This is a genomic window from Enterococcus sp. AAFC-DPL-6103, assembly GCF_058216595.1.
In genome coordinates, this window is sequence record NZ_CM177102.1 from 1,521,888 (window position 1) to 1,579,558 (window position 57,671).

Annotated in this window: 55 protein-coding genes and 1 tRNA gene (2 of these 56 cut by a window edge); 18 read left to right on the forward strand and 38 right to left on the reverse strand. The window is 36.1% G+C overall.

Going from position 1 to position 57,671, the window contains the following annotated elements:
- The 6 genes from pheT to AC4BC3_RS07315 all read right to left on the reverse strand — a co-directional run.
- On the reverse strand, positions 1–377 hold the 5' end (the start) of the coding sequence (pheT, locus tag AC4BC3_RS07290; RefSeq protein ID WP_490466163.1) for a phenylalanine--tRNA ligase subunit beta. It extends 2,041 nt beyond the left edge of the window; the window shows 377 of its 2,418 coding nt (coding positions 1–377); it begins with the start codon at positions 375–377; its stop codon lies off the left edge, out of view.
- A 6-nt stretch (positions 378–383) separates the two neighbouring features.
- The gene (pheS, locus tag AC4BC3_RS07295) at positions 384–1,427 is read right to left on the reverse strand and encodes a phenylalanine--tRNA ligase subunit alpha (protein ID WP_206908704.1); all 1,044 of its coding nucleotides are present in this window, start codon (positions 1,425–1,427) and stop codon (positions 384–386) included.
- Between the two features lie 319 nt (positions 1,428–1,746).
- Positions 1,747–2,088: a winged helix-turn-helix transcriptional regulator gene (locus AC4BC3_RS07300; RefSeq protein WP_206908702.1), complete on the reverse strand. Its 342-nt coding sequence runs from the start codon at positions 2,086–2,088 to the stop codon at positions 1,747–1,749.
- 64 nt (positions 2,089–2,152) lie between these two features.
- The gene (gene addA / locus AC4BC3_RS07305; protein ID WP_490466164.1) at positions 2,153–5,866 is read right to left on the reverse strand and encodes a helicase-exonuclease AddAB subunit AddA; all 3,714 of its coding nucleotides are present in this window, start codon (positions 5,864–5,866) and stop codon (positions 2,153–2,155) included.
- On the reverse strand, positions 5,863–9,396 hold the full coding sequence (locus tag AC4BC3_RS07310) for a PD-(D/E)XK nuclease family protein (protein ID WP_490466165.1): 3,534 nt from the start codon (positions 9,394–9,396) through the stop codon (positions 5,863–5,865). The genes addA and AC4BC3_RS07310 overlap by 4 nt, the downstream gene beginning before the upstream one ends.
- A 398-nt stretch (positions 9,397–9,794) precedes the next feature.
- Positions 9,795–11,261 (reverse strand): peptide MFS transporter, encoded by a 1,467-nt coding sequence (locus AC4BC3_RS07315; RefSeq protein ID WP_206908698.1) that lies wholly within the window; start codon positions 11,259–11,261, stop codon positions 9,795–9,797.
- Positions 11,262–11,638: 377 nt separating this feature from the next.
- Here AC4BC3_RS07315 and AC4BC3_RS07320 point away from each other — a divergent pair, with 377 nt between their 5' ends.
- Positions 11,639–12,235: a nitroreductase family protein gene (locus AC4BC3_RS07320; protein WP_490466166.1), complete on the forward strand. Its 597-nt coding sequence runs from the start codon at positions 11,639–11,641 to the stop codon at positions 12,233–12,235.
- Between the two features lie 270 nt (positions 12,236–12,505).
- Here the strand turns inward: AC4BC3_RS07320 and AC4BC3_RS07325 are convergent, their stop codons facing one another.
- Positions 12,506–12,988, reverse strand: coding sequence for a hypothetical protein (locus AC4BC3_RS07325; protein ID WP_206908694.1), 483 nt, complete (start codon positions 12,986–12,988; stop codon positions 12,506–12,508).
- A 133-nt stretch (positions 12,989–13,121) separates the two neighbouring features.
- Entirely contained in the window at positions 13,122–13,319 is a 198-nt protein-coding gene (locus AC4BC3_RS07330; RefSeq protein ID WP_490466167.1) for a hypothetical protein, read from the reverse strand.
- A gap of 388 nt (positions 13,320–13,707) precedes the next feature.
- Between AC4BC3_RS07330 and AC4BC3_RS07335 the strand changes: the two genes are divergently transcribed.
- The 3 genes from AC4BC3_RS07335 (at position 13,708) to AC4BC3_RS07345 (ending at position 15,085) form a co-directional block, all read left to right on the forward strand.
- Positions 13,708–14,469 carry a C39 family peptidase gene (locus AC4BC3_RS07335; protein ID WP_206908692.1) on the forward strand — a complete coding sequence of 254 codons (762 nt, stop codon included), beginning with the start codon at positions 13,708–13,710 and terminating at the stop codon, positions 14,467–14,469.
- A gap of 66 nt (positions 14,470–14,535) precedes the next feature.
- A complete protein-coding gene (locus tag AC4BC3_RS07340; protein ID WP_490466168.1) occupies positions 14,536–14,949 on the forward strand; it encodes a hypothetical protein in 414 nt (137 codons plus the stop codon).
- Between the two features lie 63 nt (positions 14,950–15,012).
- Positions 15,013–15,085 (forward strand) — tRNA-Gln (locus AC4BC3_RS07345).
- A gap of 77 nt (positions 15,086–15,162) precedes the next feature.
- Here AC4BC3_RS07345 and AC4BC3_RS07350 read toward each other — a convergent pair.
- Entirely contained in the window at positions 15,163–15,534 is a 372-nt protein-coding gene (locus AC4BC3_RS07350; RefSeq protein ID WP_206908688.1) for a YxeA family protein, read from the reverse strand.
- Between the two features lie 238 nt (positions 15,535–15,772).
- On the opposite strand from AC4BC3_RS07350, the gene AC4BC3_RS07355 reads away from it, so the two are divergent.
- Positions 15,773–15,958, forward strand: coding sequence for a hypothetical protein (locus tag AC4BC3_RS07355; protein ID WP_206908679.1), 186 nt, complete (start codon positions 15,773–15,775; stop codon positions 15,956–15,958).
- A gap of 413 nt (positions 15,959–16,371) precedes the next feature.
- Positions 16,372–16,920 carry a hypothetical protein gene (locus AC4BC3_RS07360; RefSeq protein WP_206908676.1) on the forward strand — a complete coding sequence of 183 codons (549 nt, stop codon included), beginning with the start codon at positions 16,372–16,374 and terminating at the stop codon, positions 16,918–16,920.
- Between the two features lie 63 nt (positions 16,921–16,983).
- On the opposite strand, the gene AC4BC3_RS07365 is transcribed toward AC4BC3_RS07360, so the two are convergent.
- From AC4BC3_RS07365 to AC4BC3_RS07375, 3 genes are all read right to left on the reverse strand, one after another.
- Positions 16,984–18,693 (reverse strand): TaqI-like C-terminal specificity domain-containing protein, encoded by a 1,710-nt coding sequence (locus tag AC4BC3_RS07365; RefSeq protein WP_490466169.1) that lies wholly within the window; start codon positions 18,691–18,693, stop codon positions 16,984–16,986.
- A 201-nt stretch (positions 18,694–18,894) separates the two neighbouring features.
- Positions 18,895–19,083 carry a protein YkzS gene (gene ykzS / locus AC4BC3_RS07370; protein ID WP_206908663.1) on the reverse strand — a complete coding sequence of 63 codons (189 nt, stop codon included), beginning with the start codon at positions 19,081–19,083 and terminating at the stop codon, positions 18,895–18,897.
- Between the two features lie 17 nt (positions 19,084–19,100).
- Positions 19,101–19,364 carry a hypothetical protein gene (locus AC4BC3_RS07375; RefSeq protein ID WP_206908661.1) on the reverse strand — a complete coding sequence of 88 codons (264 nt, stop codon included), beginning with the start codon at positions 19,362–19,364 and terminating at the stop codon, positions 19,101–19,103.
- 163 nt (positions 19,365–19,527) lie between these two features.
- On the opposite strand from AC4BC3_RS07375, the gene AC4BC3_RS07380 reads away from it, so the two are divergent.
- Positions 19,528–19,785, forward strand: a complete 258-nt coding sequence (locus AC4BC3_RS07380; RefSeq protein ID WP_206908659.1) for a glucose uptake protein — start codon at positions 19,528–19,530, stop codon at positions 19,783–19,785.
- 189 nt (positions 19,786–19,974) lie between these two features.
- Here AC4BC3_RS07380 and AC4BC3_RS07385 read toward each other — a convergent pair whose 3' ends face one another.
- Positions 19,975–20,283 carry a hypothetical protein gene (locus AC4BC3_RS07385; RefSeq protein ID WP_490466170.1) on the reverse strand — a complete coding sequence of 103 codons (309 nt, stop codon included), beginning with the start codon at positions 20,281–20,283 and terminating at the stop codon, positions 19,975–19,977.
- An 18-nt stretch (positions 20,284–20,301) separates the two neighbouring features.
- Positions 20,302–20,736 (reverse strand): universal stress protein, encoded by a 435-nt coding sequence (locus AC4BC3_RS07390; RefSeq protein WP_206908656.1) that lies wholly within the window; start codon positions 20,734–20,736, stop codon positions 20,302–20,304.
- A 349-nt stretch (positions 20,737–21,085) separates the two neighbouring features.
- Between AC4BC3_RS07390 and apf the strand changes: the two genes are divergently transcribed.
- Positions 21,086–21,700 carry an aggregation-promoting factor gene (gene apf / locus AC4BC3_RS07395; protein ID WP_206909652.1) on the forward strand — a complete coding sequence of 205 codons (615 nt, stop codon included), beginning with the start codon at positions 21,086–21,088 and terminating at the stop codon, positions 21,698–21,700.
- A gap of 97 nt (positions 21,701–21,797) precedes the next feature.
- Here apf and AC4BC3_RS07400 read toward each other — a convergent pair whose 3' ends face one another.
- From AC4BC3_RS07400 to AC4BC3_RS07435, 8 genes are all read right to left on the reverse strand, one after another.
- On the reverse strand, positions 21,798–22,043 hold the full coding sequence (locus AC4BC3_RS07400; RefSeq protein WP_206910879.1) for a GlsB/YeaQ/YmgE family stress response membrane protein: 246 nt from the start codon (positions 22,041–22,043) through the stop codon (positions 21,798–21,800).
- A 44-nt stretch (positions 22,044–22,087) separates the two neighbouring features.
- Complete coding sequence (locus AC4BC3_RS07405) at positions 22,088–22,633, reverse strand: Asp23/Gls24 family envelope stress response protein (protein WP_206910877.1); 546 nt, start codon at positions 22,631–22,633, stop codon at positions 22,088–22,090.
- Positions 22,634–22,645: 12 nt separating this feature from the next.
- Positions 22,646–22,834 (reverse strand): DUF2273 domain-containing protein, encoded by a 189-nt coding sequence (locus AC4BC3_RS07410; protein ID WP_206899173.1) that lies wholly within the window; start codon positions 22,832–22,834, stop codon positions 22,646–22,648.
- A gap of 11 nt (positions 22,835–22,845) precedes the next feature.
- Complete coding sequence (amaP, locus tag AC4BC3_RS07415; protein WP_490466171.1) at positions 22,846–23,406, reverse strand: alkaline shock response membrane anchor protein AmaP; 561 nt, start codon at positions 23,404–23,406, stop codon at positions 22,846–22,848.
- A gap of 277 nt (positions 23,407–23,683) precedes the next feature.
- Positions 23,684–24,445, reverse strand: a complete 762-nt coding sequence (locus AC4BC3_RS07420; protein WP_206910873.1) for a formate/nitrite transporter family protein — start codon at positions 24,443–24,445, stop codon at positions 23,684–23,686.
- Positions 24,446–24,614: 169 nt separating this feature from the next.
- Positions 24,615–30,353, reverse strand: coding sequence for a COG1470 family protein (locus AC4BC3_RS07425; RefSeq protein WP_490466172.1), 5,739 nt, complete (start codon positions 30,351–30,353; stop codon positions 24,615–24,617).
- Between the two features lie 66 nt (positions 30,354–30,419).
- On the reverse strand, positions 30,420–30,929 hold the full coding sequence (locus tag AC4BC3_RS07430) for a hypothetical protein (RefSeq protein WP_490466173.1): 510 nt from the start codon (positions 30,927–30,929) through the stop codon (positions 30,420–30,422).
- Positions 30,930–31,012: 83 nt separating this feature from the next.
- Positions 31,013–31,633: a hypothetical protein gene (locus AC4BC3_RS07435; protein ID WP_490466174.1), complete on the reverse strand. Its 621-nt coding sequence runs from the start codon at positions 31,631–31,633 to the stop codon at positions 31,013–31,015.
- 884 nt (positions 31,634–32,517) lie between these two features.
- Here AC4BC3_RS07435 and AC4BC3_RS07440 point away from each other — a divergent pair.
- The gene (locus AC4BC3_RS07440) at positions 32,518–32,817 is read left to right on the forward strand and encodes a bacteriocin immunity protein (RefSeq protein WP_490466175.1); all 300 of its coding nucleotides are present in this window, start codon (positions 32,518–32,520) and stop codon (positions 32,815–32,817) included.
- A gap of 71 nt (positions 32,818–32,888) precedes the next feature.
- Here the strand turns inward: AC4BC3_RS07440 and AC4BC3_RS07445 are convergent, their stop codons facing one another.
- From AC4BC3_RS07445 to AC4BC3_RS07455, 3 genes are all read right to left on the reverse strand, one after another.
- Positions 32,889–34,142 (reverse strand): LPXTG cell wall anchor domain-containing protein, encoded by a 1,254-nt coding sequence (locus tag AC4BC3_RS07445; RefSeq protein WP_490466176.1) that lies wholly within the window; start codon positions 34,140–34,142, stop codon positions 32,889–32,891.
- Positions 34,143–34,582: 440 nt separating this feature from the next.
- The gene (locus AC4BC3_RS07450; protein ID WP_067481306.1) at positions 34,583–34,927 is read right to left on the reverse strand and encodes a metal-sulfur cluster assembly factor; all 345 of its coding nucleotides are present in this window, start codon (positions 34,925–34,927) and stop codon (positions 34,583–34,585) included.
- A gap of 140 nt (positions 34,928–35,067) precedes the next feature.
- On the reverse strand, positions 35,068–36,006 hold the full coding sequence (locus AC4BC3_RS07455) for a YitT family protein (RefSeq protein ID WP_242589842.1): 939 nt from the start codon (positions 36,004–36,006) through the stop codon (positions 35,068–35,070).
- A gap of 166 nt (positions 36,007–36,172) precedes the next feature.
- On the opposite strand from AC4BC3_RS07455, the gene AC4BC3_RS07460 reads away from it, so the two are divergent.
- Positions 36,173–36,664, forward strand: a complete 492-nt coding sequence (locus AC4BC3_RS07460; RefSeq protein ID WP_490466177.1) for a YajQ family cyclic di-GMP-binding protein — start codon at positions 36,173–36,175, stop codon at positions 36,662–36,664.
- 135 nt (positions 36,665–36,799) lie between these two features.
- On the opposite strand, the gene AC4BC3_RS07465 is transcribed toward AC4BC3_RS07460, so the two are convergent.
- Positions 36,800–39,148 carry an ATP-dependent DNA helicase gene (locus AC4BC3_RS07465; protein WP_490466178.1) on the reverse strand — a complete coding sequence of 783 codons (2,349 nt, stop codon included), beginning with the start codon at positions 39,146–39,148 and terminating at the stop codon, positions 36,800–36,802.
- Between the two features lie 345 nt (positions 39,149–39,493).
- Here AC4BC3_RS07465 and AC4BC3_RS07470 point away from each other — a divergent pair, with 345 nt between their 5' ends.
- The 5 genes from AC4BC3_RS07470 to AC4BC3_RS07490 all read left to right on the forward strand — a co-directional run bounded on the left by AC4BC3_RS07470 (position 39,494) and on the right by AC4BC3_RS07490 (position 44,628).
- Positions 39,494–40,120, forward strand: coding sequence for an MBL fold metallo-hydrolase (locus AC4BC3_RS07470; protein ID WP_206907476.1), 627 nt, complete (start codon positions 39,494–39,496; stop codon positions 40,118–40,120).
- Between the two features lie 23 nt (positions 40,121–40,143).
- On the forward strand, positions 40,144–40,848 hold the full coding sequence (locus AC4BC3_RS07475; protein WP_490466179.1) for a histidine phosphatase family protein: 705 nt from the start codon (positions 40,144–40,146) through the stop codon (positions 40,846–40,848).
- A gap of 166 nt (positions 40,849–41,014) precedes the next feature.
- Complete coding sequence (locus AC4BC3_RS07480; protein ID WP_206907483.1) at positions 41,015–41,848, forward strand: undecaprenyl-diphosphate phosphatase; 834 nt, start codon at positions 41,015–41,017, stop codon at positions 41,846–41,848.
- 192 nt (positions 41,849–42,040) lie between these two features.
- Positions 42,041–43,969, forward strand: coding sequence for a heavy metal translocating P-type ATPase (locus AC4BC3_RS07485; protein ID WP_490466180.1), 1,929 nt, complete (start codon positions 42,041–42,043; stop codon positions 43,967–43,969).
- Positions 43,970–44,172: 203 nt separating this feature from the next.
- A complete protein-coding gene (locus AC4BC3_RS07490) occupies positions 44,173–44,628 on the forward strand; it encodes a DUF441 domain-containing protein (RefSeq protein ID WP_206907485.1) in 456 nt (151 codons plus the stop codon).
- A 79-nt stretch (positions 44,629–44,707) separates the two neighbouring features.
- Here the strand turns inward: AC4BC3_RS07490 and AC4BC3_RS07495 are convergent, their stop codons facing one another.
- Positions 44,708–45,355: a DUF1361 domain-containing protein gene (locus AC4BC3_RS07495; protein ID WP_490466181.1), complete on the reverse strand. Its 648-nt coding sequence runs from the start codon at positions 45,353–45,355 to the stop codon at positions 44,708–44,710.
- Between the two features lie 141 nt (positions 45,356–45,496).
- Here AC4BC3_RS07495 and AC4BC3_RS07500 point away from each other — a divergent pair, with 141 nt between their 5' ends.
- The 3 genes from AC4BC3_RS07500 (at position 45,497) to rpsT (ending at position 46,743) form a co-directional block, all read left to right on the forward strand.
- A complete protein-coding gene (locus AC4BC3_RS07500) occupies positions 45,497–45,625 on the forward strand; it encodes a hypothetical protein (RefSeq protein ID WP_256869128.1) in 129 nt (42 codons plus the stop codon).
- Positions 45,626–45,805: 180 nt separating this feature from the next.
- On the forward strand, positions 45,806–46,075 hold the full coding sequence (locus tag AC4BC3_RS07505) for a hypothetical protein (RefSeq protein ID WP_206907487.1): 270 nt from the start codon (positions 45,806–45,808) through the stop codon (positions 46,073–46,075).
- Positions 46,076–46,488: 413 nt separating this feature from the next.
- Positions 46,489–46,743, forward strand: a complete 255-nt coding sequence (gene rpsT / locus AC4BC3_RS07510; protein ID WP_067481289.1) for a 30S ribosomal protein S20 — start codon at positions 46,489–46,491, stop codon at positions 46,741–46,743.
- Positions 46,744–46,926: 183 nt separating this feature from the next.
- Here the strand turns inward: rpsT and holA are convergent, their stop codons facing one another.
- The 11 genes from holA to AC4BC3_RS07565 form a co-directional block, all read right to left on the reverse strand.
- Positions 46,927–47,970, reverse strand: coding sequence for a DNA polymerase III subunit delta (gene holA / locus AC4BC3_RS07515; protein WP_490467302.1), 1,044 nt, complete (start codon positions 47,968–47,970; stop codon positions 46,927–46,929).
- Between the two features lie 34 nt (positions 47,971–48,004).
- Positions 48,005–50,305 (reverse strand): DNA internalization-related competence protein ComEC/Rec2, encoded by a 2,301-nt coding sequence (locus tag AC4BC3_RS07520; RefSeq protein WP_490466182.1) that lies wholly within the window; start codon positions 50,303–50,305, stop codon positions 48,005–48,007.
- Complete coding sequence (locus AC4BC3_RS07525; RefSeq protein WP_206909300.1) at positions 50,292–50,774, reverse strand: ComE operon protein 2; 483 nt, start codon at positions 50,772–50,774, stop codon at positions 50,292–50,294. The genes AC4BC3_RS07520 and AC4BC3_RS07525 overlap by 14 nt, the downstream gene beginning before the upstream one ends.
- Before the next feature lie 18 nt (positions 50,775–50,792).
- Positions 50,793–51,458 (reverse strand): helix-hairpin-helix domain-containing protein, encoded by a 666-nt coding sequence (locus AC4BC3_RS07530; RefSeq protein ID WP_490466183.1) that lies wholly within the window; start codon positions 51,456–51,458, stop codon positions 50,793–50,795.
- 209 nt (positions 51,459–51,667) lie between these two features.
- Positions 51,668–52,711, reverse strand: coding sequence for a SepM family pheromone-processing serine protease (locus AC4BC3_RS07535; protein ID WP_490466184.1), 1,044 nt, complete (start codon positions 52,709–52,711; stop codon positions 51,668–51,670).
- The gene (coaD, locus tag AC4BC3_RS07540) at positions 52,701–53,192 is read right to left on the reverse strand and encodes a pantetheine-phosphate adenylyltransferase (RefSeq protein WP_490466185.1); all 492 of its coding nucleotides are present in this window, start codon (positions 53,190–53,192) and stop codon (positions 52,701–52,703) included. The genes AC4BC3_RS07535 and coaD overlap by 11 nt, the downstream gene beginning before the upstream one ends.
- Positions 53,189–53,749, reverse strand: a complete 561-nt coding sequence (gene rsmD / locus AC4BC3_RS07545; protein WP_206909292.1) for a 16S rRNA (guanine(966)-N(2))-methyltransferase RsmD — start codon at positions 53,747–53,749, stop codon at positions 53,189–53,191. The genes coaD and rsmD overlap by 4 nt, the downstream gene beginning before the upstream one ends.
- Positions 53,750–53,873: 124 nt before the next feature.
- Positions 53,874–54,212 carry a YlbG family protein gene (locus tag AC4BC3_RS07550; RefSeq protein ID WP_206909291.1) on the reverse strand — a complete coding sequence of 113 codons (339 nt, stop codon included), beginning with the start codon at positions 54,210–54,212 and terminating at the stop codon, positions 53,874–53,876.
- On the reverse strand, positions 54,202–54,633 hold the full coding sequence (locus AC4BC3_RS07555; RefSeq protein ID WP_490467303.1) for a YlbF/YmcA family competence regulator: 432 nt from the start codon (positions 54,631–54,633) through the stop codon (positions 54,202–54,204). Before AC4BC3_RS07555 ends, AC4BC3_RS07550 begins: the two co-directional genes overlap by 11 nt.
- Positions 54,623–55,750 carry a CAP-associated domain-containing protein gene (locus AC4BC3_RS07560; protein ID WP_490466186.1) on the reverse strand — a complete coding sequence of 376 codons (1,128 nt, stop codon included), beginning with the start codon at positions 55,748–55,750 and terminating at the stop codon, positions 54,623–54,625. Before AC4BC3_RS07560 ends, AC4BC3_RS07555 begins: the two co-directional genes overlap by 11 nt.
- 26 nt (positions 55,751–55,776) lie before the next feature.
- Positions 55,777–57,671, reverse strand: the 3' portion of a protein-coding gene (locus tag AC4BC3_RS07565) for a pyruvate carboxylase (protein WP_206909289.1). 1,534 nt of this gene lie beyond the right edge of the window; 1,895 of the gene's 3,429 nt are visible here — the last part of the coding sequence; the start codon falls outside the window, past its right edge; it ends in the stop codon at positions 55,777–55,779.

Here is a 57,671-nt window from a genome sequence, read left to right on the forward strand (position 1 = left end):
ATTTCTTGTAACGCACAGATCATCCCATTGGATATTTCGCCGCGCATTTTTCCTTTTTTGATTTTCACATTGCCAGCAATCCGTGAATTGGGTAAAGCAACGATAACTTTGATGCCCGCTTTAACATTCGGCGCGCCACAAACGATTTGAGATAATTCCTCTTCACCAATGTCTACTTGGCAAATGGATAAGTGATCAGAATCAGGATGCGGTACACATTCTTTTACTTCACCGACGACAATTTTTTTCAAACCATCTTCTGGCACTTCGATTCCTTCGACCTCGATACCAGTAACAGACATTTTATCTGCTAATTCTTGTGGTGTCACTGCTGATAAATCAACATATTTATTTAACCATTTATATGAAACTAACATCCTTTTTTACTCCCCCTTGAACTGACTTAAAAAACGTAAGTCATTTTGATAGAAATTACGGATATCATTAACACCATAACGTAACATTGCTACGCGATCTGGTCCAAGTCCAAAAGCAAATCCTGAATATTCATTTGGATCGATCCCTGACATCTCTAAAACATTTGGATGAACCATTCCAGCACCTAAAATTTCAATCCAACCCGTATATTTGCAGACGTTACAACCCTTGCCTCCACATTTGAAACAGCTAACATCTACTTCAACAGATGGTTCAGTGAATGGGAAATAACTTGGACGCAAACGAATTTTGCGATCTTCCCCGAACATTTTTTTCATAACAACTTCCAATGTTCCTTTCAAGTCACCCATTGTTACATTTTTATCAATCACAAGACCTTCAATTTGATGGAATTGATGGCTATGAGTGGCATCATCCGTGTCACGACGGAACACTTTCCCAGGTGAAATCATACGTAATGCACCCTTTGAGAAATCATGTTTTTCCATTGTTCGTGCTTGAACAGGCGAAGTATGTGTGCGAATTAAAATATCTTCGGAAATATAAAACGTATCTTGCATATCTCGTGCCGGATGGTCTTTTGGTAAATTCATTCGTTCAAAGTTGTAGTGATCTGACTCTACTTCGTAACCTTCAACGATTTGATAACCCATTCCAACAAAAATATCTTCGATTTCTTCCATGATTTGTGTCAAGATATGGCGTGTTCCTTGCTTTACTTGACGACCGGGTAGAGTCACATCAAGTGTTTCTTTTGCTAAAGCAGCATTCAGTGCTTCTTCTTCAAGAACTTCTTTTTTACGTTCAATTTCTACTGTTAAAAAATCACGAATTTCATTTGCAAAGCTACCTACTTTTGGTCTTTCCTCTGGACTAAGGTCTTTCATTCCACGAAGAACTTCGGTAATCGGGCCTTTTTTCCCTAACGTTTCCACGCGGATTTGATTCAATTCTTTCAAATCCTGTGCGGCATTAATTTTAACAATCGTTGCTTCTTTCAAGCTTTCGAGTTGTGCTTGTAAAGACATTGCTGGTTTCCTCCTTCAAATTCAAATACAAAAAAAGACCTCATTCCTATCAAGGAACGAGGTCTTCGCGATACCATCCTAATTTGTGAGTAAAGCGATTAGCTACTCACACACTTACTTGATTAACGACAATAATTGCCGGCCTAGTAGCAAAAACTAGGCGAACTCAGAAAGTGAACTTCATTTTTCAAACACAGAATTTGCTCTCAGTCTATGGCAAATCTCCCTGATCTGGTTTAGCCAAACTACTCTTTTTCGTCATGGTTCTTTGTTTATTTACAATTTACAAAATCAATTCTACAAGAATTTTGTCCTGAAATCAACTGCATTCTTCCTCAGTAACCCACTTTTCACTCCAAACTTGTAACTGTTTGATTGAGTTTTGTAGATCTGCTCCTTTTTCAGTTAAAAGATACTCAGAACGATTAGATTCATTACAGGAGATATTTCGAGTAACAATTCCTTCTTTTTCTAACTCTTTTAGACGCTCGACCAATACTCGGTCGCTAACCATCGGAATCTTTGTAGCAAGATCAACAAAGCGTTGCGGACCATTTTCTAATAATACATCAATAATTAATCCGTTCCATTTTTTTCCCAAAATTGAGAAAGTTTTCTCAAACTTCGGACATAGAACAAAGTCTGTCTGTGTAAGCTCCATCTTACTCACCTCTTTTTGAAGAGTATAGCATAATACTTACAAAGTGTAAGCAACTTATGCTTATTCATAATCTTTTGTTAACATTTATGATTTTTTTGCCACGTAATAAAACTAAAAAGGTATTCGTTACAGGTTTTCCTAAAGAATCTGCTAATGCTTGTTGGTAAAGTCGAAGTTGTCCTAAATATTTTTGGACAACTTTATCAACCTCATCTGGATTATCTGGATTCATAAGAAAATCTGTTTTGAAATCATAAAGATAGATTTCATCTGCAAATTCAATATAGCCGTCAATGATTCCGTGAATAAGTAATTCATCGCTTTCATCTGGATAATTTTCAAACACTTCATCTGCTGTCATCAACATCGCAAATGGTTGCTCTCTTTTCACTTTTGCGGCATTCTTCAATAGTTGCTTTCCAAAGTCTGTTTCAAAAAACCAAAGAATTGCAGAAACGTCGACTTTTTTTGCCACCTGTTGATCTACTAACCTTTTTTTGACTAGCTCTACTAATAACGCTTGGATCGATTCTTCTGTTGGTGGCACCAATGGCAATAACTGCAACAATGTATGTGTGACTGTTCCAATTGCAGTTGCCGACACACCTTTTTGTAAAAATTTAGGTTCGGCTAGTTGTTCTTGTGTATAACGAAATTGATGATTTTTTGCTTTTGTTTGATTGTCTTCCCAACTTAACTTTGTTGCCTGACTATCATCTGGATCTTCAAATAATCGTTTGATTTCTGAAACAGATTGGTAACTAGTCGTTTGAGTGGCCGCCTGATAAGGATAAACATAGGTTAAACGTTGACGCAGAGTCTCTGATAAGCCATTTTGGTTTTCTTTCGGTTTAACTAAAGAAGGTTCTCGCTGTGCAAGTTGGTGTCGTTTTTCGACTAACGCTTGTTGGTTCATCCATATAATGCTAAAGGAATCCTTCACATCAGCTAAAGTCATTGTTGACTCTTCCTCTAAATATTCGGACATTCGAGGATGACGAATCAAGCTATAACCAATCCAATTCAGTAAACTTCCTCGACCTTTTAAACGGAGTGCTGGATCCAGAACAAGGTCTGCTGTATTTCGCGCTTCGTTCCACGTTTTGATTGTTTGTTCGCGACTCTTATAGGAGCCCACAATAAACAGTTTTTGTTCCGCACGAGTCAATCCGACATATAACTTACGCATTTCCTCCGACAATAATTTGTTTTGTCTAGCTAATTTGATTGCTTGAAAAGGTAATGTATCAAATAACACACGAGTTTGCGGGTCCATGTAGCGGATTCCTGCCCCTAATTTTTCCTCAAAGACATAGCGTTTTCGTAAATCTTGTAAATTGAATTCTTTCGTCATGTCCAGCAAAAAGACAACGGGAAACTCTAGTCCTTTACTCGCGTGAATCGTCATCACCCGTACTGCATTGTCTTCCACAGCAATGACAGGTTCTGCCAAATCTTTTTCTTTTTCTTGCATTTTTTCGATGAAACGAACGAATTGATACAGCCCTCGAAACGAACTTTGCTCATAAGCTTTCGCACGATCTACTAGCGCATACAAATTTGCTTGCCGTTGGACACCAGCCGGTAATCCTACCACATATTCTAGGTAACCTGTTTCATAGTAAATAGTCCAAAGCAAATCTGCAATTGAAGAACGTCGCGCAAGTTCACGCCACTTGTCCAATAACTCTCTAAAATCAGAGAGCTTAGCGCTCAAGTGATCTTGATTCATTTTTTCATAAGTCAAAAGCGCATCAAAGAATGTATGGTTTCGATCAGCTAAGCGAATCTGTGCCAATTCAGGTTCAATCAAGCCAACGATTGGTGAACGTAAAATAGCTACCAAAGGAATATCTTGATAAGGATTATCAATGATTTGTAATAATGAAATCATTGTCCGAATCTCCGTTGCTTGGAAATAATTTTGGGCGTCGTTCATTTCCAATGGAATATCTAATGTCTTGAACACATCTAAAATCGTTAAATTATTTTTTTTCGTCGGTGTTAGCAAAACAATATCGCCATATTCAACTGGTCGATTCGCTTTCAATTTTTTATCATAGATTTCCCATTTACTATCAACTAATTCACGAATTTTCAACCCTGTCATCAATAATTCGCCCTCTGTTTTATCTTCAAGGAAGTCATCCGAAGGCAACTCTTCCGTAGTTTCTTCCTGTTCTTTTTCATAAATCAAAATTTCTGGATCGAACTGCGTACTATTAGGAAAATCAGGAAAACCTAATGCTAATTTTGCAGCTTCATCATAGGTAATCTGGCCAACTTGTTCATCCATAATTTGACTAAAAATTAAATTGGTGAAATGTAATACTTCTTCTCGTGAACGAAAATTTTCTGCCAGAACGATTCTTCTACCACCGTCTGCCTTTGAAAAATCTTGATATTTTTTGATGAATAAACTTGGATCGGCTAAACGGAAAGAGTAAATGGACTGCTTGACATCTCCAACCATGAAAAGATTTCCGTTCGTTGGATCTGGTTCTCTTAACCAGTATAAAATTGCCTCTTGTAGCTGATTGACATCCTGATACTCATCAACCATTACTTCTTTAAATTTCTCTCGATAATAGTTCGAGGCTTCACTTGCTGCCCAACCGTTCGCAGTTCTTTTGGTCAAAATCATCAACGCTAAATGCTCTAGGTCATTAAAATCTAATACACCTTTTTCACGTTTTTTTTCACTAAATCCAGCCATAAATGCTTGTGTTACTTGACACATCTCTTCTACTAAAGGAAGAGTTTGTGTCATAATGGCTTCCATTTGCACGGGTGAAACAGCAAAATAATTCTTACTGATTTCTTGAATCATTTTTTTCGATCGATCTCGAAGAGTTTTTATTTCTGCTGATAACTCTTTCAGCTCTGCTTTTCGACTGCTTTTAAATGTGGAAAAGGTTAAGTTTTCTAAACCTTGATAAGCAACATCTAGTTGGTCTTGCATAAATGCCTCATAGATTGCGTTGACTCTTTCACGTTCCTCCAAAACCTGGTCATACATTTTTTCCAAGCCTTCCGTCTGAGCTAAACGAACCATTTCTTCGTAATCTTGTACACATTGAAAAACATCTGCCAAAATCAACGGGCGTAGTTGCTCTTGATATAATGCCGATTCGCTAAGTGAGCCTTCTAAGCGATAAGCGTCACTCAAATGTTTAAGCCAATTAGCTGGATCTGGATTGGCACGCGCAAATTCATAAAGAGAAAAGATCAAATCAGTCAATCCTTCATCTGATCGATCATTTGAAAAGTTCGTCGTTAATTGGAAAAACCGCTCATTTTTTTCTCCGTAAAGGCGTTCACGTAATTCGTCCCACACATCTTCTTTCATCAATAACGTTTCTGTTTCATCTGTTAACATTCGAAAAACCGGATCGATATCAATCAAGTAATAAAAACGACGAATGACAGTTAAACAAAATGCGTGTAGTGTCGAAATATTAGCAGTAGGAAGCAACATCAATTGTTTTGTAAAATGTTGTTGACGTTGTGTATCTGTTTCATCATTGATTGCCGACTGCAAAGCTTCTTGGATTCTTTCTTTCATTTCACGTGCAGCGGCTTCAGTAAACGTAACAATCAAGAGTTCATCAATGTTTACACCCATTTTAAGTTTTTCAATCACTCGACGAACAAGAACCGTCGTTTTCCCAGATCCTGCTGAAGCGGAGACCAGCAAATTGTCCCCGCGATCAAAAATGGCTTGCCATTGTTCATCTGTAAAACGTTCATTTTGGGGCTTTAACGGAATCTGACTCACTCTTCTTCACCTCGTTTCAAAATTCTGCGTAATGCTTCATCCTTATCCAATTTTTCTAAACGATGATAATTATTTTCTTTTAACATCACATCAAAAGTGCAGACACTTCGAAATGGACAAAATTGACAAGCAATACGCTGTTTATCTTTATACGCTGGATTCAGTTTGATTTCTCCCGAAGTGATTGCGTCACCAGCTAAACGCATATTTTTACGATTATGTGCCATAAACTGATGTAGTTCTTCTTCTGTGAAGAATTTTTCTTTACTGTAGCTGCCTTTTTGATATTCATCTTTCGCATTTTTTTTCACTGGATAGATTAAAGATTGTTCTTTCGCTTCTAGCGAATGATCAAGAACTTCCAACAATCCCGGATCGTCAACAAAAACACCATCATAACTAAATTTTTTCAACGTATTCTTTTCGATCTCTTCATTCTCTGTTAATACGGGATTATGGACATGTAAATAATAAGAACCAGCAGGCTTGACTGTAGCTTGTCCGGTTAAGCTTACTGCGTCCATCAAAGCAACATCTAAGTAAGTCAATAGTTGCATAGCCATCCCATAGTAAGCTTCCGTAACATCAAATGTTCGCCCACTTGATTTATAGTCCACGACACTTAACCATGTTTCATCTTGTTCTGTTGCCGTATCGATACGGTCGATTTTCCCGCGAACATGAAGTTTCCCGCCATTTTGCAAAGGTAATTCCAAACCGGGGATCCCTTTTGCCCCTGCGATTTGTCCAAATAAAATCTCTGTTTGTAATGGATGTAAACCCGTATTTTTACTTTGTTTTTGTAATGCCCATGCAACTTTTTGGATTGTTTGACTCAATTGATAACGAATATAGTTCATCCGAGCAGAGCTATCTAAAATTTCAAAGCGTAATTCACCAAACACTTCTTGGAGAACTTTTTCAGTGAATTCTTGGCGTTCTTTTTCCGTCATACTAACAAGTGAAAGTTGATTTGAAAATAATAGTTTAAAGAAACGATCCAATGACTCATGATAAAAATCCCCTGTTGCTGCGGGGGTCAATCCATAGATCATACGTTCTTTCAACTTCAAACCAAATTGAACAAAATATTTATATTCACAATTGTAGAAATTTTCCATGCGAGAAATAGATGTATAGATTTCTTTCCCGTATAACTGCTCTGCTAACTCTGTCGGTAATGAGACTGGTACATTCAAATGAGACTGACTCTCAAATACACGCAAAGCAAAATTGCGCCAAGTAGAATGAAGAACAACTTCTCTTAATTCAGTCCAAACTTTCGCTAATTGTTGTTTCTCATCCGCTGCCAAACGAAACATTCGATTCAACGCATCAATAGCACTCCGATACGTGCCAATATAATTTGCTGGATCACTAGTTACCGTTAACCGCGTTTTTTTCTCGATTGGTATTGCTAAGTAATGATTGATTCGTTGTAAATAAGGAGAAATTTTCAAACTTCGATCCGTATCATAACTTTGCGCATAGCTTAAATAAAGTCGCTTTGTGCCTGAAAGAAAGACCAAATAAGCTTGAAAAGGCTCAGAAGACATACTTTCCGTTGTAGGATCAAACAAATATTGGCCTTCAGCCAATGCTTGATTCAACTGTTCTCGTTCTTCGCTAGACAACAACCCTTTAGTTTCTTGACGAGCTGGAAAGGTTTGATCATTCAAACCCAAAGCAAAAGTGATTTTTGCTTGATTTGGCCGAACCAATTCCAAGCGATTCACTTGAACTTGATCAATTGCTGTAGGAATCTTCCCATAACTTAGGTTTTCTAATCCACTACTGATAATATCTTGGAAGATTTCCCATTCGAAACTGGTTTCTCCATAAATCAATGCAAACTCATCCAATAAGTCAATCAATGCTCCCCACGTTTGCTCGTGATTTCTTGCTTGAGCTAAGTTTCCGCGAGCAACTTCTTGGTTTCGCCAAAATAAAAGTTGTTGCCGGACACCACTCGTTACTAAAAACTGATAAAAAACACTAGCGGCTTCTTGTCCATTTTCACAGCTTTTGATTTTTTTAAAGAAACTTGGGATATTACTCTGGAATAAGCGTCGAATCTCATTTGATTGCTCTTGTAGTTCTTGGACATCCTCCATTTCTTTTGATTCAAAGTTGTAAGAAACAAACGTCCAATCCTTTGCACGGGTCCAATAATTTCCTTGATAATTATAAGCCAAAGCAACATTTTCTGTGAGATCCAGTTTCTTACGAAAGTCATCTCTTATAACTTGCCAATGTTCTTGTTCTAATTCTGAATTTTCTGGAGCAATCAATAACTCCGTTTTGAAAAATCGCATAATATCAGTCAAACGATACGCGTAACGATCTAAAGCAAACAAACTATTGATCCATTCAACCAAGGGATGATTTTCCATCAATTGTTCTTCATCAAGATAAAACGGAATCGCCATTTCTTGAAAAATCGGTTTTAGTAAATTACCATAAAGCAGCATATCTTTCGTCAGTACTTGGATATCGCGATACCGACATTCTCCTTCGCTTACCAAACGACGAATTTCTACAGCAAGCTGTTGGACTTCTTCTGTCGGTGTCTCCGCCTCCCACAAATGAATCGTCTTTTGTGCACCGATTTTCCGTGAACGATTTTGCTTATGACTACTTGTTTCTTCCCACATATCTTGTAGTGTGGCTAACGCCTCTGGTACTTCTTTCGCTGGTGCATATTGATCAACTAAAATTGGCGCACGATGTTCCCTTGCTCCATTCAATAAGCGAAAATATAACTTTCCTGTTTCGTAAAATAAATTTAAAGGTTCAGGCACTTCATTCGGATAAGGACGATCAAGTAATAAATCGACAACCAGATTTCCTTTTACCATCATCGCGCTTAACAGTTGATATTCCTGCGCATTGACGCGAGAAAAGCCCGTCATCAAAAATTTCACATGTTGGAAATCATGTTGGTAGAGATATTCACTCAAAATCGTCAAAGCATCTTCGGCTTGTAACATACGGTCAAATAATTCTTCTTCATACGCAGAAAAAATCAATCGCAAATCTTGCATTTTCAATTGTTGATCTGCTTCTTTTGGTCCTTTCGTCGTTAAGCCAGCCGTTAAATCATTAGGCTGAATATTTCCTGTGCGCATTTCTTCATACAATTCTTGGAGTTGCTTGATAAACCCTTTTTTGTTGACCTCGCCACGAAAAATAGTCAACTTTTCGCGATTTTTTTCTAAAATCTGACGCAGAATCATGGCTGAGCCAGTTTCGGTGATACTATTACCTGAAAGCAAAGTTGTCTGCTGTAAAATGTACCATGCGAGTCGATAAAAACTGAAAACTTGGACATTTGTCGTACTAAAGTTTTTTGTTCCTTTGCGCTGACGTAACATTGCTAATAATTCTTGTTCTTGTTCAAATTTATTGTAATTAGGGACAAGGAAAAAGACTTGATTTTGAGGAGCTGCTTCTAACCAAGCCGTCGCCTCATCAATTAATGCTGTTCGATGATCTTTTTTACCTGAGCCGAGAATAAATTGTAAAGACATTTTACTCCTCCTTTACTTTTTGATGCTCCTCTATTATAACAAAAAAACTGAACATTTGTTCTACTTATCAAGGTTTTTGATGAAAAGAAATAACTTTTAAAAAAAAGGTTGTGGCGCAAAGCGGTCAGCTTCGACAAAATAATGAGCAACTGACAATAATAGCTTTCCATATTTTTGGTCAATTACGAATTATTTCGAGAAGTTGCTTTGAGAACACCGAGAAAAAGGTTGTAGCGCAAATCATTTCCCTTCAACAATAGCATACACAATCACACAAAGAAATTCTTTTTATTTTAAAGTAAATACAAACTTTATGAGAAAGTTGCTTTAAGAACATCTCGATAAACTTGCCACAAAAAAAAGCCTAGGGCATCGATTGCCCTAGGCACTAAAAATTTTTAATGAATTGAACCCATCAGTTTCTTAATTGGTTCTTTGATTGTAAACAATAAAATCCCGCCAACAATGGCAACGACCCCAATGATTCCAAAATATGCTGATTCAGTTGCCGGTGTGTAAAAACGAGCGATTTGCGCATTAATTGCCTGTGATGAGGCATCCGCTAGGAACCAGATAGCAATCGTTTGTGATTCAAATGCGCGCGGTGCTAGTTTTGTTGTTACTGATAGACCAACTGGTGATAAACACAATTCCGCAATTACGATGATGAAGAAGCTCCCCACCAACCACATTGGACTTACTTTTCCAGCTGTTCCATATAATAAACCTGGTAACATCAATAATAAGTAAGAAAGTCCAGCAAATAATAACCCAAGTGCAAATTTCACAACAGTAGATGGTTGTTTTTGTCCCAATTTTGTCCATAAAGTAACGAAGACAGGTGTCAAAACAAAAATGAAAATCGGATTTAATGATTGGAACCAACTTGCTTGGATCGTTACACCAAATAAAGTTGATTGTGTTCGTTCACTGGCAAACAATGCAAGAATAGATGAGCCTTGCTCTTGTAATGACCAGAAAATAATTGCTGCTAAAAACAATGGAATATATGCTAACACACGTGGTTTTTCTTCTGCAGAAACATCTTTTGACGTTAACATTTTTACAAAATAGAAAATAGGTAACACAATTCCAAGTACGCTGATCGAATTAACAAAGAAATCAATCGAAAGATGACCAGTTAATTGCGCACCACCAAAAATAGCAATAATTACGACAATCGCAATAACAAAGTTACGAATAAAACCTTTACGTTCTTCTGGCGTTAATGGGTTTGGTGCTTTCGTTCCAACACCGTCTAATGTTTTACGCCCTTGAATGATATATTGCAATAAACCAAAGAACATCCCAAACGCTGCTAGTGAGAACCCTAAATGATAGTTATATTCTTGACCTAAAGTCCCAACGATTAGCGGTGCTAGTAACGCCCCCAAGTTTACACCCATATAAAAGATTGAGAAACCTGCGTCACGACGCAAATCTGTTTTTGAGTAAAGATGGCCTACCATTCCAGATACATTTGGTTTCAGCAAAGCTGTCCCCATAATGATCAATGCCATTGAAATAAATAATGCTCCTACTCCAAATGGTGTTGCTAAAACAATGTGACCAAACATGATGAATACTCCACCAAAAAATACTGTTCGCTTTGCTCCAAGTAAACGGTCAGAAATCCAACCACCAACAATACTTGACATAAACACAAGTGAACCATAAATTGACATGATTGCTAAGGCTGTTGTACGTGGTAATCCAAGACCACCATTTGAAACTGCATCATACATATAATAAAGAAGTAATGCGCGCATTCCATAATAACTGAATCGTTCCCACATCTCAGTGAAGAACAATGTTGATAACCCCTTCGGCTGGCCAAAGAAGCCCTTATCTTGTTGATTTTCCATAATCCATACCCCAATTCTTTAAATTTTCAGAAAATAATAAACATATTCACCAAAAAATTTAACTGAAAAACTTATCTAAGAAATATATACTTCTTTTCTATAAAAATAAGTAAAATTCAATGACAAAATAATAAGAATAAAAAAACACACATTTAATAATTATATAGGACCTTTCCATGAATAAAGCGGAAAAAGTCGCTAAAACAGTCAAGTAACCGCTATCACTCTTTTCGCTTTCTCATTCAATTTTTCTTCAAAAAAAGTTGAATTTTTTTGAGCATTTCTGTTTACTTACTTTTTGTAAGATGATATACTTCATTTTGTATTCAATTACAAAAAGTAAGTTAAAAAAACAACATTCAAAGGGAGAGTATATTATGACTACATTTACAGACACTTTAAAAAAACGCCGTTCTATCTATCATTTGGGGCGCAACGTTTCACTATCAAACACAGAGTTAGAAGCACTTATCAAAGAAGCAATCAAAGAAAGCCCAACTGCTTTCAATGCACAATCAACACGCGCTGTCATTCTTTTCGGTGATGCTCACGAAAAATTATGGGAAATCACTGAAGAAGCACTTCGACCATTAACGCCTGCTGAAGCTTTTCCTAACACACAACAAAAATTAGCTGGCTTCAAAAATGGTTACGGAACTGTTTTATTCTTTAAAGACACTGACATCGTTAAAGGATTACAAGAACAATTTGAACTTTATGCGGATAACTTCCCAGATTGGTCAGAACAATCAAATGGTATTGCAACAGCAAATACTTGGGTTTCATTAGTTGATCAAGGTCTTGGCGCAAACTTACAACATTACAATCCAGTAATTGACGAAGCAGTTGCAAAAGAATGGAATATTCCTGCAAACTGGAAACTACGTTCTCAATTAGTCTTCGGTTCTGTTGAATCACCTGCTGGCGAAAAAGAATACATGAACGACGAAGATCGTTTCCGCGTATTTAGCTAAGCTACGCACAAGGCAAAAAAGGACACGTTTAGGATAAACCTAAGCGTGTCCTTTTTCGTTTAAAATAATCTTTTTATAGAAAACAAAACTGATTGTATCATTTAAAATAGATGAATATTTTTGAGAGTTAAGCACCTTGTGCCACCTCCTTCATCTACGGTGTTCAAGAAGTAACTCCTTCAAAATAAGAACAAATTGTTCAAAATTTGAGGAACAATTTCTGCCAATTTATCCTTATTTATTGGCGCTGAACACTTCGCGCGACATCCTTTACTCTTCATCAATCATAATGTCAATTTGCGCATCATCATTTAATCGCTGCGCTAAAAATGGCACCAGTTCCTCTAAAGAAGTCGAAAATTTTAGCATTGGCCCACGCCAACCTTTACGGAAAAAGTTCATTTTTACTTCATTTGAACCTTGTGGTTGATATAAAACGATTCGATTGATCTCAGAAAAAGGAACGCCTCGTTTATCAAAGCTATTTAAAACTAAACCATCTTCTGTGATCCCGCGGCTATCCAATAAAAAACTGATAAAGATCATTGCTGATAAAACAGCCTTCACCAAATCGTCTAGCGTTGGCTGACTAATGACAGTAAACCAGATCACTAAGACCACTAGAAATGGCACTACCAGATAAACCCAACGATTTCGGACAGCTTTATAAACAATTTCTCTGCGGACGAACCATAAGAATAAAAACATGACAAAAACAAATGCAAATAATAACAAAGTAAAAGTCGTTATCATTGTACATCACCTCTCTTCTTTCATCTCAAGAAAACTTTTCTCTTTCTACTAAGTATATAGAACTTTTAAAAAAACAGCAAAAAGGACACGTAGCAACACTTTTCGCGTTAGAACTACTTGTCCTTTTTATTTTTTATTCAAATGTATCATATTTTGCAACAACCATGCTGGATTTCTCTTCCAATAACTTTTGATCTTCGTCAGCACATTGAGCAACTTTGACTACGGCACAATTTGTCATTTTTGATACTACTTCTCCAACAACTGGTTGTGTGAATCCAATTGGCTTACAAGAATATTTTTCTCCTAAATTTATCATTTCTTCCGTCATCAAAATCCTCCTACACTGCTGCCCCATTTTCTTTCCTGAAGTATTTTATTCAGGCAGAATGTTCATTGTCATCGCCGGTTAACACTTGCTAACAATTTTTTGAACAAACCATATTGGCATTATAGCTTACTGGTTTCGTTTTCACAAATAAAACCCCTTCTAAACACGAAAGCTTCGCTGAAAATTCATAAAAAAGAACGGAATTATTCATTTTTTCTTTCTCTCAGTGATGAAGTTGAAATGGTTGAAAAAATAATTACTAGCTGTTAATTTTTTTATGTAAACTTTTTTCACCGATAATCGATGAAAAAGTATTTTACATTCTCAAAAAAAACTTTATAATACCAAGAATGTAAGATGTTCCCTTGTGGAATAATTGGAGGTCCTTATGAAAAAGAAAGTTGCAAAAAAATTAACAGGGATTGTTAGTATCAGTTTACTCACTGCTGGTTCAATTTATTGGTTAACAACTCCCAACTCAAACGAAACGTCGCAGCAAAATCAAGAGAATCAGAAACCTCCAGCTAAAAAGAAGTCAAATGGAGCGAATGAAATCATTTTAGATGTCCCACTTGCAAATCAGTTCGACGAACCAGCTTTAGAAAATGGCTGTGAAGTAACTGCCCTTTCTATGCTTTTAAATTACTATGGCTTTGAAACAAACAAAAACCAATTAGCAAATGAGCTTACCTATGTACCTGTATTCAATGAAGATGGCACCCATGGTGATCCAAATGAAGGATTTGTTGGTGATATTTCTGGTGGGGACTGGGCTATGGGTGTCTATGTTGCACCAATTGCTGCACTCGCACAAGAAATAGTACAAACCAGCTACCACGCTCAAGCAAAAAAGGAAGCGTCACTTACTGATATCAAAGAGGCCTTAAATGAAGATAAACCCGTTTGGACTAGTGTCACCATTGAATTTGAGGTTCCTGATGATAATGATTTCATGACTTGGACCACCCAAAATGGAGAAGTTTCTGTTACTCCTCTCATTCATGCTTGTGTCGTAACAGGCTATGATGAGGATACGATTTACGTGAACGATCCCTATGGTGAAAAAAATCGAGCAGTTCCAATCGAAGATTTTACTGAGGTCTTTGAAGCAATGGGTGGACAAATGTTAACCTTGGAAAAAAGTAACTAGCGTTCTTTCAGAGAATGACATATACTTTAGACAAGAAGATTCTAGTTTGAAGGAGGAGGCATCATCATGGAAAGATTCAATCAAAAAAAACCGAATGCAAATGAAATTCCAATCATTTTTGTACGTGATGATTCTGGTAATGTTCAGGGAAAAGTTTCCGTTAATGAATGGACAAATCGTCACCGTCCTTCTTCATTGAATCAATTGGAGATCAAATTATATCGTCAAGCTTTGGCGTATTATGCTGAACAAGATTTTGAAAAAGCAATTGACATCCTGAAATTTTTGATTTTACAAACTGAATATACGCACTTTGAATATGTTGAGCGTTTAGCAAATATCTACCATTTGAAAAACGAACTATCCCTTGAATTAAAACTTCTTTCTTCAACTATTTCTGTGGCCGAAATAACAGGTTTACCATCTAGTCTGGTTAGAAAAATCGAACGTCGAATCGAACGAGTCAAAAAAAATAAGTAACGAACAAGTTAAATTAGTTGCGTTTTTCTTAATAAGTGCTAACATAAATTTGCATTGAGTCATTGGGATGTAGCCAAACTGGTAAGGCACTTGACTCTGAATCAAGCAATTGCAGGTTCGAACCCTACCATCCCAATTCTGGGTTTATATTTTCCGATCATTTTAAAAAGGAGTTGCGTCGTTTGTCGCAACTCCTTTTTATTTTTATGTTCATTATCCAATAAGTGCTAATGCTTTTTCAGGAACTTTGCTTTTTTCGACTTCTTCGTATGTTTCAACATGCGCACCTTTATTTTTCAACTTCAAATAACGCTCTTCTTTTAACACGCCAAGTCCGTTGAATTCAACGATTCGTTTTTTCCCGTTTTCATCTGCCGCTTCCTGAACATAGGTTGCTGTTCCGTAACTATTAACAGAATCTGGTTTTTTTGTTTTTACATAAACTTCTCCTTCTGTTACCAACGGATTCAGTTGATCCGCTATACCAGCAAATTCACCATGTTGGTTTGCCGTATACATCTTTAATCCAAACAAACTTAACCCGCCAATCAGAATAATTCCTACAAAAAATTTAACTACTTTCATTTTCCTACCTCCTATGTTATTGCATTTATTATAACTAGAAACAGAAAACAGAAACCTCCGACCTAGGAATGAGTTTTCTCTCATACTTTAGCAATGCAGTCAAATTTCATAACAACTATTATGTAAAAAAAACTTATTATCTGATAAACTAATAATGTAAAAGTAATCTGAACATGATATTAAAAGCATTTTATATTGTTATTCGTTACTTTTTAATAACTATAAAGGATGGGATAAAATGAATAAAGACGAATTAATTGCAAAAGTAAAAGAAATGGTTAATGAAGGAAACTTAGACGAAGCAAAACAATTTATCGAAGACCATAAGGATGAACTTGGCAACTATGTTGAGCAAGCAAAAAACCTTTTGAAAGATATCGATGTTGATGGTATCACTGATAAAATCAAAAGTTTGTTTAAATAAAGGTTGTGGCTCCAAGCGGTCAGCTCCGACTAGATAGCGAGCGACCATCCAAAATAGCTTCTCCTATTTTGCGAGGGTGTAAGCTATATGGAGGAGTTGCTTGGGGAACACCGTGAATAAGGTTGTGGCTCAAAGCGGTCAACTCCGACTAGATAGCGAGCGACCATTCAAAATAGCTTCTCCTATTTTGCGAGGGTGTAAGCTATATGGAGGAGTTGCTTGGGGAACACCGTGAATAAGGTTGTGGCTCAAAACAGTTCTCCTACAAACAAAGCACATCCATTGAAGATTTTTCTGACATAGATTACCTACAGAAGCTATTTTACTGCATCAGATAGCAAGTAAAATAAACAATTTGATACGTTTCTTGTTTATTTTGCTAACATAGAATTGATTTTGAAAGGAACAAATTTATGGAAAAGCACATTGAGGATTTCAGAGATGGTATTTTTTCGCTTAAAACTCGGCGATTTGGTACAGTTGCAGAACTAATGATCAAAAATATTTATGCTTTGGATATGTCCACTGCACTCAATTATGATCTATGTAAAGACAAGATCAACTATGAAGTAAAGTTTTCAACTGTTCTTTCTCAAAACAAGCAAAAAATCACTCCTCAAAATATCATTAAGGAAATTTTGAATGCGACAATCGAACGGAGGATGATCAGCTTTCAAGACGTTCTCAATGGCGCACTATTCGATTGTAATATCCAACAAGTAAAACCTAATGAATTTCATTACTTGATTTATGGTCTCTTTTTTGAAGATCAAATTGCCATTTTTGAGGCTAAAACAGACCAAATCCAAATGATTCAAAACTATTCTAATAAACAGCATCGTGGAAATATCGGTGAGGGGCAGTTTCATATCAACCAAGGTACGATGGATTATCATTTTAAAAATCATTTCGTTCGTTGGCTTACTTATGAAGAACTCTATGATATTTTTTATCAAATTTAATTGCTAGATAAAAGCATCTGTTTACATCAAAAAAAGACCACCAAAAAAATTTGGTGGTCTTTTTTACGCGAATGTTTTTTCAACTAACTGGATCTCTTTTGGTGTTAAATCGAACAACTGATAAATTACCTTATCAAGTTTTCTCAATATCATTGGATCTTGCTTTTCTAAATAGTTAGCTACAAGATCACTGATTTCATTATCCTGTTTCGTACTGATTTTAGGAAATGGTAGTTCTTCTAAGTTTCCTCGCAAAATTTTAATTTCCCCAAACAAACAAGTATAAATATATGCATAGAGTGTTGAATTCAAAAGAGCCATAATTGTTTTGATTGAAGCATTTTTCGTATTTGGAATTAAGATATTTGCACTATTTAAAAACAGTGAACCCTCTTTATCATAGGCGAATACAAGTTTTTTAGAAATAAATTTATAGACTAATTTTTCTTTTGCTCGATAGATTTCATCTTTTGCTACTTGCTGAAAATTTTCTCGATCATAACGTATAAATTTTTTAGGAGCTAATAATTGATACGCTGTAATTTCTTTTCCTGTATAAATTGGCTCCAAACCAGAATCCATGTTATTTTTCAATTTATTTTTGTTATCCCCTGTTACAATTCCTAAGGCCCATTCACTCTCTTTCAAATCAAAGTTTTTCTTTTCTTTTATTTTTTCAATCAAGTGATAATCTTCCACAGCTATTAAGTTGTAATTGTAATTTTCTGTTTGATAAAATGCGTCAATCAAGACTTTCCAAGAGCGCTCTCCACGATATACTTCGATCAAATCATGCTGTTTTCCCAGCTCTAGTTGAATGCTAATATACTTCGTTGTCACGCCTGCAAAAAGTTTGTCATAAACATGGATATTCTTGATTTCATAGTTATTTAAAACATAGAGTCTCAAATCTTTATGTGTTTTGACATTCAAAAATGACTCTGGCAATAAATAGATCAAACAACCATTTTTTTTGAGGAATTTTTTTGAATGGACAAGGAAATGAGAGAAAGTTTCTTTTGAATTGATTTCAGTATTCTTAAATCCTTTGGGCAATGCTCCCCAAGGAGGATTGGTAATGATATAGTCAAATTTATTTGCAAAATCAGAAAGCTGATCATTTAAAAAATCACGTACATATACTTGTGGCTCAAACTCTAAATTTTTAAATTTCAATAACAGATTGATTTTTGTGATAAAAACAGCGATTTCATCATTATCAAATCCTACTAATTGCCGTGGGTCTTCACAAGGAATACTCAACAAAAAAGAGCCACTTCCACAACAAGGATCTAGAATAGCCTTTTCTTTGAGATCAATTTTCTTGGTCATTTCCTCAACGACATTTTCAGGTGTATAATAGGACCCTTTTTTATTTTTTTCGCCTTCTACCAATAAACTCTGATAAGTGATTCCTAGAATATCTCGTTCATCATCTGGAATAGTGAGCTGAAAGGTTACCTCTGATAATTCGTTATTCCTTTTGAACTCATCTAAAACCTTCTTTACATGTTGATGTTTTAAGATTCCAGCATTTGATAATAACTCACAAGCTATTTGATAAACAACACTCGCTATCGTTAATTGCTCCGTCTTCATCATATCTACGATTTCTGATGAAAAATATTTATTTTTCGGACGTTGATAATACTCAACAGGAACAATGTACTTCTCAGATAAAGTTTTATTTGCACGAGACTTTAGTCTAGTATCTTTTTCAGTCGACAGCCTTTGCCAATTTCTGATTGTAGTCTTAGAGATCGATGTTTCCATATGATTCCCCCCACCATAATAGCCGTATTGTAACACGGACGATTGATTTTTTTACCAAAATGATTGCTAAATTAGGTATAGAATAAACGCTTTTAATTGAAAACTGCACACAAAAAGGCTAAATAATCTCGTTATAAATTTCATTTACAAGGATTATTTTCGCCTATTAAACACTTTTAGTCTAGCTTTTTTATCATTTTGTTAATATAAGCGTGTTGGATCATAGTGATAGGTAACATTTCCATTCAAAGAGGCTTTTCCAACCACATATTTGCGATCTTCCAACTTTAGCCAAGCATCACGAAAGGTCATTACCTCCTCACGTTTGACTTCAATTTTTTCAATTTCTCCAGCAATCAATGCTTGGATTTGTTCATCATATGGATTCATTCTTTCTTCCTCCATCATTAATACGTAGTAAAAATTGGTTCATAACTTTTTTTCGTATCCAAATCTTTTCTGACTTTCACCGTTGTGTAGATGATTTTTTCAACCGGAATACTATAAAATTCTTCTTCGCCATTATTAAAGCGATGAACCTCTTTTTTACTTAAAATACCATTGATTTTATTCGTCAACACACGTTTTTCTACACTGTTACTGACAACATAATAAATCACTCGTATATTATTTACTAAATGTAAGTCAATTTCTAATATCACATGGTCCATGAAAATTTTCATCCTCTCTTTCAAGTTCGATTATATCAGGAATTTACGAGACAATCAAAATCAAAGAGCGAATTTCTTGTGTGCTCTTCACAAATAAGCTTGCACCATTCAACTTGACATGTTATTTTGTAACATGGGCTTATTTTGATATAGGAGGCTTACCATGCTGATCTTGGGTCAACTATTCTTTTACATTCCATTTTTTACTATGGCTTTGATTACTTTCTATTATACCCGCTGGACGAGAAAAAAAGTCTCCGTGCTGATTGTTTCTCTCCCTAGCGCTTATTTCACTTACCAAATTTTTTCTATTCGCCATTGGGAGACGACTTCTTTGTTAAGCAAGTATGTCTTGGGGCTTACAATTTCAGTTATTTTGTTGATTGTGTGGTTGTTTATTCTGTACAATAAAAAAAATTAACGTTGTAACACGCAAAAATTTTGCTTGTTGAACGTTCCTTTTAAATCTTGCCTGATTGCTTGACCAGCTAATTTTACTTAGCTGGTTTTTGTATGCAAAAAAACGTGAATTGTTTCTCACAACTCACGTTCTCACTTTTCTTTTATTACTTTTCTTCTATTAATATAGAAGAAAAGTGTGTTTATTCATTCAATTCTGCTTTTTTTGCAGAAATTCTTCCAGTTCATCTAAAGCTTGCTGCGTATGAACGAAATCCTGACTATAAAGTACAGCTAATCTCTCAGGTAGAATAAACCACGATGGATGATAACCATTCGTAGTTACCGGAAATCCTTTATCTAAACGATTATCTCCATCCCACCGAACAGCGATCGTTTTCTTGTCCTTCCATTTTACAAATGCTGTTGAGTAACCTTTTTTGGTCTTCGTTCCATCTTCAATAATCGACAAAACTTTTATTTTTTCTTTAGGAGCCGTTACATCTTGTGGTTGAACCATTTTACATACCCGCTTTCCTTATTTAACTACCAAAACATTACACGGCGCATGCGTCACTACAAAAGAAGTTGTCGATCCAACTAATGCTTGTTGAATCGCTCCTTTCCCTGTTGCCCCCATCACAATCAAATCAATCTGTTCTTTATTGGGAATAACTGTTCCGATCAGTTCGCGAGGGTCTCCGGTTTCAACCACTGCATGGATCGAATCAATCCCGTACTCCTTTGCATCGTTGATTTTTTTCAACATTTCTAATTCAATTGCTTCTTTTTCTTCTGCATAAATTTTTGAGAATGCGTACGCACTGTGTGTTAATTCAACTTCATTGATAATCGACACAATAGATAAACTTGCATGATTTTGTTTGGCAATTGATAGCGCTTCAGAAAAAGCTTTCTCTGATTGCTTCGATCCATCAACAGCAACTAAAATATTTTGGTAATTGATAGTCATTGAAACCGCCTCCCTTTTCTTTTATTGTATCATCACCCACTGGATTTCAAAAATATATGCACTATTTTCTCAAAAATTCCTTTAAAAACAAATTTTTTTACTTTTTACGTACAAAAACCAGAACATACTTTCTCATTTTTCTCTCCTAAAAAGTATTGCTGTGGTTGCTTTATGTGCTTTTTTTCATTTTACCCACATTTTTTGATAATATTTTTGTTACAAAAAACCCAACTCTGTTACAAAGTGTCATCAATCTTTTACCTATGAAATCTTTTCACATGATAAAGTATGTCCATGTTGAAAAACACTTAACAAAAACTTTTATGATTCGAAGGAGAATATATATTATATGAAATCACTTAAAACTGTACTATTAGGAACAACTCTGGCTGCCGGCGCTGCATTATTTATGGGAACAACGACACACGCAGACGAAGCGTACACTGTTCAATCAGGCGATTCATTATCAACTATTTCACAAAAATATGTTGGCGATAACTCCTTGATTAACCAAATTGCTCAATCAAATTCAATTTCAGATATCAATCTGATTTTTGCAGGTCAAACTTTAACTATCCCAACTGCTGAGCAAGCAGCAACAACTTATGTTGCCCCTCAAACAGAAGCAGTTCAAGCCGAACCTGTTCAACAAGAAACAACTCAAGAAGTAGCTCAAGCTCCTGTTCAAGAAACAGTTCAAGCAACTCCAGCAGTTGAAACATCTACAGAAGCAGTCGCTACTACTTCTAACTCTGCAAAAGAATGGATCGCACAACGTGAATCAAGCGGTTCTTACACAGCAACGAACGGTCGCTACATCGGACGTTACCAATTAGATTCATCTTACTTAAACGGTGACTACTCTGCTGCCAATCAAGAACGTGTAGCAGACGCTTATGTGTCTTCACGCTATGGTTCTTGGGAAGCTGCTCAATCATTCTGGTTAGCAAACGGTTGGTACTAAGATAAAACTTAGCTAGCTCAATTAAAAAAAGGTCTGGAAGAATTCTTCCAGACCTTTTTTTGTCCAATTACATTAGAAATATAGACTCCAATCAAACTTAATCCATTTTACGGACAAAGAATGATACGATTAGCACTAAAATCACTGCACCAACAATTGACGGAATGATTGCCATTCCTGCCAAACTTGGTCCCCAGCTTCCTAGTAACCATTGTCCCAATGCGGAACCAACTAACCCTGCAGCAATGTTAGCAATAATGCCCATTGAAGAACCTTTCTTCGTAATTGCACCTGCCACAGCTCCGATGATACCACCAATAATTAATGACCAAATAAAGCCCATGTCACTCACTCCTTTTTAATTTTTACAAATTTTAAATGATATTATTATTCCACACGAGGTTCAGTGTTTTCTTTCACACGTTGTGTACCTTTATCAACTGCTTTTTTCGCTTTAGATGTTTGTTTTGAAGCAAACTCGCCTGTTGATTTTGCTGCATCTGTTACTTTATCTTGAACTGTTTCGCTTTCTTTTGCGTATTCTTCACGTGTTTTGATATCAACGACATTCACATTGACTTCAATCACGTCTAAGTGAGTCATATTCTTCACTTCACGTCCAATTAGTTCTTTCATTTGTTTGTAAATTTCTTCGATGTCTTTGCCATATTCAACAACAACATCCATATCAACTGCTACTTGTTTTTTACCCACTTCAGTGTCGATACCTGCTGTTACGTTGTCTGTATTGACTAATTTTTCAGCAATATTTGAGAAAAATCCACCATCGACAGTTAGCAATCCATCAACATCTTCTAAAGCAATTCCGATAATCTTTTGGATTACTTTGTCTTCAAAAGTTAGTTCACCATTCATTTGATCAGTTCCTTTGTTGTTTGGTTGTTTTACAGGTTTAAATTCGTTGTTTTCCATTCTCTATTCCTCCTAAAATTTAAAATAATCATCTAAAAGATGTGTTTCTTTAAGATAAAGACCAATTGCGACACCAATTGCAGTTAGAATCAAAATGAGTAAGGTTTTGAAAAATCCTACCGTTAACCACAAAATCGCTAAAATTAGCCCAAGACCCCCAAAGATAATAGGGAGCTTGTATGTTGAAAAGAATTGATTCATTTTTTGCCCTCCTACTCTACTCGAGAGTGCTTGTTTTCTTTTGTTGTTTTTTGAAATTGCTGATAAGCGACTATCACTTGAACAGGTTCATTTACTCCCAACAAACGTTTGACTTCTGCTTCGATTTCTTTCATCAACTGATCCGTTTGGCCAATTAAAGAAGAAGTTCGTTTCAGCTCACCCTTAACTTTGATCTTGATTCGATTTTTTGTTGCGCGAACCACAATTCTAGGGGAATGAATAAATTCTTCTGCCCGTAATTTCGTTCGAACTAATCCCTCAATCGCTTTTTTATCTACAGCTAATGTTCCATGTTCACGCTTCAAGACAAAAGTCGTCTTGGTTTTTGGATAAAAAAGGATGAATAGAATAAGTATGGCAATAAGAATACTAAATACCACGGCTACCCAAAAGATATATTGTTGAAAATAAAAGTTAGTTGCAACAAAATATCGGATTTCTTCTAAAAACCTTGGTAACTGATACACTGAATAGAGCAATGCAGCCGTTAATGAGACCGAAAGGATGACCAAACTTCCAATGATTCCAATCACTTTAACCCCTTTATTCATTTTCCACCTCCTAAAACTTTTTAAACAACGGCAATTTGCCAATCATTTATTAGATAAGATAGATCAATTAAGAGAGTAAAAAAACAAAAACATGACAATTCACTCATAATTGAAGCGCTGTTTTGTTATACTTTTCTAATCTATCTTAATTCCAGACTATTACTTTCTGTTTTTTTTTGCAACAATTATGCTTATTAAAAAAAACAAATAGTCAAACAAAAATAAACCATCCATTTATAAATGGACGGTTTATTGAAAGGTTTTTCTCTTACTTTTCTTAGTGACCTTTATAACTTAAATAATAGAAACCTGAAACAAATATGCCTCCGCCTACAATGTTTCCTAAGTAGACTAGTATGAAATTCCTAAAAAATTCTGTCCAACTTAATGAACCCTCGAAAATAGCTGCAGGAATAACAAATGCATTTGCCACACTATGCTGAAAACCAATCGCAACAAAAATCATTACGGGAAACCAAATACCTAAAATTTTCCCCGCAGCATCTTTCGCACCATAACACAACCATAAAGCTAGTCCAACAAACCAGTTACAACCAATTCCAGAAATAACTGCTTGTACCCAAGAAACGTTTACTTTGTGTTCGGCTAACGAAAGTACCTGGTTTAAATACACGCCACTATGAGTCAAACCTAAAACATGACCAAACGCAAATGCGACAAACAAGGCTCCCACTAGGTTGGCTAATGTGATTGTTAACCAATTGATAACAAGTTCTTTAAAAGAAACTTTCTTCGCCATCCAAGCTGTACTCACAGCCATCATGTTTCCTGTAATCAATTCTCCACCGGCTAATAAAATCACGATTAAGCCGATTGGGAAAACAGATGCGCCAACTAATGCCTGAACGCTAGCCAAGTCTGCAGGGATTGAAGCTGATACTCGAATATATGCTAGATAACCTAAAGAAATCATCGCGCCTCCAATGAAACCCAGAATACATTTGGCTACCCAAGTCTTTTCAATTTTTTTTTGACCATTCTCTATACTGATTGCTAAAATTTCACTTGGTGAATACACAAAAACCTCTCCTTTAATTTTTCTTTTCCTTTTACTACTTTACAGTTAAATCAACCGTTTTCAATAGTTTTGTACATTTTTTCACTAATTCCTCATTTCCGTGAAATTCTCTTCATTATGAAACAAAAAAAGGTAGCTATGATCTAAAATCGTAGCCACCTTTTTCATATTATTTTATAGATTTGAATCTTAACCTCAGTGTTGAAGAAGATTGTGATACTTCCGTTTGTTGATTCACAGAACCATTAAATGAAAGTTGCTTGATTTCTCTTGAATCGAGCGTTAACAAAGATTGAATTTGATTAAAACCTTGTTCATTTTCATATAACCTAACGGACTGATTGCCAGAAGTTATATTTAATAATAGGTTTTTCCCTTCCAGTTTTTGATCTGGTGTAAATTGATCGACCAATACTTCAACTGGTGTTGTCGAATTATTCTCCATTTTATAAACTGGAGAAATAATTTTTTTATCCTCTGAACCAAAATTCATTTTAGTTGGAATAGTTATATCTATCTCTGATGCATCCACTTCAGTAACTAAACTACCTGGTACATCGACCGTTGCTTCAGGGATTTCTTGTTCGGCTGTACTCTCATTGATTGCTTTACCAGTTACTTTCACTACTGGATTTTGATTTAGTGCTTGATCGGTCACTTTAACCATTAATTGATGAGTAAAAGTTTCACCCGCTGCTAATTCAGTTAAAGGAATTGTTTGCTCAGAACGCGTTACAGCTTCTAGTCCTTCCGGTAACTCAACAGATAAGTTTCCAGTCTTCAATATGCCGATAGGACTATCGTTTGTTAGCGTATATGAATAAAGCAACTCATCACCAACTTTGGTTTCTTCTTCTGTCCTAGACAGATTTGTAACTGACAAGTTCGTTGTTAAGGTCAAGTTTGGTGCTTTGACCAGAAACGATACTGGATATTGATATTCAAAAGTACCACCGCTTTTTAATGTTTCTGAGACAGTAATAATCGATGTGCTTCCACCTACTTTTGACGTATCTGGATACATTGAAAATCCTTTGACTTGAATATTGTCATAATTTTCGGTTGAAAGAAACTCATTTACTCGTTTATCTAGTTCCTCCTCCGTTGTCCCTTGTTCGATTTCTTGAAGTTCTGTTGTCAAACGATTGATGTTCATCAAAGAGTAGCCGTTTGATGTCAATTCATAAAGCGCATCATCGTAACCCTCTGATTCTTTGACAAGAGCTTCATTTCGACTGATATACGTCTCAGTACCATTACAGTTCCAGCTAGGAGAATCTCTATGATAAGCAGAAACGATAAGGACATCCCCATAAGAGTAGTTCTGATTAGCAATCAAACTATTCCAAGTTTTCGTTAACTCCTCAGGTTTCTGGTAAACAGTATCCGTCTTTAGTACAGTAAGTTGATGTGCTAACGACCCACGGTAAATATTGACTAATGGGCGTAGACTTAATCTGTCTTTTGTTGGTCCCGGGGTTGCAACTAATTTCGGTGTACTTTTATCGGCTAATAAGCTGACTGCAATCGTTGGATCAGTTCCCATCACGATACTGTTACCATAAAGCACTTTGTAGTCAATGGTTACATCCACTGATTTGTTGAAAGTTGGACTTTTAACACGCACCACAGCTTGGTGTGCTCCCACTGTCGAAGCGTTAATCGGCTCACCGACCCACTCAAAAGTCAACTTACCTTCATCTTCTGGGGTAGAAGTAACTGTGACATATTCCTTTGCCTCATTTGACAATGTTGTACCTAAAGGAATATCCATTATTTGTTTTGCAGAAACATTTAAATCATTCAAAACATTGAAAGTGACTTGATATTCATAAGTATGTGTTTGACCGTCAATTGTTTCTTCTACCAATACTTTTCCTTGCGCCATTCCAGCTTTGGAACGATCTGGATATTGCGAGATTTTAGAAACTTTCAAATTATTACCACTTACCCCTAGAAAATCAATCATATCCTCTTTTTTCTGATCCAGTTCTGCATCCGTAGTACTAGTGAAAATCGTCATTTCATTCGTTTTCAATTGATTCAACCGATAAGGAACGAAGCCATCTGCGGTTACTGCAAAGTACGTAATCCCTTCATTTTGGGTTGAATATGTGATCGCTTTTTCATCTTTAAAATATGAGTTGCGCCATTGTTCTTCGTGCCAAATTTTGACAACATCGCCTAATTGAACAGATTGTTCTCCACTCGTTCCAAAATTCTCTACAACTTCTTTGGTTGTATCAGTACCATTTGTTTCTTTATAGTAAGTACTGCTAAGCTGTTCAATGTTCCCAGTGCCTCTCAACAAAGTGATTGAATGATAGGGAGTATCACCAAAAAAGTAATGAACTCCACTAGGAGAATAATTTTTATCTTGACCGTAATTCACACGAATAGAATAGGAACCACCAACATTTTTTAAAGTATATGCACCACTTGTACCACTAACATAACCACGAAGCTGAATCGTGTGTCCCCAAGACATTTTGACTGGTACTTGTAAATAGGTCACCGCACCATTTGACTTACGGGTGATTTCCACACCAATTTTATCCGTAACCGTCATATTATCGAAGCTAGGAACTGAGGTAATCTCCGCCGTGTAATCAGAAGAATCGATTGCCGATCCATCTTCGAGACGTACATTGGTAACCATCTTCGAGACGTCAGGTATCTCTCCTGACCATGTTCCGAGCTCGATCGTTTGTTCCACCACATCTGCCTTGATTTGCCGATCATCCGTAACTTTGAAAAGCACCTCATATTCATAAGTATATGTGTGGCCGTCAATTGTTTCTTCTACTAACACTTTTCCTTTTGCCGTTCCTACTTTTGATCGATCAGGATACTCAGTGATCTTAGAAACTTTCAACCCGTTTCCACTCATGCCTTTAAAATCAATCATATCATTTGCTTGTTTATCCAATTCTTCATCTGACATCGTGGTTTGAATCGTCATCTCTTTTGGTTCCAACTGATTTAAGCGATACGGCTCAAACCCCTTTTCAGTGACGGCAAAGTAAGCAACTGCTTCATCTTTTGGTAAATACTTGGTTTCTGTTTCATTTTTGACGTAGGTATTTCGCCACTGTTCCTTATGCCAAATTTTGACAACATCACCAATTTGAACTAGCTGTTGGCTATTTGTTCCAAAACTATTGACAACTTGATCAGCGGACACGTCCCCCTTAAATTCCTGATAATAGGTACCCGTCAACTGGTCGATTCTGCCTGATCCTCTCAGCAAAGTGATCGACTGATAAGGTGTCCCGCTGAAATAACTATGTATTCCAGATGTTCTATAATTTTTATTTTCTCCATAACTTGAACGTATATAATAGGAATTCCCTATTTTGTGTAACGTATAGGCGCCTGTCGTACTATTACTTTCTCCACGAAGCTGGATCGTATTTCCCCAAGACATTTTGACTGGCACTTGGATTTTGGTAACCGCTTTTGTCGTATTTCTTGTTAGTTCGACTTCGATTTTATCGGTTAATGCCAAATTATCAAGATTAGGCGCCCAAGATATTTTAACTGTATATTCGCTTGGATCTAGGGTGGTCCCGTCATCTAATCGAACATTGGTAACCATTTTATCTGCAGCTAGCTCCCCTGTCCAGGTTCCTAAGTCAATTGTTTGTTCCACTGGATCTGCCCAAATTTGTCGATCATCCTTCACATTAAATGTTACTTCATATTCATAAGTATGTGTTACATTTGAAATCGTTTCTTCTACGAGGACTTTTCCTTTTGACGTTCCTGTTTTGGACCGATCTGGATACTCAGTAATCTTAGAAACTTTCAATCCATTTCCACTCATCCCAAGAAAATCAATCAAATTACCTGCTTGTTTATCTAACTCTGCATTGGTGGTTGTGGTCGTAATTGTCGTTTCTTTTGGTTTCAATAGGTTTAAGCGATATGGGATGAAACCATCAGATGTTACTGCAAAATAGACATTTCCTTCATCCATGTCTGAATACCTAACACTGCTTCCATTCCTAGTGTAAGAATTTCTCCACTGTTCCTTATGCCATATTTGGACGACATCGCCAAGTTGAACTTCTTGTTGTGCGTTAAAACTATTTACTACCTCATTCGTAGTGACTTCTCCATTGAATCCTTTATAGTACGTGCTATTTAGTTGATCGATTCTTCCCGTCCCTCTTAGTAACGTGATTGACTGATAGGTCATTCCTTTACGATACTCATGAATACCAGTACTTCTATAATTTTTATTTTCTCCATAGCTGGAACGAATATAGTATGTATTTCCTATTTTATGAAGTGTGTATGCACCACTTGTACCATTGTCATACCCGCGAAGCTGAATGGTATTTCCCCACGACATTTTGACTGGCACGTTTACTGTACTTACCACACCTGTTGACTTACGTGTTAACTCTACTACGATCTTTTCAGTAATAGCCATGTTATCAAATGTAGGCCTCGATACAATCTGCGCTGTGTACTCAGAAGCATTGAGGGGGGTACCATCTTCTAAACGTACGTTTGTAATCATCTTTGAAATATCTGGTATTTCGCTTAAGAATAATCCAGCTCCAAGTACTATCGTTTGTTCTAGTGGATCTGCCCAAATCTGTCGTTTATCTGTCAGGTCAATAGATAAATTTGTAGTAACAGATGTAATATTTTCCAGGGGTAGCGCACTATAAAATGAATAACCATCACGCATCAGCATCTTCTCCCCACTCGCATCATGCTGTGAAGTAATACTTATTGAGTGATTTCCACCAACATTCCCGTTTTTTATGCGTTTCATTTGATAGGTTATATTTGTCCCCGTACTACCGACTTTTTCTAACTGAATATATGGAGTGGCAGTTGAATCAAGTGTTAACTGAAATTTATCAGGATCAACGATATATTTTCCTGCCATACTTGCATTATTGTAAGTGACACCATTTCCCTCAACCAATCCATTAATATTAAATGTGACAGAATCGCCAACATTCTGTCCCAATTTATTACAGTTTGACTCGATTTGTTTCACTGCTTCGTTAGCAATTTTGTTATGACCGCTTTCCTTCCACTTCTGATAGAGATCGTTATATGCACTAGGTATTCCAGCAGGCGCGACATTTGTCTGTTCTAACCAAACAGGATCATCATCATAATAAGTCAATGTGAGGGTCTTTGATTTACCATTTGGATACCAGTTAATATCCCAAACATACTCTGTTTCAGTCATTTCGACCTGAAAATAGTATCGAATTTGTGCAGAAACAGTAGATATAGTAGATGGATAATTACGTGTCACAGTGTTGGTAAAAGTAGTCGTTCCATTTCCTGGCTGAACTTTTACTTCAAATGAAGTAGCTGATGAATTATTACGTACCACAGATGCATTAACTGCTAGTAACTTGGTTTTATATTCCCATTTATATCGACCACTTTCTGCGGTAGTTGTTGGTGCAAACCCACTTCCTATAGCAAAGGATTCCGAAACTTGTGCTCCAGCATAATTTCCCAGCCGTTGTGTTGATGCTGCTTGACGACGAGCAATTTCATTCTGAAAAGCTTTAACGGCTTTGCTCAGTTGCTCTTTTTGTGTTTCATTGAAATCTGTTATAGCAGCCGGTTTTTTCTTACTCGTTGTCGTTGCTTCATCCGTTACTTCAGAAGTTGTTGCTATTTTTGAAGAAAAAGATTCCTCTGCAGAACTTTTTTGCGTAGCAGATACTTGCTCCTGACTTGTCGCTATTGTCGAGTCCGTTGTCGATGGTTCTGTTGATGAAGCTTCTGTCTTTGATGTTTCAGCGGTTGTCTGCTCTTCTTGTGCCCATACAATTTGATTACTAATACTCACCAAATGAGTAATTTCTGAAAGTAGCAATGCTACTAACATCAGCCAGATGATCATCTTTTGTCTATTCTTCATTCTTGTTTCATCCTTTTTTGTTCAGCCCTTCTCCACCGTCCTCCATACATATCAACGCCTCCTTTATTAACTAACATATAAAACACCGTCGATTGTCGATTGATTGATTTCCTTTTCCTCATCATAGATCGTATAAACAATCGTTACTTCATGACTACCTTCGGACAGATCTTTTGCTAGCTTGGCTTCCATTAATTGTCGATTTGCAGGTATCAGTCCAGATTTGTAAACCTGTTCATTTCCTTCTTTCAGCAAATAGGCTACTTGGATGCTGTAAGCATTCGTCGGTTTGTTTTTCACCGCGATTTGAGCAACATTCGTTTCTTTTGAAACTGCGATCTCATGTTTCAAATTGATATTAAAATTGTCTTTGTCGACTTCTGTTTGCATGAACTTTAGCATTTCTTCATCTGTCATTTTTTCTAAATTTTGTTCAACGTCTGGCAATCCGCTGATAACTTTCGGTGTTTCTCTGAAAAAGTAAAATGAAAAAAATGCGCCTAATGCAACAAGTAACAATAGTAATAAAATCAATAATCGTCTTTTTTTCTTCTTATTTTCTTTTTGTTCCACCATTTTTGATATCCCCCTATGTCAAAACCCAGAAAAGGAGAAAGATTAGTCAATCTCCCTCCTTTACTTCAAAGCTCTTTATTTGCTTATTTTATTGCTGTAAAGTGTAGAGACATGTCATATGTAGGTCTCAATGCTGCCGCTGCGTCTCCCGTTGGAAAAGCACTTTGATCAATGTTTCCTGTGAATTCAAAGTTTTTCGTTGATGTTTTAGGAACAGTTACCAGCTTTGTTCTTGCATTAAGCATTTGGCCTGCTTTTGTTTGTAAAGAAACTGCTGCTTCACCTGTTGCTACAACTGATAAATCTTGTTTTATATCAACGGCATTTTTTGAACTAAATTTTTCAACAGAAACTTTTACATCATTTGATGTTGAGTTATTTGTTAATTTATATGTCGGTGAAATAATTGCTGATGTTGGCTTTCCAGCATCATCTACACTATTAGCATATAAAACGGTCGTTGGAATTGTGATGTCGATGACTGTTGGATCTTCTGGATCAGTTGGATCTGGAGATTCTGGATTTGATGAATCCCATGCACCAATCCAACCATTAACCGCTACATTCCCAGCATCTTGACCCTTGATCGTTTGTCCGCCAGCTTCATTTGGATCTGTTTCTCCTGCTTCCCATGCACTTGCCGTAATTGGAGCCAAAACAACTCCACCTAAAATTAAGGTACTAACTAATAATTTTTTTACCATTTTTATATCTCCCTTTTTTATTTTTTTCAATAAAACTATTTTTTAAATGAATACTTCCAAGCCAAATTCAGATAAGGTAAAACACTTTACTTCTAGTCTTACCTACACGAGGGTTACCTAAATTTGCTTATGCACTCATTATAAAAAAAGTATTATTTTCAAACATAATGTTTGGTTCCAAAGAAATTTGTCTTTTTTGCGTAGTATGCCTTGGAACACAAATTATACTAGCAAACGAACACAAATAAATTCCAATCAAATTTTACCTAGACATAGGAATACAATTCATCGTAAAAATTTCCACTTAGTTTTAAGTCATATTTTGTTTTTAAAACTAAACATACTAATTTATTGCTCGTTTTTCTAATAAACAAATATTTTCTCTAATAAAAAACATAATTTATAAATATGTATTTTTGAAACGGCTGATTCTAAAAACAGTAATGTCACTGCATAAAAAATCAAATACTATATGTTCGCGTTTTCACTACGCAATATTAAAATAACTTAAAAAATACAAAATGTCAATATAAACTCTTTTTATATCTATTATTTTAGTATAGTAAAATAATAGATATTAGTTAAAAACAAAAAATATATTTACTAAAAAATAAAAAATGTGTTTGAAAAACAACTTTAAATAAAACAACTACAGACTCCGCGATAAAATGAAATTAAGATTAAAAAATCACACGTCACCACTAATAAAAACACAAAAAACTATTATTTGATTTTTAACTAGTGTTTTTTTATCATTTGTTTTGCGAGGATAGCTCTTATGCAGCAGAACAGCAAAAATGGAAGAATCTATTCCTTTTAGTTAAGGATTTTTCTTTTGAGTTCCTTAGGTAAAAGTGCTACGCTACTCACAAGGAGATGGTTCAATGTCTGAAAAAAAAATCATGCTCATGATGGATCAATTAAGTTCTGCTTATTCAGATGAAGAAGTTGCCAAGATGCCAAAAATCAAAGAAATGATTTTTAATGCTGCACAAGAATTAGAAAGAACGGAAAACACGAAACTAGTAGCTACAAAGCTTTGCCACGCAATCACGCTTAGTTGCCTTGAAAATAAGCAACAACTTCCAGAAGCAGTTCTCAAACTATATTATCAACTAAAACATGATGCAGAAATTTATCAAGGTACTGCTGTTGCCGCCATGCTACTTCCGCTCTGGTTTTAATCAAAACAAAACAGTCTGAGATAAAATTATCTCAGACTGTTTTCATAATTTGCTTTCAACGGATCGAAATTTTATTGATCCGTTTTTTTATTTTTACGATACCAGAATGTAAGTAAGACAAGCGTAATCGTACCAACTCCCGCCCATGCAATCAAGGGTTTAGACGCATCATTCGTTTTAGGAAGTTTTTTTTCGGACTCTTCAAAACTGTCATTTGTTGAATCAGACGAATGACTCGTGTTAACTACCAAACGAGTTCCTTTTTCGACCGAACTATTTGTATCAGAAACTCCCTTGTTGCTACTTGAGAATGACGGAGTGTTACTTCTATCTGTCGTGCTAGTACTTGTTGTATCTGTAGTACTGCTTGAATCTGTCGCGCTCGTGCTTGTTGTATCTGTGGTACTACTTGAATCTGTGCTATTTCTTGTTGTATCTGATGTACTACTTGCGTCTGTTGTGCTCGTACTTGTTGTATCTGTGGTACTACTTGAATCTGTCGCGCTCGTGCTTGTTGTATCTGTGGTACTACTTGAATCTGTGCTATTTCTTGTTGTATCTGATGTACTACTTGCGTCTGTTGTGCTCGTACTTGTTGTATCTGTGGTACTGCTTGAATCTGTCGTGCTAGTGCTTGTTGTATCTGTGGTATTGCTTGAGTCTGTTGTGCTCGTACTTGTTGTATCTGTGGTACTGCTTGAGTCTGTCGTGCTAGTGCTTGTTGTATCTGTAGTACTACTTGAGTCTGTCGTGCTAGTGCTTGTTGTATCTGTGGTACTGCTTGAGTCTGTCGTGCTAGTGCTTGTTGTATCTGTAGTACTGCTTGAGTCTGAGTTTTCTTCAGCCAAAATCATTTCAGTTTGAGCGTATGGGGTTAAGTGATTGCTGTCGCCTTCCACCCCGTCTTTAATTTTAATAGTAAATAAACATGGCTTGTTAGAATAAGCGTTTAACGTTACGGAAAAACTACATACGCCACTATTTCCATCGATTTTTAAGTCATCATGATCATTAATTGTCAGATTAGGATCTACATTTTCAAAAGCAACTATTGCTTGTTCGATTGCTTCCTGATCACCAGAAAAGCTAACAGATGTGTTAATATTGATTGTTTCCCCCACAGCTAATTTTTTTACACCGGAATTATAGTCTGAAAACTCTCCAGTAAACTTGATGTTATTGACATTCCCGTATGTTGACTGTGTCCAACTAGAAACTTGACTATTCGCCATTTCTGATTGGTTTGGTTGATAGAAAATTTCCCCGAGATTTACTAATGGACTGATTAATAATGATGATGCAAAGAATAAACTACTTATTTTCATATACAAAACCTCTTTTCTTTTCTATTCTGCTCTCAACAGTATCGATATCAGCAAAAGGTTTCAAGGTATAGACAATTATTCTAATCGATTATTTACGATAATGTGAAATTCTTTTTTTTTATCTCATATTCCCTCTCATATAACGTTTTCGTGTCTTTTTTATAAAATAACTAACGAAAGAATTCGATTAATTGGCTAATTTCTTATAAATTTTTCACCTACAAAATAAGCTAGAATTCCATTTCATTTGTTTCTTAAAAAAATTCTCAATAACATGACTCGGTGCCTAATTTGCTGTTTCTAAATTGCACGAAAACTTTTTAACATTGGATGATTTTGATGAACATCTGACTAAAAACAGAACAAAAAAACTCCTTCACTAGCATCTGAGCTAATAAAGGAGCAACAATTTTCTGTTTTATTTAAAATGTGTAAATTCTTTATCTAATCCCCAAAGCAATTCGAGCATAACGACTCATCTTATCCGTCGTCCACGCTGGGTACCACACAAGTTTCACTTCGACTTTCTTCACTTCTTCGACTTCACGTAAAGCATCGTGAATGGAGTCTGTTAAGATATCTGCTAATGGGCAGCCCATCGTTGTTAAGGTCATTTTGATTACCGTGTCGCCATCTTCTGGATTGAATTCAATATCATAAATCAAACCTAAGTTAACGATATCGATTCCTAATTCGGGATCGATTACTGTTTCTAATGCAGAAAGAATTCGTTCTTTGATTGCTTCTGTTTCTTGTGCAGACCAGTCTTGGTTTGCTTCTGTCATAGTCGACACTCCTTCGTCCAATTTTGTTTATCATACTCTCTTTTTACTGATTTGTAAATGAGAATTATAACGTTCATTTCTCGTTTAGCGTTACGTTTTTTTATCTACCAAGAATTTATATTAAAGTTATTATTAACTGCTTATCTTTTTTTACGGTTTTGTTTATTTTTAGGTTCAGGTAAAACTCCTGTCGAGCGATAGGTTTTTTGTTCCTGTTCATTTGCAAAACGACCAAAAACAGATTGTGTTGGCAGAATGTTAATAAAGGCATCTTCATCAATTTCGTGAACGATTTGATCTAAATCGTACAACTCATAACGCGTGATCACCATCATGATCATTTTGCCTTCTTTTTTTGAATAGCCACCAACTGAAGGTAATAAAGTAAGTCCACGCACCATATTTTTCATTATTTCTTCGGTTACTTGGTCTGGTTTGACCGTCACGATCATTGCTGTTACTTTCTGGTGACTTGTATGGATCGCGTCGACTACCTGCGTCAAAGCGTAAATCGAAATAATTGTATATAATGCACTTTCCCAGTTGAAAAAGAAACCAGCAATTACAACAATGATACCATTTAAGATAAACATGTAATTACCAACAGTCTTCCCAGTTGTCTGCGATAAAACTAACGAAATGATATCCATACCGCCAGTTGTAAAGCCCATTTTAAGAGACAAACCTGCACCGATTCCTAGCAAAACACCACCAACTAAAGCATTCATCAAAATATTGTCTGTTACGTGTCCTACTGGCATAATCGTTGTCATCAACGATACGCCTAGAACATTGATAAAACTTAAAATCGTCGATCCTTTACCAACTTTTAAAAAACCTAAGATAAAGACAGGGATATTTAATATAAAGATAAAGATTCCGGTATCAGCTTGGATATGGAACCACTCATACAACAAAGAAGCAATGATTTGCGCAATCCCGTTCATTCCCGCAGAAAAAACATTTGCTGGGATCAAAAAATAATTCAAAGCAACAGCTGCTGTTACCCCGGTTATCAAAATCACCACTAATTTCTTCAGCATTTCATTTTTTTGATAAACAGTCATCACTTTGCTCATGAGCACCTCTCCTCTACACCTTATTTCAAATGTAAGAATAACAGTTTCTTAATTAAAATAAAACACCTGTTAGATAAATGAGAAGAATTTTAACAAACGCTACTTTATAAATGAGGCACTATGCTACAATAAAAGAAACTGACTGTGAAAATAAGGAGGAATATCCATGGCAAAAGATGCAAGTTTCGATATCGTTTCAGAGGTAAATATGGAAGAAGTAAAAAATGCAATTCAACAAACAACAAAAGAATTAACCAATCGTTTCGATTTCAAAGGGTCTACAGTTGAAATCAAATTAGAGCAAAATCGTTTAGTCGTTTTAGGTGATGATGATTTTAAATTAGAGCAAATCAAAGATGTTTTGCTAGGTAAATTGATTAAGCGAGGTGTTCCTATTAAAAACATTCATTTTTCTGACTCTGAACACGCACTGGGTGGAAAGACTAAACAAAATGCTGACTTAGTTAGTGGAATAGATCGAGAAAATGCGAAAAAAATCACAACAGCAATCAAGAATGCCAAGTTAAAAGTGAAGGCACAAATTCAAGAAGATCAAATTCGGGTAACGGGTAAAAGCCGTGATGATTTACAAGAAGTGATTTCTTTGTTAAGAAAACTTGATTTGCCGATTGAATTGCAATTTACTAATTACCGTTAAAAGTTATGATGTAAAATGATTAACTTCAAGTAATAAAGCGTCTTTTCTAAAAATAGCTTCTCCTATTTTATCTAAAGGAAACTTATTACTAAAGAAGGAGCCGACATTATCGATTGTCGACTCCTTTTTTGGTGTTTATTTTGTCGTTTGTTGCCAAAATTTATTTACCGTTTCATCAAGCCCACTTAATGTTTGGACCTTTGCAGCATTTTGCCAATGTCTAGGAAACAGTTGACTATAAGTTGGACTAGCAAAGCGGCGATCTGCTAATACGATAATTCCTTGATCGGTCATATCTCGAATCACTCGACCGGCAGCTTGCAATACTTTATTCATTCCCGGCAATTGATACGCGTAAGCAAATCCAAGTTGCTCCTTTTCATCATAGTATTCTTTAATCAATTCTTGCTCGTGATTCATTTGAGGTAACCCAACACCAACGATCATACTGCCAATCAAACGAGTTCCCTTTAAATCAATACCCTCTGAGAAAATACCACCCAATACGCAAAATGCGATCAATGTTTCTTGTGGATTTTCCTGAAAGTTCAATAAAAATGTTTCGCGCTCATTCTCATCCATTTTTGTTTCTTGAATCAATACTTTCACTTCAGGATACTGTTTTTTAAAGACCGTCACCACTTGATCCAGATAGCTATAAGAAGGAAAGAAAACAAAATAATTTCCTGTTTTTGCTTGTGTGAAATGCGCAATCGTTTCAACCAATGCCGGTAAGCTTGCTTCTCGTTTTCGATAAGTGGTTTCAAGATAACTTGCAACAATCACTTGCTGATTTTCCTCAGGAAATGGACTTGGTAAACGATACGCCAAACTATCTTTTCCACCTAATGTTTCTTGATAGTAAGATAATGGAGAAAAACTAGCAGAAAACAATACACTGCTCCGTCCTTTTGCTAGCGACTGTTCAAGAAAATAACTTGGATCGATGCAAAATTCCTTCACTACCAAATCGTACAAGTTCTTCTCAACTGTTGTTTCATAGTGATCATCGTAAAATTCACTGATTTTCAAAAAATGCAACACCTCAAAGTAATAAGATAATAACTGTTCTTGCACGGGATGCTCTGGATATTCAGCTAGCCATTCTTTGATGTATTCACTGACTTGGTACAGTGATTTGGTCAATGAGTCTGCAGAAGCTTTTTGATGGTGATAAGTTTTAGTCTCTAGCGCTTGCTCAATTTGTTTAAATTCCTTTTCTACCTTTGTCAATCTCCGCCGTAATTTAGCGTATTCTTTGGGAATAGCTTCTTTGACTTTCTTCGTTTTACTATAAGAGATCTCTGCTGAATACATCTCTCTTGAGCGCCCCACCAGATTATGTGCTTCGTCAATCAGAAAAAGATTTTCTTCATTTTTTTCTTCTTCAAAAAATCGTCGCAAATAAACAGTCGGATCAAACAAATAATTGTAATCACCAATAATCACATCACACCAAAGACTTGCATCTAAAGATAATTCAAACGGGCACAACATATGTTTTTTTGCATATTTTTCAATCACTTCTCTGGTCAGTTGATTTTCGTGATTCAATAGATCCCATAAACCTTCATTGATTCGATTATAATAACCATTGGCATAAGGACACTGATCCGGGTTGCAAGTCGTTTCTGTCAAAAAACAAATTTTATCTTTTGCAGTAATCGTGACACTTTTTGCTTGCGCCCCAACATCTTTCAATGCAACTAGAGCATCTTCGGCGACTTGTCGTGTGATTGTTTTGGCTGTCAAATAAAAAAGTCGTTCTCCTTCACCTTCGCCAATTGCTTTTAACGTTGGGAACAACGTGGAAATCGTTTTCCCCGTCCCTGTAGGCGCTTCGACAAAAAGTTTTTGCTTTGTCCGAATCGTTTTATAGGCCGCAACAGCAAGTTCACGTTGACCTTTGCGATACTGTTCGTAAGGGAATTTCAATGCCATCAACGACGCATTCCGAACAGTCCGCCAATTTTCAGAAAAAATCAGCCATTCTTGATAATCCTCAACTAATTTTGTAAAAAAAGTATCTAACTCATCAATCGTTTGGTGCTCGATTTTTCGAGTAATAATTTCTTCCGTTGTTTGGAAATAAGTCAATTGTAAATTGATTTCTGGCAAGTCATGCTCCTGACTATAGATATAAGCATACACTCGTGCTTGATGAAAGAACAATTCAATTTGCTCTGGTTCTAAATCTTCAAAGCGTGGTTCAGAAGTCTTGATTTCATCGATATAGTAAATGCCCTCTTTTTGAAAGATCCCATCTGCTCTGCCTTCAATCGTTAATTGGTAACCGTCTAAATCTACCGTTTTTTTAAGAAACACTTCTTTTTCATAGGTTTCTCCGCCTTGCTTTTGCAACTTCCGGTGAATTTTTGCGCCTTCTAATGCGGTATGGTTACTCTTTTTGCGATTATCAATGCTTCCTCTTTTTAAAATGAATTCAACAAGATTTCGCACAGAGATTTTTGATTGTTTCACCACATCCGCCTCCTTCTTTCGTCTATAAGATTACCTGAAAAAAACTCATTCGCAAAGGATGAAACACAATAAACGAACTTTTTCTTTTTTGGGCAAAAAAATACCCTGCTGGATGGGCAGGGATATAGGATATAGAATTTGGATTTTTGGATGAGATAAATATAACAAGGTCAAATTAAAATGTGATGAAAACTCCCTATCCTTCCGTTTAAAATATGTAAATACTTTTCATATAGTCTGATAATTCAGATAAGTGGGCTTTTTTGTTCGATGAGGATGAATACGTTATAATATAGTAAGGATTAATAAGTCATTCGACTTGTTTGAAAACATATTGGAGGAATTCTTATGCACATTGAACGTCTAAAAACTGGGCCAATTGAGGAAAATTGTTACTTAGTCTACAACGATGAAGCGCTACTAATTATTGACCCAGGAGAAGACGCTGATTTGATTCGTCAACAAATCACTAAAACAACACAGCAACCTGTAGCTATTCTGTTGACGCACACACATTATGATCATATCGGCGCCGTTGAAGAACTACGTCATTTTTATGACATTCCTGTTTATGTCAGCCCACTTGAACAATCTTGGTTAGGTGATCCTATGCTTAACCTTTCAGGACTTGGTCGTCACGATGATATCAATAATATAATTGTCGCCCCTGCTGACTATGAATTCGAAATGAAAGAATATACACTCGGAGACATTCATTTCCAGGTCGTTCCTACTCCTGGACATTCAATTGGGAGTGTCAGTTTTATTTTTGATGATTTCGTCGTTTCTGGTGATGCATTATTCCGCGGAAGTATCGGAAGAACAGACTTGTACACTGGCAATCTAGAACAATTGTTGCACAGCATCAAAACACAGCTATTTGTTTTACCAAATGAATTCGCTGTCTATCCAGGACATGGTGACGCGACTACAATCGAATATGAAAAACAAACAAATCCATTTTTCAATGCATAATTTATTTTAGGAGGAATGTTCAAATGACTGAAACAACTCTTTATATTGTCAGACATGGGAAAACAATGTTTAATACGATTGAGCGTGTTCAAGGCTGGTGTGATACCCCACTTACTCGTGAAGGAAAAGAAGGCATTCGTCATCTAGGACTCGGATTACGAGAAATAGAATTTGCTTTTGCTCATTCAAGTGATAGTGGTCGCGCAATTGAAACTGCTCGTACTGTTTTAGGAGAACATTTAAAAGGAAAAGAAATCCCATATTCAATCGATCCACGAATTCGTGAATGGTGTTTTGGATCACTTGAAGGTGGTTACGACAAAGAAATGTGGGGGGTCATTCCTCGTGTCTTAAATTTTAAGACACCGGATGAAATGTTTACAACTGACGTAACCTTCGAACAAATTGCAAATGCTGTGTACGATCTAGATACTGCTGGATGGGCTGAGACTTACCAAACATTGAGAGAACGTGTATGGAATGGTTTTGAAGATATCGCACATCATTGCGAGAAACATGGTGGCGGAAATGTTCTAGTCGTTTCACACGGTTTAACGATCGCTTTCTTACTGAACTTGATCGATGAAAAACAACCTGTACGTGCGGGTTTAAAAAATGGTAGCGTGACAAAAGTTTCTTATCAAGATGGAAAATTTGCGATTTTAGGAATTAATGATGTCAGCTATATTGAAAAAGGAAAAGCACTTACTCGTGATTCTTTCCTATAATAAAAAATAAATTAAAAACAACTGCGTGAACATTCTTCACACAGTTGTTTTTTTGTGTGCTGAAAAGAACTTTAGAAATTTTTTCTTAATATTTCAAAACAGTTTGGTTTTCAAAAAAAAGAACGGTATACTATAACATGTATTTTGTTTGGAAAGGAAGGAATTTATGTTTTTTGCAAATGTTATTAAAGCAGTTATCTTGGGAATCATCGAAGGTATTACCGAGTGGTTACCTATTAGTAGTACTGGCCATTTGATTTTAGCTGATGAGTTCATCAAACTTGATGCTAGCACACAATTCATGTCCATGTTCAATGTGGTCATCCAATTAGGGGCCATCTTAGCCGTCGTTGTTCTTTATTTTCATAAGCTAAATCCATTTTCACCTAGTAAAACAGCAATTGAGAAAAAAGATACTTGGTCATTATGGTTCAAAGTGGTGGTTGCTTGTTTACCAGCTGTAATCATTGGGTTACCACTTGATGATTGGTTGGAGGAACATTTCCATAACTTTTTATCCGTTGCTATTGTTTTGATTATTTATGGGATCGCATTTATCATTGTTGAAAAAAGAAACAAAACAAGAAAACCTCGTTGGGAATCTTTAAACGATTTTACGTATCAAGCAGCTTTGATGGTCGGTCTATTCCAAGTATTAGCACTTGTTCCCGGCACTTCTCGTTCTGGTGCAACTATTTTAGGTGCAATCATCATTGGCGCTTCACGTTTTGTTGCAACTGAATTTTCATTCTTCTTAGGCATTCCAGTTATGTTTGGAGCTAGCGGATTGAAAATCGTGAAGTATTTGATGGAAGGCAATACTTTCGGGACTGAGGAAACCGTCGTTTTACTGGTGGGTACACTTGTTTCATTTATTGTTTCTATTTTAGCCATCAAGTTCTTATTAAGTTACTTGAAGAAGAATGACTTTACTGCTTTTGGTTGGTACCGAATCATTCTAGGAATTATTTTAATCGGTTATTGGTTTATTAATATGTAGAACATAAAAAGAAGCTGGGATCAATAGATCCTCGCTTCTTTTTTTATTTGTTTTATTGATAATAATTACTATCTGCAAAATAAATAAAATCATATAAAACAACTGATAACCATTATCGTTCTCAATTAGCATATTTTATTATCAATTAGGTTTTGACTATGCTATAGTAATTTTGAGAAGGAGGAATGCCCAATGGCACTTTTAAAAAGAAAAGCATTTATTTCTACGATTTTTTGTTTTATATTTATGAGCTTAGGCTTTATTTTTACTAAACTTGCCCTCCCCTTTGCCCCTTTCTTGTATCTTTTGGCAATTGGAATTGGTGGCTTTAAACAAACAAAGGAAGGCTTGACTGAATTATTTTCCGACCATACATTAAATGTCGATTTGCTCATGGCTCTCGCTGCTATCGGTGCATGTCTGATTGGAAATTATTTTGAAGGTGCCATGCTGACATTTATTTTTTGTTTAAGTGGTGCGCTAGAAGAATATACGACAAATAAAAGTCAAAAAGAAATCACTGCGTTGATGAACTTGCAACCACAACGAGCCTTACAGCTTTTCGAGACTGGTGAAACGAAAGAAGTCGATGTAACTCAATTAACAATCAATGATAAAGTCTTTGTTCCTAAGGGTGCGGCGATTCCGATCGATGGTCAATTGATGAGTGCAGCAGCGACAATTGACGAAGCAGCGATTAGTGGTGAATCTGTACCAGTGGAAAAACAGCAACATGATCCCGTCTTCGCAGGAACGTTAAATCAAGGAAATCCCTTCACGATGACAGTAACAAAACTTAGCTCTGATACAGTTTTTGCTAAAATTATCCAACTTGTTGAGGAAGCACAAAATACGCCAACGAAAACAGCTTCCTTTATCGAACGAATCGAAAATACGTATGTCAAATTCGTGCTACTTAGCGTTCCGCTGATGATTCTTCTCCCTCACTTTTTGGTTGGATGGACTTGGGAAGAAAGCTTTTACCGTGGAATGGTCTTGCTCGTTGTCGCTTCACCTTGCGCCCTCGTTGCGTCCGCGACACCAGCAACTTTGGCTGCTTTATCCAATGCCGCTAAAAATGGGATTTTGATCAAAGGTGGCATTCATTTAGAACAGCTGGCTGAATTAAAAGCAATCGCTTTTGATAAAACTGGAACACTAACTCGTGGAAAACCAATCGTAACTGATTCCTTCTTCTTAACAGATGATCCAATCAGTAAAAATGTTTTGGTTGCTATGGAAAGCCAAACGACACATCCATTAGCTGAAGCAATCATCAATCATTATGAGCTTCAATTAACAAAGGAGCTTCAGCAGTTGACGGTTGAAGAAATCACTGGCTTTGGCCTCACTACGAATTACCAAGGGAAACGATGGCATGTCGGAAAACACGCTTACTCACTAGCTGAGATCAAAAAGGATGAAAAGCTAGCAACTCTTGTTGAAGAACTAGAAAAACAAGGAAAAACCGTTATTTTCTTTTCAAGAGAGAATGAACTATTAGCGATTCTCGGTTTATTAGACGTCCCTAAGACAAATGCAGCAGGTGCAGTCCACTATTTCAATGAATCTGGCATCCATACTAGTATGATTACTGGTGATAATCTTGGTACTGCTAAAGCAATAGCTACCCAAGTTGGTCTTTCTGCTTTTCACGCCGGCTGTACGCCTGAAGAAAAAACAGCAATTATCAAGCAAGAACAAACACAATATCAAACGAACGCTATGGTTGGTGATGGTGTGAATGATGCACCAGCTTTAGCCACTGCTACTCTTGGTGTAGCTATGGGAAAAGGAACTGATATTGCAATTGATGTGGCCGATCTCGTTTTAATGAATAGTGACTTAGACAAATTAGTTTACAGTCATCGTCTTTCTTTAAAGTTAAAGCGAATCATCAAACAAAATATTGTCTTTTCCATTGGTGTCATCATTTTGTTGATTCTTTCAAACTTTCTTCAATTCCTAAACTTGCCCTTCGGTGTTATTGGTCATGAAGGTAGTACTATTTTAGTGATTCTTAATGGATTACGAATGTTGCAGCCACTTGCTCCTTTGAAAAGCGACAATTCTGATCGATGTACGTCTTGTCCGTTGTATCAAGCTGCGATTACTCATTAAAAATGAAATGGTTGTGAAGTACAGTTTGTCTTTATGAAATAGAAATTACTTTCTGATTTCTTAAAGCACAAACAAGTATTCACAGCCTTTTTTTGTAAATCGACTGCCTTATTGACAATCTTCTCATTGCTTCAAGATTTATCGACTTTTGTTTGGATAATTGAAATGGTATGATTAACTTCTAGATAAAGGAGGTCTCTTAAATGGAAAGCTGGTTATTTCTTGGTCTTATTTTATTGATTGCATTTATTGCAAAAAACCAAAGCTTACTAATTGCCACAGGTTTTGTACTATTGCTTAAATTAATCCCCATCTCCAAAAATATCTATCCTTGGCTTCAAGGAAAAGGGATCAATATCGGGGTCACGATCATCACTGCAACGATTTTGATTCCAATTGCCACCGGTGAAATTGGTTTAAAAGATTTATTAGAAGCCTTTAAATCACCGATGGGCTGGGTTGCTATTTTTTGTGGTGGTTTAGTTGCAGTCCTTTCCTCAAAAGGAGTTGGGTTGATTGCTTCCGATCCTCAGATTACCGTAGCTTTAGTGTTTGGTACAATTCTTGGTGTTGTTTTCTTAAAAGGAATCGCTGCTGGTCCAGTTATTGCATCTGGCATCGCTTATTGTATCTTGCAACTTATTTCAATCGGAAAGTAAAAAAAGCTTACCTTTGGTGTACTCGAAATCAGCCGTATTTTCGGCGATTCAGTCACACTAAGGTAAGCTTTTTTTCTATTTAGTTGATCCCTTCTGTTTCAATGACAACTTTTTTTATAAACCAAAACATAAAAAATAGCCAAAGATGAAAAATAGTAAATAACAAAATAATCAACAGTTTTTCAAAATTCCATTCAACAAAGGCAATTTGAATGACACGTAGAGGCTCTTTGAACAAATAAATCGAATGAATTCTTGGTGGAAATCTTCCTACATACACACCTAGCGAAGATAAAAACGAAAAAATCATCAAAGAACTATTTTTCAGCATTCTTGTTTGCCCGAACAACGGGAACGTGGCAATTATTTTTTCAGCTAAAACAAATCCTAATAAGACGTACGTAAAAACCAATAATGCTAAAATAATGAATAATGTCCAGTGTCTGACATCTGGTATCCCTGCTAACTTAGCCGGCGCATAAATGTGTAGCCTTTTTACGTGAACGAAATCTGTTAATAAGTACGGAATATTTGGAAAAAAAAGTAACCAAATCGGCATTAATAGATAGCTACTCCTTTTGGTCTTATTTCGTAATATCTGGTAGGATAGTTCTACAGGAAGATAGGCCAGAAACGTGTTGACTGGTAAAAAAACCAATGGTGTATCTGGAATGAATGTGACAATCATGGCAATCGCTGTCAACAAACGAACAACCCAAATAAACATCGAACCACTCCTTTTCTTTCATATTGTAACGAATAATTTCGCGTAATGCACTCTACTTTTCGATAAGAACATTGATATTTTGCTGTTTCTTAATAAATGATTGTGTAAGATCCATGGTATACTGATAGGGAGGTGAATACAATGTTAGAAAAAATAAAATATTTCTTTGGGACTATTGGCTGGTTTGTCTTGGCTATTCTATTGATTTTAGGCTTAGCATATGTTCTCTTTCCTGACTTGATCCAAAATGTTTTTCAATTTAAATTTTAAATCATCACGAGTGCTTTTTATCAATCTTTTGGTCGTTCAAGAGTTGCTATCCAGGTCGAAAGACTTCTGGAGGCAACTCTTTTCTTTTTTGGCTCAAACACACTTTTTTTGCTATACTAGGTGTTAAGAACATCAGCAAATGATGTCAGATTGCAACAATAATCAGAAAGGAAGACGCTCATGGAAACCTTTGAAGGTCTTTTAATAGATACTTATGTACTACAAGAACAACCAATGATGCTAACTGGCATCAATCTTCAGCTTGAAGACCGCGTAATTAACGGCTTGTTAAAAGACCGTTATTTAGCTAAATATATTTTACGCCTACCATTGAACAAATATATTCTAGAAGTTTCAGGAAAATGGAATCGCAGAAATCAATTAGTCATCAAAAAAATGATGATCAAAAATATTGATGAATATATCAAAATCGTTGGCACACCTGAGTAACTGTTTTCATGATATTTTCAAAGTTATAAAATAACTATTTTTTTCAATCAGAATCGTTTATTAAATCAAGAATGTAATCCCTTTTCAAAAAACACTTTGCAAACGGTAGCACTTGTTATATAATATCCATGTACCAAACATTCCCATTCAAATTTTGTTTTAAAATATAGATCTAATCTAGTTTGGTTAACGCTATTGTCTCCCACAATAGCGTTTTTTTGTTCTCACATTCTTTTCACTCACTATCTAGTCAGTCATTTGCTGATATTCAATTAAAAAATTTTGCTCTTTTGCTGTTAAGGAAAAAAACTTGTCATGTTCATATTGCAAAGCTAGCTTCCTTTAGGTATAATAATGAATGTTGAATTATGCGGTAACTCGCGTAAGAACTTATTTTATCGGAGGTGAAACTAATGCCAAACATTGAATCTGCAATTAAACGCGTTCGCACAAGCGAAAACGCTAATGTAAAGAATTCATCTCAAACAAGCGCTATGCGTACTGCTGTCAAGAAATTCGAAGACGCTGTTGCTTCAGGTGCTGAAAACGTAGATGCGTTATATAAAGAAGCTGTTAAAGCAATCGATATGGCTGAGTCAAAAGGTCTAATCCACAAAAACAAAGCTAACCGCGACAAATCTCGTTTAAGCAAAAAAATCGCTAAATAGTAAAAGAATCGGCTGAGGCCGATTTTTTTATTTGCTGATTTGACAAACAAGGGAGGGACAAAACAAACATGTTTTGTCCCTCCCTTGTTTCTTTGCCTCGTTTACTTGTTGAAGAGGACAAATAACGTAGCTTTCACGCACTTTTTGCTCCACAAACCTTCTTATGTTGAACCAAGCTTCTGTCTACTGCCTAACTAATTGTCCAGCTTGCAAAACAAATAGTTGGAAACTTAATTCTTTATCGATCTGTCCCGTTTTGATCTGATAATCTAATTCCACCAATTGATCAAATAATCGTACCAACAATCCTTCGTCAAAACGACGAACTTCTTGCATCGCTAGTTTGACTCGATACGGGTGAACCTTTAACGTTTCTGCAATATTTGCTTGCTGATAGCCGATTTTGATCAAGAATTTTGTTTGTAATAATAAGCGTAATTGCGCCAACAAAATAGCATTGATTTTGATTGTTTCCTCACCTTGTAAGACCAGATCTTCATACAATCGTAATGCTTGTTCTGTATTTCCAGTCAGCACGTATTGTGTCATATCGAAAAGATTATGCTCCAGTGTTTTAGGCACAAGCTGTTCCACTTCCTTGGACGTGATTTTCTTTTGATCTTGTGCAAAAAGCATTAATTTTTGTAATTCTCGCATCAACTTCGATAAATCCAAATCCGTTAATCGTAAAAACAAATCAATCGCGTAACGATCCATCGCGATTTCTGAATTATTTAACGTGTTTGTCAAATATTGACGAACTTCTTTTTCATTCAGTTGCTTCACATCAATGATGATTGCAGTCTTTTTCAGCTGCTTTGTTACTTTTTTTCGTTCATCTAGCTTTTCGTATGGTGCAAAGAAAACCAACACAGTTGATTCTAATGGTGCCTTTAAATAATCGACTAATAAATCTGTATTTTGCTCAATCCCATTATTCACTTTCTCACCAGTTAAAAAATAAGGATTTTCTACGAATACTAATCGTTGTTCTCCAAAAAATGGTAGAGTTTCCGCCTCTGCGACTACTTCATCCAAACTAGTATTTTCCATATCAAAACTCAAAAAGTTTAAATCATCTTTACTGTCAACTTGTATTTTTTTCAAAATTTCTTCTCGCACTTGATCTTGTAAAAATTTTTCCGTTCCTAAAACTAGGTAACAAGGTTGTAATTTTTCTTTGCGAATTTTTTGTAAGTCTGCCTGCACGCTCAAATTATTCACCACTTTCAAAACTTATCCTACCATTTCAAGAATTGAATTACCAGCTTTCCATCGTTTGTATTTTCTCTGTTTCATCGAATGGTTTCCAAAGAAAACGAATCATTCCTTCTTCATCTGTTCTATGGTAGGCAATATGCTGTTTCGTTAAATTTGTCAGCACTTCTTGGTGTGGATGTCCATATAAATTGTTTGCTCCACAAGAAATGATGGCTAATTTTGCTTGAAGTTGTGTCATCAATAAAGGGCTAGTTGAAGTTTTGCTACCATGGTGTCCTAATTTAACAACATCTGCTTTTAATAAAGGATATCGCTTCCCCACTTTTTCCTCTGTCGTCTGATTTAAATCCCCTAAAAATAAAAATTTCCGACGATTGATTTCTGCTAAAAGAACAACAGAGTCCTCATTTTTTCCCTTTCCTTGCTTCAAAGGTGCTAATACATGCAGTTCAAAATAACTAGTGATTTCTTGCCCCGCACTGATTTCTTGAACAGTGATTCCTTGCTTCTTCAGTCGATTCAGCTGATTTTTGACTTCTTTCGTCTCCCCAGCTCCTTTACCAATAAAAATAGTTTCAATGGTAAAATGTTTTGCTAAATTAGCCAGTTCGCCTACATGATCCGTATCATCATGAGTCAAAATCAATTGATGAATGGTTCTGATTCCTTGGCCTTTTAAGAACGGCACGAGATTATAATCAGAATAAGCTTGCTTTGGACGCTCTTGCCACTTTTCTTTCTTAAAAGATAACTTCCCTCCTGTATCAATCAAAACATTTTCTCGTCCATTAGGTGCCTTTAAAAGGATACTGTCTCCCTGACCAACATCAATAAAAGTTACTGAGGTTGTCAAATCAAACTTCGTCCCATGATACAAAGCAAACGGGACAAAAAATGAAAGGATCATTTGCTTAAACAAATCATATTTTCGAAAGGAAATGGTGTGAAGAAATAAAAGATAGCCAATAGCTAACCACAAAAAAACAATAGCCGGGCGTCCAATGATCAAATTTCCAAAGGTCAGTTGCTTCGTCAATTGCTCCAAATAACCTAACCCATCATCTAAAACAAATAAAAAACTGCTTGGTAGATAATTATGTAAAACGAAAATACTAACCACAAGTGGTAATAATAGATATTCAAATAACGGTAAAAAGAGTAGTGTCAGAAACATCCCAAAAATTGGCCATTGAAAAAAATGCCAACTGGTTAATGGCATCGTGACTATGCTAAAAATAGTCAACTTCATCAAATACTGGAAGATGCCTTGCTTTCTTTCATATAACGGCAAAATAATAAACAAAAAACTGAACCAAAGACTTAATTGACCTCCAATTTGATAAAGTGTCAAAGGTTCAAGCAACAACAATAGCCACATAACAACTGCGAAACTATCCATTGCAGACAATTGTACCCTAAAACACTTTCCTACTAAACGAAGTAAAAATAAGAAACTCGCACGTAAAATTGATACTGAGCCTCCAGCTAGTACAACATAACATAGTGTGACAACAAACATGAAACAAGTATTTTTTTGAACGGTCCCTCCCAGTCGTCTAAAAACATAATACATCCAGCCTAAATAGACTTGGATATGTAGTCCTGATAAACTAAATAAATGAAGCAAGCCCGTATCTTGGTATACTTCTTGGGAGTCACTAAAAATCGCATCTTTGTAACCAAATAGTAAAGCATTGATATATACCCCTAATTTCTCTGGAAAATGCTTTTTGACATACAGAATTCCCGTCGCTCTTTTTCGTTGTAAAAAATTATGCCAAGTATGATGTATTATGATTCTCTTTATTTTTTGAATCGTAAATTTTCCCATTATTCGTTGGCTCTTAAAATAAGCAGTTTGATCAAAATTATAAAGATTTCGTGCTCGTTCAGGTTCTTTGAATTCACCGTTTACCCATAAAATAAAAGCTTTGCCTCTAAGGTTTTGAATCTTGATCAGTTCCTCTTCAGACTGGGCTCGATAATTCAACTGAATTTTTTGCTGTTTTTCATCCATTAAAGTTCCAATAAATGTAATCAAATCACCCGATTCACGCATTGTATCAGTATTGATCATAAAGCTACTGGAGGTGGACTCTCTTGATTGAATCGTTGGTTTTTCTAAAAACAAACAGGAAGAAAAAACCAGAGCGCCACAAACTAAACTTAAAAACAAAATCGAACGATCTTCTTTTAGACAAATCCAGAAAAAAAGGCTGACAAAAATCAAACGATATTGCCAGCTTTCTGTATAGTAACTTAAACTAATCAAGCCAGAAATCACCGCAGGAAAAATCAAGCGATTTTGGACAAGACAAAATTTTAAACTAAACGCGTTCACCTGATAGCTCTTTTTGTAATTTAGAGAAATAGGCCGAATCTAGTGATACTTGGTGGATCGATGCACCCATTTGATCAATCAATGAAAGTGCATAAGCATCATTTCGGTAATCATGTAGATAATTGATTTTAGTAATACCAGCTTGTAACAATGCTTTCGTACAAGCCAAACATGGGAAATGGGTAACATAAATCTCTGAACCTTCAGTGGGGATTCCTAGTTTTGCACATTGAAGTAAAGCATTCATTTCTGCGTGAATCGTTCGCAGACAATGTCCATCAACAATGTAACAGCCTTCATCAATACAGTGAACATCGCCGCTTACAGCACCATTATATCCACCAGCAATGATGCGTTTTTCTCTAACCAAAGTCGCTCCGACTTCTAATCGCGTACACGTACTGCGCAAAGATAATAATACAGATTGGGCCATAAAATATTGGTCCCAAGGAATTCGATCATTGCTCATTTTCTTCACCTCTGTGAGTTAGTCTATTGTTATTGTAACGAAGTTTCTTAGTTTTTCAACCGTCTTTTCCCCAATTCCCGATATTTCTTCTAGCTCTTCTACTGATTTGAAATACCCATTCTCTTCACGATAGTTGACGATGTCTTGTGCCTTCTTTGCTCCTATCCCTGATAATTCTTGCAATTCCGAAATATCTGCCGTATTGATATTGATTTTTGACTCCGTAACAGTTGTTGTTTGGTTCTGTGGCTGATCCGGACTAGCCTCACCGATTTTCGGAACATAAATCAATTGTTGGTCCACCAACTTCGCAGCAGAATTGAGTTGACTAGTATCTGCATCTTCTGTCAATCCACCAGCTTTAGTTAATAAATCTTGTACACGTTGGCCTTGTGTCACAGAATAAACACCTGGGTATTTAACACTTCCTTTGATATCCACATATATTTGTTCAACTGTGTTACTCTGTTCTTCGGCTGTCGTCTCAGTAGTTAGAATCGTTTGGTCTATCGTTGCTGCTGAAGGTGTTTTTACTGTATTTGCTTGAAAAAAATAAATTCCTCCACCCAAACAAATCAATATCAATCCGAAAAAAAGACTGACCACTCGTTTAGGTGATTCGACAAAGTTATGATAGATCTGAGTTAATTGTGCTTTCAACGATGCAACTACTTGTGCCAACATTTAGAAATCACTCCTTTCAACTGTTTTTTGTGTTGCCTTTTTGCTAGTTGGTATTTCCCTATTCATAATTACTTACGTCAAAATGAAACTTTATTTTTTTATTTCGTAATTTTTTCCAACTCTCATCGTTCTTCATGAATTTGTTTTTCAAAAAAAAAAAAACGAAAAGTCCGGAACAAGTTGTCCGAACTTTTCGCCTAGTGTCTAAATCAGCTCATCTTTTTTAGATAATCTAACGCATCTTGTACCGTTTTAACAGGAACGATTTTCATCTTACTGTCCAGTTTTTCAGCAGCAGCTTTCGCTTCTTCATAATTTGATTTGAGCTCTGGATACTTTTTCTTAATTGCAGGATCAAGCGTATCATCTGGTGCAAAGAAAATATCCATGCCTGCTTGATTTGCACTGGCAACCTTTTTATCAATTCCGCCAATTCGCCCAACTTCTCCAGAACTGTTGATTGTACCCGTTCCAGCAATTGCTTTTCCTTGTCGAAGATTACTTCCTGTCACCTGATCGTAGATTTCTAAGGTAAACATCAGTCCTGCTGAGGGGCCGCCAATTGAGCCCGCGTTAATCTTCACTTTTGTATCAGATGAAATTTCTGTATGGTCTGTCAGAGTAATCCCAATTCCTGGTTTTTTATCTGTAGATAACTTTATCAAGTCACCTGTTGCTTCTTTTTCTTCTCCATCATGTAAGAAAGTCACCGTTACACTTTGGCCAACTTCTTGACTTTTGATGTACTTCATAAATTCTTCAGAGCTTTTAAAAGTTTTGTCATCTACTTTTGTTACGGTATCTCCAACAGCTAATTTACCATAAAAATTCGATTTTTTTTCGACGCCCATCACATACACACCTTCAAACTTCATCGTATACGATTGATTTGCCAATTTAAGTGCTTGCTCGATTGCCGCATTTTGTGAAGACTCCATATAATACTTTTGCATCTGATTGTACTCTTCACTCGTTGCTCCGCCCGTTAATTCTTCTTTACTAATGATATCTTCAAAATCAGTGAATTTTGCCTTGACTGCTAATAGCCCTGTCGCTTGACGAATCCCTACAGAAGTTAAGGAAAACGAACCTGATGACTCATCTGCTTTTCCATTAACTGTAATCAGTTCTTTTAAATTGATTGTTGCTCCTGGTGCTTCAATATAAAATGGCAATGGGACTATTACAAAGGCTGCCACTGCTAGCCCAATTAGTATGATAAGAACACTTTTGATCCATGGTTTAAACTTCATTTTGATCCTGCTTTCTAGCTAAAGCTTCGTTGATTACTGGTGGTAAATAACTACTTACATCACCATTAAAATAAAGGACTTCTTTTAATAAACTTGAACTAATATGGCTATACTCAGGTTTTGCTAAAAGAAAAACTGTTTCTAAGTCACTGTTTAAGTGATGATTCATTTGAGCAATACCTCGCTCATACTCAAAATCTTTCACATTTCTAATTCCGCGAAGTAATGCTTTGACACCTAACTCCTTTGCTGTTTCTGCCGTTAACTGATGTTCTTGGTGAATCACACGAACATTCGGCAAATGCGCGACAGCTTTCGTAATCAATACCACTCGTTCTTCTGCAGAAAATAAACTTTTCTTTGAGGTGTTAACAAATACGCCAATAATGACTTCATCAAATAGTTCAGCACCCCGTTCAATTGTATCAAGATGTCCCATAGTCAATGGATCAAAACTCCCAGGAAATAATGCACGTGTCATGCTTTCGCCTCATTTCGATAAATAGTTACAGCAGTAATTCCATAATTTTGCTGTCTGATTTGTGTTAAACTTTCAATCTTTTCGGGAAGTTCAACCGTTTTATCCGTTTCACATACAATGATCGCATCTGGCTTGATCAAGTGAAGTTGAAGCATTTTTTCGATTTGATCCACAATTTTTTGTTTTGCGTAAGGAGGATCTAAAAAAAGAAAATCAAATTGTTCCTTTTGGTTTGCTAATTGTTCAATTGCACGATCAGCATCCAGTTTCAATGTAGTAAATTTTTCTGGTTCTTTGGTGATAGCAATATTTTCTTTGATAATCTTCAACGCTTGATAATTTTTATCTACACAAACAGCGTGTGAACAACCTCGTGAAATCGCTTCGATTGCTAAACCACCACTACCAGCAAATAAATCTAATACTCGTTCACCATCAAAGTATGGACCAATCATATTAAAAATGGATTCTTTGACTTTATCAGTTGTCGGTCTGGTATTTGCACCAGCCAAACTTTTTAATCGGCGTCCACCGTACTCTCCTGAAATAACTCGCATATACTCACTCCTTGTTTCTCGCTTTTATTAGTATACCAAAACCTGACAAAAAAAGGACTGCAAGTCACCAAACAATTTCTTAGTAACTTACAGTCTTCATTCTTTTTATCTGTGAATGTATGACTTAAATATTTTCAGCTAAACGAATTTCTGTACTTAGTTCTTCGATTTCAAAGCCGTCTTCTTTGATTGCGTCTTTTGAACCAATCTTTTCTGCAAAATTCATTTCGATATCTGGACGATAAGAAGGTTCGACTCGTCGAACAAAATGAAGTTTTTTGATTCTTTCTTGTGTTTGTTCAAATGTTTCTTCATTTAAGTAAAGAACAACATATTTCATTCTTCTTGAAACGTAGTGCAGTAACCCAAATTTCTTCAGGTTTTTTAATTGTTTCAAGCTATACACCCAAACAATTATTCCACGGCGCTTAGTTATTTCAAAGTTCGTTTTATCAACTTGCATGACAGTTTCCTCCACATCCAGCATGTTTACTTGTTTCAAAAAATGGACTACCTGCATCAATTTTGATTTCACTGGAAATCCCACGTGCAAGATGTTGTCCTATCTCATCCAAGATTCCTTGTAATTGTGTTTCATTTACCCGAAACTCTGACACTTCATCCGTTAAGTCTAGTTTTCTTTTCGCCGCTCTGACTGCGCGTTGTGTTTCTCGAAAATCAGGCGCATATTTTCCATAATCAGCAATTTGCTCAAAGCTAGCTTTTTTCGCTAAAAAATCTTTTTTTAGCTCTTCCACTTCTTCAGAGTGATTCATGTTTTGTTTGCTTATAAGATATGCACGAAATGTTTCACTTTCACGAATGCGCTGAACCAATTGGTGACATTGATCTTCTAAGCAAAATAATTCTTCATTAATGATCACTGCTATCACTACTTTCTTCCTGCTCTTCTTGCAATAAGACTAACACATTTTCTTTTGAAAAGGCAATTGCTAATGTGTCAGCAGATTCACTCATAAAACGTTCGTGCGTATAGGGATCACTGTACCACTGCAAAAAAGAAAATGTCGGGTCAATCATCGGATGTGTAAACAAGCCAGTCGTTTGTTTCAACTGATTTTTTTCCAAAATATCGATCAATTCATCGCTAGTCAAAGAGAAACGTTTCATTATTTTAGAAGAAGCTGCTGCTGTCTGCCATTCCTCTAATCGTTCTTGCGTTAAATAATCTTCTGGTTTAGTCAAGAAACTTGATAAAACAAGTTTTGTTTTCTCTTCGAAAAGTAATTTCTGCTGGTAAGCAGGTAAATAATCTTCTTCTCTTAATTGATTAAGTAAATTGACGCTCTTTTGCTCTTTTACCCGATTGATTTTATCCCAGTCTGCTTCTTTATCTAGTTGATAGGTTGGTAGATTGCTACCAAAAACTTGATAAGGAAGTAACTTCAGCAAGCTTTCTTTATCCAAATAAGTTACTGCAAACAGACCATTTGTTGTTTGATCAAAAAACATAATTGCAAAAGTATCATTATCAAAGGCAATCAAAGGGCGATAATTCATGTCTTCTTCCATTAATTCGATCCCGATTTCTTCTTTTTGATAATCAAATGTAAAATTCGTATAAATAGTTGTAAAAGCTGTTAAATCTTGCATCGTCATTCCAAAAGAAAATGGTGTAATCTGTTCGTTTGCACTATTTAGCACTTTAATAGTTTTCACCTTGTCCTCTTGGACATTCGCTTCCAAGAGAAGCTGATTTTTAGCATCTTGATAATATCTGATTTCAAAACCAAATCCACTGGCTAGTCGATCATCTGCACGGCCAAAATCCGCTTCAAGTTTGCTAACCGGTTGGTCTATGTACGTGGAAAAACCGGTCGCTTGAAGCTCTTGGTATTTCCACGTTGTCATTTGATTTTCTTCTATTTGTTGGGTTCGATCATTTTTGATTTCTGTCTTAGGTGGAAAGAAAACAGGCTCCATGTAAAATGCTACAACTACCAGAAAAAAGATGGCAGTAAACAATCCTACTCTTTTCACTTTTTTAATTCCACCCTTCGCCAAATTTATTTTTCAGTCACTTCGATTAATAAATCACCTGAGTGGATGACTTCACCAGCACTTACGTAGACATGTTCGACTTTACCGTCAAAGCGCGCTTCAATCGTTGTTTCCATCTTCATTGCTTCTGTAATCAATAACGTATCACCTTTTTTGACGACGTCTCCTTTTTTCACCAATACTTCTAAAACAGATCCAGACATCGTTGCCCCGATTTGCTCTTTATTTGTTGGTTCAGCACGACGTTTCGCTTGAACTGAGCTGACAATTGAATTGTCTTTGACTAGTATCTCACGACGTTGTCCGTTCAAGTTGAAGAACAATACTCGATTTCCATCAATATCAGGTTCACCAATTTCATCTAGACGAATAATCAAAATTTTCCCACGCTCAATTTGAACATTTACTGTTTCACCCAATCGAATACCTTGGAAGAATGTCGGTGTATCCAACAATGTAACATCCCCAAATTGATTGTAAGACGTTTGATAATCTAAAAAGACTTGTGGATACATCAAATAGCTCAATACTTCATCTTTACGAGGAGTATACCCGATTTTTTCTGTCAACTCTGCTTTTACTTTTTCAAAATCGATTGGTTCAGCTAATAATCCTGGACGCTTCGTAAATGCCGGGCGTCCTTTCAAGATGATTGCTTGTAATTTCTCTGGGAATCCACCAACCGGTTGGCCAAGTTCTCCTTGGAAGAACGTTACGACTGACTCAGGGAAACTTAAGTTTTCGCCATTTTCATAAATAGCTTCTTCCGTCAAATCATTTTGGACCATAAATAACGCCATGTCTCCTACTACTTTAGAAGAAGGAGTCACTTTTACGATGTCACCAAACATCAAGTTAACTGTATGATACATTTTCTTGATTTCATCCCAACGATGACCAAGACCAACAGCTTTTGCTTGTTGTTGAAGATTTGAATATTGTCCGCCCGGCATTTCATGCATATAAACTTCTGTTTCAGGAGCATTCAATCCATTCTCAAAAGGTTTATAGTACATTCTGACATCTTCCCAATAGTGATTCAATTCTTGGGCATGTTCAATGTTGATTTCTGGTAAACGTGGACCGTTTACCAAAGCATAATATAAACTACTCATACTTGGTTGACTCGTATTGCCACTCATTGCACTCATTGCCACATCCACGATGTCCACACCTGCTTTTGAAGCAGCAGAATAAGTGATGATTCCGTTTCCGCTAGTATCATGTGTATGCAAATGGATTGGTAAATCTGTTGTTGCTTTTAATTCACTAATTAAGCGATAAGCTGCTTGTGGTTTTAATAACCCAGCCATATCTTTGATTGCAATGATATGGGCACCTAGTTGCTCTAACTCTTTCGCCATGTCTTTATAGTATTGCACATTATATTTTGCACGACTTGGATCATTGATATCACCAGTATAACAAATTGCTGCTTCAGCCACTTTTCCTGCATCACGCACTGCTTGGATACTTTTTTCCATTTGTGGTGTCCAGTTCAAGCTATCAAAAATACGGAAAACATCAATCCCTTGTGCTGCTGCTTCTTGGACAAACTCCACTAGAACGTTATCAGGGTAGTTAGAATAACCAACTGCATTTGATCCTCTAAAGAGCATTTGTAACAATGTATTAGGCATCAACGCACGGATTTTTCTAAGTCGTTGCCATGGATCTTCATTTAAGAATCGATAAGCAACATCAAAGGTTGCACCACCCCACATCTCACTTGAAAATAATTCAGGTAACGCCTCACCAGTTAATCGAGCAATTTTCTTGAATTCTTGGGTTCTTACACGCGTAGCTAACAGACTTTGATGGGCATCCCTAAATGTTGTATCTGTTAACAGAAGATTCTCTTGATTCGTGATCCAATCAACTAAAGCATCCGCACCTTTAT

Excerpts from the sequence above, each read along its gene's own strand:
- pheS (WP_206908704.1), bottom strand. The coding sequence starts at position 1,427 with ATGTCTTTACAAGCACAACTCGAAAGCTTGAAAGAAGCAACGATTGTT.
- AC4BC3_RS07300 (WP_206908702.1), bottom strand. The coding sequence starts at position 2,088 with ATGGAGCTTACACAGACAGACTTTGTTCTATGTCCGAAGTTTGAGAAA.
- AC4BC3_RS07310 (WP_490466165.1), bottom strand. The coding sequence starts at position 9,396 with ATGTCTTTACAATTTATTCTCGGCTCAGGTAAAAAAGATCATCGAACA.
- AC4BC3_RS07315 (WP_206908698.1), bottom strand. The coding sequence starts at position 11,261 with ATGGAAAATCAACAAGATAAGGGCTTCTTTGGCCAGCCGAAGGGGTTA.
- AC4BC3_RS07320 (WP_490466166.1), top strand. The coding sequence starts at position 11,639 with ATGACTACATTTACAGACACTTTAAAAAAACGCCGTTCTATCTATCAT.
- AC4BC3_RS07325 (WP_206908694.1), bottom strand. The coding sequence starts at position 12,988 with ATGATAACGACTTTTACTTTGTTATTATTTGCATTTGTTTTTGTCATG.
- AC4BC3_RS07330 (WP_490466167.1), bottom strand. The coding sequence starts at position 13,319 with ATGACGGAAGAAATGATAAATTTAGGAGAAAAATATTCTTGTAAGCCA.
- AC4BC3_RS07335 (WP_206908692.1), top strand. The coding sequence starts at position 13,708 with ATGAAAAAGAAAGTTGCAAAAAAATTAACAGGGATTGTTAGTATCAGT.
- AC4BC3_RS07340 (WP_490466168.1), top strand. The coding sequence starts at position 14,536 with ATGGAAAGATTCAATCAAAAAAAACCGAATGCAAATGAAATTCCAATC.
- AC4BC3_RS07350 (WP_206908688.1), bottom strand. The coding sequence starts at position 15,534 with ATGAAAGTAGTTAAATTTTTTGTAGGAATTATTCTGATTGGCGGGTTA.
- AC4BC3_RS07355 (WP_206908679.1), top strand. The coding sequence starts at position 15,773 with ATGAATAAAGACGAATTAATTGCAAAAGTAAAAGAAATGGTTAATGAA.
- AC4BC3_RS07360 (WP_206908676.1), top strand. The coding sequence starts at position 16,372 with ATGGAAAAGCACATTGAGGATTTCAGAGATGGTATTTTTTCGCTTAAA.
- AC4BC3_RS07365 (WP_490466169.1), bottom strand. The coding sequence starts at position 18,693 with ATGGAAACATCGATCTCTAAGACTACAATCAGAAATTGGCAAAGGCTG.
- ykzS (WP_206908663.1), bottom strand. The coding sequence starts at position 19,083 with ATGAATCCATATGATGAACAAATCCAAGCATTGATTGCTGGAGAAATT.
- AC4BC3_RS07375 (WP_206908661.1), bottom strand. The coding sequence starts at position 19,364 with ATGGACCATGTGATATTAGAAATTGACTTACATTTAGTAAATAATATA.
- AC4BC3_RS07380 (WP_206908659.1), top strand. The coding sequence starts at position 19,528 with ATGCTGATCTTGGGTCAACTATTCTTTTACATTCCATTTTTTACTATG.
- AC4BC3_RS07385 (WP_490466170.1), bottom strand. The coding sequence starts at position 20,283 with ATGGTTCAACCACAAGATGTAACGGCTCCTAAAGAAAAAATAAAAGTT.
- AC4BC3_RS07390 (WP_206908656.1), bottom strand. The coding sequence starts at position 20,736 with ATGACTATCAATTACCAAAATATTTTAGTTGCTGTTGATGGATCGAAG.
- apf (WP_206909652.1), top strand. The coding sequence starts at position 21,086 with ATGAAATCACTTAAAACTGTACTATTAGGAACAACTCTGGCTGCCGGC.
- AC4BC3_RS07400 (WP_206910879.1), bottom strand. The coding sequence starts at position 22,043 with ATGGGCTTTATTTGGTCATTAATTATTGGTGGTATCATCGGAGCTGTG.
- AC4BC3_RS07405 (WP_206910877.1), bottom strand. The coding sequence starts at position 22,633 with ATGGAAAACAACGAATTTAAACCTGTAAAACAACCAAACAACAAAGGA.
- AC4BC3_RS07410 (WP_206899173.1), bottom strand. The coding sequence starts at position 22,834 with ATGAATCAATTCTTTTCAACATACAAGCTCCCTATTATCTTTGGGGGT.
- amaP (WP_490466171.1), bottom strand. The coding sequence starts at position 23,406 with ATGAATAAAGGGGTTAAAGTGATTGGAATCATTGGAAGTTTGGTCATC.
- AC4BC3_RS07425 (WP_490466172.1), bottom strand. The coding sequence starts at position 30,353 with ATGAAGAATAGACAAAAGATGATCATCTGGCTGATGTTAGTAGCATTG.
- AC4BC3_RS07430 (WP_490466173.1), bottom strand. The coding sequence starts at position 30,929 with ATGGTGGAACAAAAAGAAAATAAGAAGAAAAAAAGACGATTATTGATT.
- AC4BC3_RS07435 (WP_490466174.1), bottom strand. The coding sequence starts at position 31,633 with ATGGTAAAAAAATTATTAGTTAGTACCTTAATTTTAGGTGGAGTTGTT.
- AC4BC3_RS07440 (WP_490466175.1), top strand. The coding sequence starts at position 32,518 with ATGTCTGAAAAAAAAATCATGCTCATGATGGATCAATTAAGTTCTGCT.
- AC4BC3_RS07445 (WP_490466176.1), bottom strand. The coding sequence starts at position 34,142 with ATGAAAATAAGTAGTTTATTCTTTGCATCATCATTATTAATCAGTCCA.
- AC4BC3_RS07450 (WP_067481306.1), bottom strand. The coding sequence starts at position 34,927 with ATGACAGAAGCAAACCAAGACTGGTCTGCACAAGAAACAGAAGCAATC.
- AC4BC3_RS07455 (WP_242589842.1), bottom strand. The coding sequence starts at position 36,006 with ATGAGCAAAGTGATGACTGTTTATCAAAAAAATGAAATGCTGAAGAAA.
- AC4BC3_RS07460 (WP_490466177.1), top strand. The coding sequence starts at position 36,173 with ATGGCAAAAGATGCAAGTTTCGATATCGTTTCAGAGGTAAATATGGAA.
- AC4BC3_RS07470 (WP_206907476.1), top strand. The coding sequence starts at position 39,494 with ATGCACATTGAACGTCTAAAAACTGGGCCAATTGAGGAAAATTGTTAC.
- AC4BC3_RS07475 (WP_490466179.1), top strand. The coding sequence starts at position 40,144 with ATGACTGAAACAACTCTTTATATTGTCAGACATGGGAAAACAATGTTT.
- AC4BC3_RS07480 (WP_206907483.1), top strand. The coding sequence starts at position 41,015 with ATGTTTTTTGCAAATGTTATTAAAGCAGTTATCTTGGGAATCATCGAA.
- AC4BC3_RS07485 (WP_490466180.1), top strand. The coding sequence starts at position 42,041 with ATGGCACTTTTAAAAAGAAAAGCATTTATTTCTACGATTTTTTGTTTT.
- AC4BC3_RS07490 (WP_206907485.1), top strand. The coding sequence starts at position 44,173 with ATGGAAAGCTGGTTATTTCTTGGTCTTATTTTATTGATTGCATTTATT.
- AC4BC3_RS07495 (WP_490466181.1), bottom strand. The coding sequence starts at position 45,355 with ATGTTTATTTGGGTTGTTCGTTTGTTGACAGCGATTGCCATGATTGTC.
- AC4BC3_RS07500 (WP_256869128.1), top strand. The coding sequence starts at position 45,497 with ATGTTAGAAAAAATAAAATATTTCTTTGGGACTATTGGCTGGTTTGTC.
- AC4BC3_RS07505 (WP_206907487.1), top strand. The coding sequence starts at position 45,806 with ATGGAAACCTTTGAAGGTCTTTTAATAGATACTTATGTACTACAAGAA.
- rpsT (WP_067481289.1), top strand. The coding sequence starts at position 46,489 with ATGCCAAACATTGAATCTGCAATTAAACGCGTTCGCACAAGCGAAAAC.
- AC4BC3_RS07525 (WP_206909300.1), bottom strand. The coding sequence starts at position 50,774 with ATGAGCAATGATCGAATTCCTTGGGACCAATATTTTATGGCCCAATCT.
- AC4BC3_RS07530 (WP_490466183.1), bottom strand. The coding sequence starts at position 51,458 with ATGTTGGCACAAGTAGTTGCATCGTTGAAAGCACAATTAACTCAGATC.
- AC4BC3_RS07535 (WP_490466184.1), bottom strand. The coding sequence starts at position 52,711 with ATGAAGTTTAAACCATGGATCAAAAGTGTTCTTATCATACTAATTGGG.
- coaD (WP_490466185.1), bottom strand. The coding sequence starts at position 53,192 with ATGACACGTGCATTATTTCCTGGGAGTTTTGATCCATTGACTATGGGA.
- rsmD (WP_206909292.1), bottom strand. The coding sequence starts at position 53,749 with ATGCGAGTTATTTCAGGAGAGTACGGTGGACGCCGATTAAAAAGTTTG.
- AC4BC3_RS07550 (WP_206909291.1), bottom strand. The coding sequence starts at position 54,212 with ATGCAAGTTGATAAAACGAACTTTGAAATAACTAAGCGCCGTGGAATA.